The 43,737-nt window shown below is 32.2% G+C and carries 48 protein-coding genes; 25 read left to right on the forward strand and 23 right to left on the reverse strand.

What is annotated here, in order from left to right:
* Positions 1-312: aldo/keto reductase (locus LS81_RS07340; RefSeq protein WP_138069889.1), on the reverse strand; the 312-nt coding region annotated here is incomplete at its 3' end.
* 392 nt (positions 313-704) lie between these two features.
* Complete coding sequence (locus LS81_RS07345; protein WP_034344416.1) at positions 705-1,340, reverse strand: NAD(P)H-binding protein; 636 nt, start codon at positions 1,338-1,340, stop codon at positions 705-707.
* Between the two features lie 191 nt (positions 1,341-1,531).
* Between LS81_RS07345 and rrpB the strand changes: the two genes are divergently transcribed.
* Positions 1,532-1,864 (forward strand): MarR family transcription factor RrpB, encoded by a 333-nt coding sequence (rrpB, locus tag LS81_RS07350; protein WP_034344415.1) that lies wholly within the window; start codon positions 1,532-1,534, stop codon positions 1,862-1,864.
* Between the two features lie 1,027 nt (positions 1,865-2,891).
* Here the strand turns inward: rrpB and LS81_RS07355 are convergent.
* The 4 genes from LS81_RS07355 to LS81_RS12345 form a co-directional block, all read right to left on the reverse strand.
* Entirely contained in the window at positions 2,892-4,403 is a 1,512-nt protein-coding gene (locus LS81_RS07355; protein ID WP_034344414.1) for an outer membrane family protein, read from the reverse strand.
* A 534-nt stretch (positions 4,404-4,937) separates the two neighbouring features.
* Positions 4,938-6,608, reverse strand: coding sequence for a hypothetical protein (locus LS81_RS07360; protein ID WP_034344412.1), 1,671 nt, complete (start codon positions 6,606-6,608; stop codon positions 4,938-4,940).
* A gap of 264 nt (positions 6,609-6,872) precedes the next feature.
* Positions 6,873-7,682, reverse strand: a complete 810-nt coding sequence (locus LS81_RS07365) for a carbonic anhydrase (protein WP_081955872.1) — start codon at positions 7,680-7,682, stop codon at positions 6,873-6,875.
* A gap of 515 nt (positions 7,683-8,197) precedes the next feature.
* Positions 8,198-8,332: a hypothetical protein gene (locus LS81_RS12345; RefSeq protein ID WP_267892502.1), complete on the reverse strand. Its 135-nt coding sequence runs from the start codon at positions 8,330-8,332 to the stop codon at positions 8,198-8,200.
* 50 nt (positions 8,333-8,382) lie between these two features.
* Here LS81_RS12345 and LS81_RS07370 point away from each other — a divergent pair, with 50 nt between their 5' ends.
* Positions 8,383-8,544 carry a hypothetical protein gene (locus LS81_RS07370; protein ID WP_161976750.1) on the forward strand — a complete coding sequence of 54 codons (162 nt, stop codon included), beginning with the start codon at positions 8,383-8,385 and terminating at the stop codon, positions 8,542-8,544.
* Positions 8,545-8,580: 36 nt separating this feature from the next.
* Complete coding sequence (locus tag LS81_RS07375; RefSeq protein ID WP_104696515.1) at positions 8,581-8,874, forward strand: hypothetical protein; 294 nt, start codon at positions 8,581-8,583, stop codon at positions 8,872-8,874.
* A 433-nt stretch (positions 8,875-9,307) separates the two neighbouring features.
* Here the strand turns inward: LS81_RS07375 and LS81_RS07380 are convergent, their stop codons facing one another.
* The 9 genes from LS81_RS07380 to topA all read right to left on the reverse strand — a co-directional run bounded on the left by LS81_RS07380 (position 9,308) and on the right by topA (position 18,163).
* A complete protein-coding gene (locus LS81_RS07380; protein WP_034344408.1) occupies positions 9,308-9,598 on the reverse strand; it encodes a hypothetical protein in 291 nt (96 codons plus the stop codon).
* Entirely contained in the window at positions 9,595-9,906 is a 312-nt protein-coding gene (locus tag LS81_RS07385) for an STAS-like domain-containing protein (RefSeq protein WP_170177198.1), read from the reverse strand. The genes LS81_RS07380 and LS81_RS07385 overlap by 4 nt, the downstream gene beginning before the upstream one ends.
* Entirely contained in the window at positions 9,887-10,951 is a 1,065-nt protein-coding gene (locus LS81_RS07390; protein ID WP_052096409.1) for a hypothetical protein, read from the reverse strand. The genes LS81_RS07385 and LS81_RS07390 overlap by 20 nt, the downstream gene beginning before the upstream one ends.
* A 283-nt stretch (positions 10,952-11,234) precedes the next feature.
* On the reverse strand, positions 11,235-12,134 hold the full coding sequence (locus LS81_RS07395) for a hypothetical protein (protein WP_161976751.1): 900 nt from the start codon (positions 12,132-12,134) through the stop codon (positions 11,235-11,237).
* 48 nt (positions 12,135-12,182) lie between these two features.
* Complete coding sequence (locus tag LS81_RS07400) at positions 12,183-13,301, reverse strand: sensor histidine kinase (protein WP_162846249.1); 1,119 nt, start codon at positions 13,299-13,301, stop codon at positions 12,183-12,185.
* Between the two features lie 30 nt (positions 13,302-13,331).
* The gene (locus tag LS81_RS07405; RefSeq protein WP_233715922.1) at positions 13,332-15,068 is read right to left on the reverse strand and encodes a DUF7488 domain-containing protein; all 1,737 of its coding nucleotides are present in this window, start codon (positions 15,066-15,068) and stop codon (positions 13,332-13,334) included.
* 10 nt (positions 15,069-15,078) lie between these two features.
* Positions 15,079-15,381: a YbaB/EbfC family nucleoid-associated protein gene (locus tag LS81_RS07410; RefSeq protein ID WP_034321763.1), complete on the reverse strand. Its 303-nt coding sequence runs from the start codon at positions 15,379-15,381 to the stop codon at positions 15,079-15,081.
* The gene (gene panD / locus LS81_RS07415) at positions 15,381-15,725 is read right to left on the reverse strand and encodes an aspartate 1-decarboxylase (protein WP_034346908.1); all 345 of its coding nucleotides are present in this window, start codon (positions 15,723-15,725) and stop codon (positions 15,381-15,383) included. Before panD ends, LS81_RS07410 begins: the two co-directional genes overlap by 1 nt.
* Positions 15,726-15,886: 161 nt before the next feature.
* Positions 15,887-18,163 (reverse strand): type I DNA topoisomerase, encoded by a 2,277-nt coding sequence (gene topA / locus LS81_RS07420; RefSeq protein WP_081955870.1) that lies wholly within the window; start codon positions 18,161-18,163, stop codon positions 15,887-15,889.
* 107 nt (positions 18,164-18,270) lie between these two features.
* Here topA and LS81_RS07425 point away from each other — a divergent pair, with 107 nt between their 5' ends.
* The 3 genes from LS81_RS07425 (at position 18,271) to xseA (ending at position 22,251) form a co-directional block, all read left to right on the forward strand.
* Entirely contained in the window at positions 18,271-19,410 is a 1,140-nt protein-coding gene (locus LS81_RS07425) for an FtsW/RodA/SpoVE family cell cycle protein (protein ID WP_034344403.1), read from the forward strand.
* A gap of 215 nt (positions 19,411-19,625) precedes the next feature.
* Positions 19,626-20,783: an FtsW/RodA/SpoVE family cell cycle protein gene (locus LS81_RS07430; RefSeq protein WP_034344402.1), complete on the forward strand. Its 1,158-nt coding sequence runs from the start codon at positions 19,626-19,628 to the stop codon at positions 20,781-20,783.
* A 22-nt stretch (positions 20,784-20,805) separates the two neighbouring features.
* Positions 20,806-22,251 (forward strand): exodeoxyribonuclease VII large subunit, encoded by a 1,446-nt coding sequence (gene xseA, locus LS81_RS07435; protein WP_034344400.1) that lies wholly within the window; start codon positions 20,806-20,808, stop codon positions 22,249-22,251.
* Between the two features lie 747 nt (positions 22,252-22,998).
* Here the strand turns inward: xseA and galE are convergent.
* Complete coding sequence (galE, locus tag LS81_RS07440) at positions 22,999-24,036, reverse strand: UDP-glucose 4-epimerase GalE (RefSeq protein ID WP_034344399.1); 1,038 nt, start codon at positions 24,034-24,036, stop codon at positions 22,999-23,001.
* Positions 24,037-24,117: 81 nt separating this feature from the next.
* Here galE and LS81_RS07445 point away from each other — a divergent pair, with 81 nt between their 5' ends.
* The gene (locus LS81_RS07445; RefSeq protein ID WP_034344397.1) at positions 24,118-24,588 is read left to right on the forward strand and encodes an acyl-CoA thioesterase; all 471 of its coding nucleotides are present in this window, start codon (positions 24,118-24,120) and stop codon (positions 24,586-24,588) included.
* A 436-nt stretch (positions 24,589-25,024) separates the two neighbouring features.
* Here the strand turns inward: LS81_RS07445 and LS81_RS12350 are convergent, their stop codons facing one another.
* The 6 genes from LS81_RS12350 to petA form a co-directional block, all read right to left on the reverse strand.
* Positions 25,025-25,573 (reverse strand): ArsB/NhaD family transporter, encoded by a 549-nt coding sequence (locus LS81_RS12350; protein ID WP_267892503.1) that lies wholly within the window; start codon positions 25,571-25,573, stop codon positions 25,025-25,027.
* The gene (locus LS81_RS12355) at positions 25,540-26,493 is read right to left on the reverse strand and encodes an ArsB/NhaD family transporter (protein WP_267892504.1); all 954 of its coding nucleotides are present in this window, start codon (positions 26,491-26,493) and stop codon (positions 25,540-25,542) included. Before LS81_RS12355 ends, LS81_RS12350 begins: the two co-directional genes overlap by 34 nt.
* 757 nt (positions 26,494-27,250) lie before the next feature.
* Positions 27,251-27,988 (reverse strand): non-canonical purine NTP pyrophosphatase, encoded by a 738-nt coding sequence (locus tag LS81_RS07455; protein ID WP_034344395.1) that lies wholly within the window; start codon positions 27,986-27,988, stop codon positions 27,251-27,253.
* 75 nt (positions 27,989-28,063) lie between these two features.
* Positions 28,064-29,527 (reverse strand): c-type cytochrome, encoded by a 1,464-nt coding sequence (locus tag LS81_RS07460; RefSeq protein WP_034344394.1) that lies wholly within the window; start codon positions 29,525-29,527, stop codon positions 28,064-28,066.
* A complete protein-coding gene (locus LS81_RS07465) occupies positions 29,527-30,759 on the reverse strand; it encodes a cytochrome b (protein ID WP_034344392.1) in 1,233 nt (410 codons plus the stop codon). The genes LS81_RS07460 and LS81_RS07465 overlap by 1 nt, the downstream gene beginning before the upstream one ends.
* A 9-nt stretch (positions 30,760-30,768) precedes the next feature.
* Positions 30,769-31,284 (reverse strand): ubiquinol-cytochrome c reductase iron-sulfur subunit, encoded by a 516-nt coding sequence (gene petA / locus LS81_RS07470; RefSeq protein WP_034344390.1) that lies wholly within the window; start codon positions 31,282-31,284, stop codon positions 30,769-30,771.
* A 199-nt stretch (positions 31,285-31,483) separates the two neighbouring features.
* Here petA and LS81_RS07475 point away from each other — a divergent pair, with 199 nt between their 5' ends.
* Positions 31,484-32,245, forward strand: a complete 762-nt coding sequence (locus LS81_RS07475) for an NAD+ synthase (RefSeq protein WP_034344389.1) — start codon at positions 31,484-31,486, stop codon at positions 32,243-32,245.
* A gap of 52 nt (positions 32,246-32,297) precedes the next feature.
* Here the strand turns inward: LS81_RS07475 and recR are convergent, their stop codons facing one another.
* Positions 32,298-32,879 carry a recombination mediator RecR gene (recR, locus tag LS81_RS07480; protein ID WP_034346906.1) on the reverse strand — a complete coding sequence of 194 codons (582 nt, stop codon included), beginning with the start codon at positions 32,877-32,879 and terminating at the stop codon, positions 32,298-32,300.
* Between the two features lie 100 nt (positions 32,880-32,979).
* On the opposite strand from recR, the gene dnaJ reads away from it, so the two are divergent.
* From dnaJ to LS81_RS07550, 17 genes are all read left to right on the forward strand, one after another.
* Positions 32,980-34,104, forward strand: coding sequence for a molecular chaperone DnaJ (dnaJ, locus tag LS81_RS07485; RefSeq protein WP_081955869.1), 1,125 nt, complete (start codon positions 32,980-32,982; stop codon positions 34,102-34,104).
* 1,047 nt (positions 34,105-35,151) lie between these two features.
* On the forward strand, positions 35,152-36,012 hold the full coding sequence (locus LS81_RS07490; protein ID WP_034344387.1) for a hypothetical protein: 861 nt from the start codon (positions 35,152-35,154) through the stop codon (positions 36,010-36,012).
* Positions 36,013-36,205: 193 nt separating this feature from the next.
* Positions 36,206-36,487, forward strand: a complete 282-nt coding sequence (locus LS81_RS07495) for a hypothetical protein (protein ID WP_034344385.1) — start codon at positions 36,206-36,208, stop codon at positions 36,485-36,487.
* A gap of 115 nt (positions 36,488-36,602) precedes the next feature.
* On the forward strand, positions 36,603-37,190 hold the full coding sequence (locus tag LS81_RS07500) for an alpha/beta fold hydrolase (RefSeq protein ID WP_052096407.1): 588 nt from the start codon (positions 36,603-36,605) through the stop codon (positions 37,188-37,190).
* Between the two features lie 123 nt (positions 37,191-37,313).
* Positions 37,314-37,661, forward strand: a complete 348-nt coding sequence (locus LS81_RS07505) for a hypothetical protein (protein WP_034344383.1) — start codon at positions 37,314-37,316, stop codon at positions 37,659-37,661.
* 48 nt (positions 37,662-37,709) lie between these two features.
* Positions 37,710-37,922, forward strand: a complete 213-nt coding sequence (locus LS81_RS07510) for a hypothetical protein (protein ID WP_034344381.1) — start codon at positions 37,710-37,712, stop codon at positions 37,920-37,922.
* Positions 37,923-38,211: 289 nt separating this feature from the next.
* Complete coding sequence (locus tag LS81_RS07515) at positions 38,212-38,529, forward strand: hypothetical protein (protein WP_161976752.1); 318 nt, start codon at positions 38,212-38,214, stop codon at positions 38,527-38,529.
* 22 nt (positions 38,530-38,551) lie between these two features.
* Positions 38,552-38,689 (forward strand): hypothetical protein, encoded by a 138-nt coding sequence (locus LS81_RS11300; RefSeq protein WP_158659414.1) that lies wholly within the window; start codon positions 38,552-38,554, stop codon positions 38,687-38,689.
* Between the two features lie 203 nt (positions 38,690-38,892).
* The gene (locus LS81_RS12015) at positions 38,893-39,234 is read left to right on the forward strand and encodes a hypothetical protein (RefSeq protein WP_034344377.1); all 342 of its coding nucleotides are present in this window, start codon (positions 38,893-38,895) and stop codon (positions 39,232-39,234) included.
* A 7-nt stretch (positions 39,235-39,241) separates the two neighbouring features.
* Complete coding sequence (locus LS81_RS12360) at positions 39,242-39,367, forward strand: hypothetical protein (RefSeq protein ID WP_272898101.1); 126 nt, start codon at positions 39,242-39,244, stop codon at positions 39,365-39,367.
* A 54-nt stretch (positions 39,368-39,421) separates the two neighbouring features.
* Positions 39,422-40,360: a hypothetical protein gene (locus tag LS81_RS12020; RefSeq protein WP_237022211.1), complete on the forward strand. Its 939-nt coding sequence runs from the start codon at positions 39,422-39,424 to the stop codon at positions 40,358-40,360.
* A 231-nt stretch (positions 40,361-40,591) separates the two neighbouring features.
* Complete coding sequence (locus tag LS81_RS11515; protein ID WP_034346842.1) at positions 40,592-40,843, forward strand: hypothetical protein; 252 nt, start codon at positions 40,592-40,594, stop codon at positions 40,841-40,843.
* Entirely contained in the window at positions 40,840-41,313 is a 474-nt protein-coding gene (locus tag LS81_RS07530) for a hypothetical protein (RefSeq protein ID WP_034346841.1), read from the forward strand. Before LS81_RS11515 ends, LS81_RS07530 begins: the two co-directional genes overlap by 4 nt.
* Positions 41,314-41,326: 13 nt before the next feature.
* Complete coding sequence (locus tag LS81_RS12025; protein WP_034346840.1) at positions 41,327-41,866, forward strand: hypothetical protein; 540 nt, start codon at positions 41,327-41,329, stop codon at positions 41,864-41,866.
* Between the two features lies 1 nt (position 41,867).
* A complete protein-coding gene (locus LS81_RS12030) occupies positions 41,868-42,422 on the forward strand; it encodes a hypothetical protein (RefSeq protein ID WP_034346839.1) in 555 nt (184 codons plus the stop codon).
* A 29-nt stretch (positions 42,423-42,451) separates the two neighbouring features.
* Positions 42,452-43,000: a hypothetical protein gene (locus LS81_RS07545; protein ID WP_034346838.1), complete on the forward strand. Its 549-nt coding sequence runs from the start codon at positions 42,452-42,454 to the stop codon at positions 42,998-43,000.
* Positions 42,984-43,541: a hypothetical protein gene (locus tag LS81_RS07550; protein ID WP_052096575.1), complete on the forward strand. Its 558-nt coding sequence runs from the start codon at positions 42,984-42,986 to the stop codon at positions 43,539-43,541. The genes LS81_RS07545 and LS81_RS07550 overlap by 17 nt, the downstream gene beginning before the upstream one ends.
* Positions 43,542-43,737 lie beyond the last annotated feature (196 nt).

Raw genomic sequence — 43,737 nt, forward strand, 5'->3', positions numbered from 1 at the left:
AATTAAGAGTAAATCTAAATATTCTAAATCAAGTTCTTCTAGACTTCTTAAAATTTGATCTTTTGTTTGCAAATAATTTAAATTTTGTGAAATTTTAGATTCTATAAAAAGCTCATCTCTAGGTATCTTGCTTTCTCTTAAGGTTTTGGCAATATCCTTGTGATTTTTATACATTTGTGCACTATCGATGAGGCGATATCCGCATTCTAAAGCATTGCTTAATGCTTCATTGCATTCTCTCCCTTGCAACCTAGCTGTCCCAAAACCAATAATAGGGATTTTTAAACCATTGTTTAAAATTTGATATTTCATAAATGAAAACCTTAATAAATTTGTAATCAAAATTAAAATTTTATTGACTTAATTTTACTTTTCTATCGTTTATATCATAATAAAAATTATAAAAAATGAGAGTAGCTCTAAGTCAAGATGAATTTTAAATTTCTTTTAAAAAATTTTGCCTAGGTTCTTATTTCATCTTAAAAATCATTGCTCTAAAAAACAACCATCATCTAAATAAAACTTGTGCTAACTTAGATTTAGTCATTTTTATGTAAGAATTTAAAGGCTTGTAGTAGGTTATCTTATTTAAAATATAAAGTTTCAGGATTTTTAACATTATATGTAATTTATCAAATCTTTATATTTTAGTTAATAATAAACTATATAAATATTTTGCAAATTTTTTGCAAAATACTGCTAAATTATAAAGCTATAACACCAACACGCACATTTTCATAATTAGAATCTAACGCGATATCCATCATAGCGCTTGCATAATCCCTATAACCTATTTTACTTTCATTATTTGCATTCAGTTCAAATTCTTCACCTATGATTTTATAATGATTACTCTTTGGCAAAGCAGGCACAAACTCTGCAGATGGACTAACATACACCCATTTAAAGCCCTTTTCATCGCGTAAAAATGTAAGCACCTCTGCAGTTGCTTGCGCTACACCCAAATACTCTTTAGGAAAATCTGGCATATCCATTAACCTTGTCTTGTGGCTACTATCCATATATAAACTTCCAGCACCTCCTACAACAAGAACTTTAGCACGACTTCCTTGCAAAATTTTACTTAAAAATTCTATGTGCTTTTTATGCAAACTCAAATCTTGCCATTCCCCAAATGCATCAATGATTACATCAAAATGTTCTAAATCCTGCGAATTTAATAAGAAAAGATCCTTTTGTATTATTTGAACATTTTTTTCAAACTCACTCATTTTAGAACTATCGCGCACGAAACATACAGGATTTAAACCGCGATCTAATACCTCATTAGTTATTGCCTTACCTGTTTTACCACTTGCGCATAAAATTGCTATTTTCATTGCTTATCCTTATAAAAGATATTCATATATAAATATGATATTAAAATTATAAATAAACTAACATTTAAAAATCAAGTAGGTATTATTTTATAATATAATACTTATTTTAGGAGTAATGTGTATTTATGCTATTTTATAGGGATAAATTTGTTAAAATATGCTATAATTTTAGAAAAAATTAAGGTCTAATTATGAAAAAATATCACTCCCTCTGTCCTGTTGAAACGACACTCAATCTTATTGGCAACAAATGGAAGATTCTCATTATTAGAGAATTGCTAGATGGAGAAAAGAGATTTGGAGAACTAAGAAAAAATATTTCAGCTACAAAAAATCAAAACATCTCTCAAAATGTACTTACACAAAATTTACGAGAACTAGAAGAAGCTAAGCTATTAAAACGCAAAGTTTATGCGGAAGTTCCACCAAGAGTTGAATATTCACTTACCTTGCTTGGCAATAGCTTAGAATCTGTTTTAAAAAGTCTTGAAATTTGGGGAGATAAATATAAAAATATGAATTAAACCTTAATCTTATACTTCACATTTATCCCTTAATAAAATCATTGCAATTCCAAAGCTTGGCAACATAAAGTCTATATTAATAAGTCATGTTGCTTAAACAGCAACAAGTTAGCGATAGCAGTTTAGATCCTAAGTTTTATGTTTTATATTACCCATAAAAAAGGCTTACTAGCAAATCTCTTTCCTTAGAAAAATGTTCATGTTTCCTCGTTATAGCTGATTTTCGTAGCACAATAAATAATAATCTTCTCCACCACTTACGTGTTTAATCATCATATGGAGTTAGAATGCGCCAATGCTGAGAATGTTTCAGCCATTTTAGGTTTTAGTTTTTTTTTACATTCGAAGGCATTATTACTCCTCTTACAGGATTTGCAAACAATATGTTTGTGTCATTGGGAGTAATAATAGCTATCTGTTGTTGCTGTGTGGCAATTTTGGGTTATATTATTAGACACAACATCTCAAGGTGATATATGTTTAGTATCTCTTTTTATCCATACAAAACTAATTGCAACTTAAACGTATAACCATTCAAATCTTGCCTATTCTCTAACCATAACGACAATTTCCTCCCATCACTTGAAGAAAATAAGGGTTAAACTTAAACTTTTTAATCTTCAAAATACAGGCAATTTATATTTAAGCTACCCACCACTTTTTTAGCAATGGGTCCCACCCTGCTTAGCCCTACACCTCTTTTTGAATTCCAAGCAATCATATTTCTTGATATTTAGACAATTATTTTTATATTTTTCATATCTTTTAGCATCATAAAATTGTTTAAATACCCATGCTTTTACATGCTCCAAAGCCTTGTTTTATATTTAAAAATTTTATATAACAAAAAAAGATGCTTACATTAGTAGATGTTTGGATAATAATGAAAATCCCCATCCTAAGAGATTCTGAATCAATTAGGGTAGAGAGAAGAGGAATAGATCGCTTATGTATATCTAAGTATTGAAGCTAGGCTATATACCAGATCATACGCCAAAGCTTTAGTTATCTTGCATTTTACAATGGATTAAAATCTATAATCAAGCGTAAAAAATGCATGACTTCTATCATCTGTTCTTGTCGCAGCTAGAGCGCTGCCTCCGAGTTGATAGCCTGGATTATAGCCAGCCTTTGTTGTATCCCTAAACCATTCTAGTTTAATACCTACTGCTAAACCATTTCTAAAAGCATGATTTACAGAAAGGGCTATACTTTCTTCATCACTTCTTGGGCTCCGTGTAATTCTGCCAAGTAGATCCCATGAGAGTGTACCATACTTTAAGTTATAGTGGCCACCACCAGAGAGATAACCTGTTTGAGCATTTCTGCTGATCACATCGCTGATACTTGCACCTATATCATACACACCCGCAGTCCAAAAATCAAACCCCATTGGATTTCCATAGGTCCCAAAATGTGAGTTTGCACTACCAATATTTTGGTAATATCCTATACGCACATTATAATTATGAATCATACCCTGTGCAATTAGATTGAAATTCCCACTCCATTCATCAACGGTTTGATCATATCTTTTTTTTGCTCCGGTAAAAGCCTTATGCACATGCAATGCATACCCTTGTGCTATTACTCTAAATCCAAATCCATTGCCAAATTGACGTTCATATACAGCCTTTAAGCCTGGTACTTCATAAAGTCCTGCATAAAAGTAAAAGAATGGGCGGACAAGCAACGTATCTCCATATGCAAAACCATTATCCGTATCAGAAATACCACCATGCTTAACATCAACCCCAAAAGAGTGGATACCATAACTCGCATCACCCTTACCATCACCATCTGTATCAGTTGTCTTTACCGCGTAGTAGTCATAGAACCATTGCGAATATGCAAATGCACGACCAAATGAGCTAAACCACCAAAGTTTTACTTCATTGGCAGGTTTAGATTCTGTATCACCATAGCCAAAATGCCAATCAAAGTTTAAACCTTGTGTATAACCACTAAAGTAATCCATGCTAGATTCATACCTACCAAGCTTTAGGTTAAAATCTCTTGTTTGCAGATCAATATACGCATTATGCACAAAGATTTGATGATTATTGTTGTAGCGTATGCCATCATTACCAAAATAGCCACTCCAAGAACCTATGTATTGGTTGTTTAATCCACTACCATTGTCTAAACCACCACCAGTATTAACACCATCATACTTAGTAGTGTCCCAAGCGAGTCCAGCTGCAGCTGCACCAACACCTATTTCAAATTTAGAAAAATAGTCGTTTTCATACACAGCGTTAATGTTAAAAATCCCATTAACCTCGCCAAATACACTTGTAAAGCTTTCAGTTGGATAAAATCCTCTCGCAGTATCAACTTTACCACCATTAAAACCGGCCTTAGTAAAAGTACCCACATTCCCAGTAAATGTAAATAGCTTACTATCTTTATTAGCACATCGCTCATATCCAAAAAGATTCCCCGCAGTATTACTACCACAATCTGCTAGTGCAAAAGAACTACCAACAAGCAAGGTAATGCTTGTGTATTTTGTCAAATTTCTTAGGTTTCCTACCATGCATTTCCTTTCAATTGTATTTTTATGGTCTAATATTATTGCATAAAATACACATAATTTTCCAAAAAAATAGATTTATTAAAGATTTTTTAAAATTTAAATTAGTAATAATTATCAAATTTTGTAAAAAACGTGTAAAATTTATACATTTTAATTTAATAGTGTGTTATTTTTGCTATTTTATTTTAAAATACGCCTAAAAGTAACATATCATAAAAAATGTGTTAAAATTACACATTTGAATATTTTAAGGGCAAAAATTACTATATGTAAACACGTAAAATCAAAAAGTAATAGCGGTGAATCATATATGTATATCTTAGAGAGATTTGATACACCTCTCCATTGCTACTCCTTTATAGCTATTTATTTGCTCCTACAATATCCCCAATCCCTTTTATAAATACTCCAACATTTTAAAACATCAAAAATCCTATAAGCATAAAAACTATGCCTTGTAATATTTTATTTCCCTCCTTATACATAAGATCAAATCAAGCACTTCTCCACAACAAAGCACCCCAATGTACCACCCTAGTGCATCTGCGTAGACTGCTTTGCATACTCTTCATAATTTTTTACTTGAGAATCGAAAGCTTTTATCATATTAGGGAGATTTTTTTGAATTTTATATAATGCGGCCAAATGTATTTTTAGCGGATTTGCCCAAATCGGATTTGGCTTTGACACTGCATCAATTTGCTTTCTACAGGCTTCAATAGCCTTATTAAGGCTAACAGGAAGAGTCCGTAATTGCGTAAGATATTCTCTACCCTCTTTTATCCTCACATCCATACTCCCCTTTCGATTTGTAAGCTTTTTGTTTAATCTTTCTTGTGCCTCTTTTAGATCAAGTGCTTTGGCTTTTACTTCTTGTAATTTTTCCTCCAAAATCTCCTTTGTTTGCTTCAATTTGTCTTCGAGTGTATTTTTTGCATCTTGTAGCTGTCCCTCAAGATTTAATCTAATCTCTTTAAACTGATCTTCTTTTGCTTGCACTTCAGCAATTTGAGATTCTAGACCCTCTCTCCTATCTGTTGTCTTTGCATCTTTATATTTGCTTTCTAGAATTTCTCTTTGCTCTCGCAACTCTGTTTCTTTCGCGTTTGCAATTTTTAATCGCTCATCAAGAGCATCTTTCACTGATTTAAACGCAGATCTTTTGAGTTGCACTTGTGCGAGTTGCGTTTCTTTTAGCTCCATTTCTTTTAATTGTGCATCTTTCAAAATGTTTTCCTTAAGTTCCACTTCTTGCATATCTTTTATTATATCATCACTTGTTTCTTCACACACAAGATTCTGAAACTGAGTATAAAAATTATCAAGTCGTGTAAAGATTTCATTTGTTGGCACACTTGGTGATGAAGAGTAAGGTACATATACCATATATTCAAGGTTTGGAATCAGAAATGCATACTGCTCATAATTTTTAAAGAATGTTTCTTTACACGTTTTCTCATATTCCTCGTCATGGAAAACAAAGGTTGGTAACTCATCATTTGATAAGCTTGCACAAATTGTTGTTTCAAGGTATCGCACACCATCAGACCAATCACGCAGACAATAATAGAACATACCAAAGTCAATCGGCGTAATTTCCTTCCTATTATTCATAATAAGATTTACCGCAAGAAGATGCAAAAAATCCTTAAATCGTTTGTCTGAAATATTTGAGAGGTGTTTAACTAGATTTTGTTCTGCATCATCAATCATAGTAATATCCCCAGCAAGCTCACCCGTAGGATTTGCATGAGAGGCAAGAGATTCTATAAAATTGATTGCCTTTGCTCGATTTTCCTCATCCCAAAATTGCGTAAAGTTATAATCTTGAAAAAACTTTTTTAGCTTATTTGCCTCTGGAGCTAATTGCTTTAACTTCTCTATTATATTGGTATTTTTTGGTGCAAAGAGGTAGTCATAGAGATGCTCAGTATTATTATGATTGCCTAAATGACAATAAGCAGTGTATTTGCTTAATTTATCTTTATTTTTTGTGAGATTTGAATTTGCTGTAACTTTTGCTTTAATGGGTGTTTCTCCAAATAACGCTTCAAAACGCATCTGTATATCTCTTGCATCATCATGCCCATACAGTAAAAGTGGCTTATTGCTTAAAGTACATAAGAGTGCCAATCTTACCTCTTCATCTCGCCCATATAAGCCCTGATTGAGAATAATTTCTAGCTTTTCAATAACATCTTTCATAATCTCTCCTCAATGCAAAATTCTAGATTCTGCAACTATATAACCATGTATAAGAAAATTAAAATACTTCAAAATATAGCAAAAATGCACTTATAAATTACTTAATTAAGAAGGAATTAAATGTATTGATACACTCTATATTACAAAGACAAAAGTATGAATATAAATAAATCCTCCAACTATTATTGCAAAAAGTCTAAATATATTATTTTATTGGCTGAAGTGTTTGTGACATATATTAAAGCTTGGTGTGTAATCCATAAGTTAAGGTGCAGAAAGAATAACTCTATCATTTAGTGGTTGCACATCTCTTGCATTATCTTTGAGAATCGCATGAAGTGCATCAAGTTGGTACTGCGAAGCCTCAACACTCTCCTTTAACACTATCCATTGCACCCCTTCTTTGCAAGGTGGCGTTGTGAGACTGCCACCAAAAGCATAATAACCATGATTTTTAGGTAAGAGTTGTGATATATATATCATATCCATTTGATACACTTTACCTATATCCATTGGAGCATAAGAGAGAATATTATTTAAGACAGCATTGTTTTGTCCCTTTTGAAACAACACAGCAAGTACTAAAAGGTTATCCTCGCTATCCTTATGTACCATATGCATTTCCATAGGGTAAGACTTCCCTTCTATTTGTGTCTCTGAGGGTGTGTGAAAATGGAGCTGGACTAGATTGTCTTTTTTATTTTGATATACCAATCCGCCTGCCTCATTAAATTGCAACATGATGGTATGCCCATTATTTACAATATCCTTTGAATTTGTGCCATGAAGCAAATGTAACTCATTTCTAGATTCTGTTGTTTTATTGTTTTCAATATTAATTGATGATTGTTTCATGCCTATGTTGCAGAGCTTAAATTTAGAATCAAGTTTTGCCCATGTATCTGGACCATTATGTTTATCATATCCCCACTGAGTTGCATACATACTTCCTACACTGCACACTAATGACAAAAAAACTTTTTCATATTTTTCTCCTCTAGCAAAAATATCATAAAATTTTGCAAAATAAAAATAAAATGGAGGTAAAAATTTTATTGCAAAAAATAAGGCCATAACTACACATCTATTCTCTTTGCATGCACTTCCTAAAAAATGCTCGTAATTCTACCACAAAATTAATGGAATGATGATTGCATTTTCATAAATCGCACTCATGTGATAATGATTTTTTTAAGACCAATTAGTATGGTAATAAATTTTTACACAAAAATTAAAAACTACATTTTTGTTACAAAATATGTACAAAGTTTTTTTGTAAATTACAATAAAGTTTTTAACCTATATTAAAAGCTTCTTAGTTGCATATAAAACCAAAAAAGCCATAAAACCACGCACAACACGCATTTTTACACCTCCCTATAATAAAATAAAACACAACAAATAACTAAAGTCAAAAAATCAAAGGAAAGGATTTTTGACTAACTTGATAGCAAATGCTATAAGCAACAAAAGCAAACACCCTTTATTTTCGTTTGCTAGTCAACAATAACACAGAATTGCATGCTTGCACTTTGCATTCGCCCTTTTGTGTTGTTATTGACTACTTTTTGCCACTGAATATGGAAAGATTAACCTTGTTGCTTATCTTTTTTGAGTTTTTCTAAACGCTTTTCAATTTCTTTATCAGTTTTAATCCTTAAGACATCTAATATTGAAGATATGATAAGTATAAGAATTAAAAAAATAATTAAAAAAGTATCCATTGCCACAACCCTTCTGCTATAACAATGATGATTTTGTAGTTTATGATGAAATGAATCGTTTTGATTTATCTAAGCTTATAGAATATAGATTGTTTCATTGTATAAATAATGATGAAGGACATATGAAGTTAGAAAAAAATAACGCCACTTTGAAGTTTTTAGATAATGATAAAGTGTATGCACTTAATATTGAATTTGAACATGAAGAGTAAAATATTAAAAATAATTAGTTTATTGGAGGGTTAAATATGAAAAAGATAGTATTAGCTAGTTTATTAAGTGTTGGAGTTATGAGTGCTAATAATCAGCCTTTAAAATGTGTAACTGCTTATTGTGATACCTTTTTGCAAAACATAGCTAGGTTTATGTATGTAGTTGAGAAAGAGGAATTATATGACAAAGATACATATCATAGACTTTATAGCAGACAATTAAAAGCCATGTGCGACTCTTATGTAGATTTAAGTATAGAAGATTTGCAACAAATTAAAGAGCAAGGCAAAGAGAAAGATATAAAAGTATTTATAGATTCATGCGATTAGGATGTGGAATCATGAAAAAGATAGCATTAATTAGTGCATTCAATATTGGTTTTGTAACTGAATGTTATAATGAAATGTTTAAAAACTCAACAATATTCAATCAACTTTATTGCTCAATTATTGCATAGTTTTAAGTCATGAGGCTTTTAAGTCATGAGGCTTTAAAAAGGTAAAGAGAAAAATATAAAAACGGCGTATAGAAATCTAAACTTTGAATGACGTTAGTGCTTAAGAAGAAAAATCTAATGATAAGGAAGCAAAAGAAAAGCAAAATTTAAATACCAAAGAAGAGACAAAGACGTGCTATGTGTATGCAAACTAGAAGTCAGTGTGAGATTAATATGTGAGAAAACCAAGGGAATATGGTGCTATATTAATATTATAGATTATATTTATAAGTCTACTATAATCACCAACCAAGCTCTCTTCGCTCTTATTTCCACCCCCCATTAAAATCACTTATGGCTACTGCAAAGGTTTTTATAGCCTCATTATTCCTTGAACTCTTGATTATTTTTATGTGCACTAAGGCATGTATGTAAGCATCAAGTACACAAGGCTTAAAGTCTTTTTCATTTTTTAAGCTTTGCTCAAAAACATACTTGATAACAGCGATACACTCTTTTCTATCAGATTCTATGGCAATCCTTTTATCTTTGTAGAATAGATAAATAAAGTTAATAATGCCAAGCACTAATGCAAAGAAAGCAATTAAAATAGTCATATACTAGCAAAATCCCTAAACTTTTGTTCTAAATTAGAATTATTCTTGCTAAACAATCTAACTCTCTTACTAAATTTTTCAAAACCACCCATTTCACGACATAATGGAGCAAATGCCTCGGATAAAAATGATGGAGTGAAAGAGGTTTTTATATCACTACCATCAATTTCCACAAACTCATATTTTTCTAACAATGGTCGCAAAACATCTTCCCTAAATTCCTCACCAGAATGTTTTCCTAAAGTTTTATATCTAGGACCTGGCGTAGAGCTAAATTCTTTTGTAAAATTATATATAATACTCTTCATCATATTCCACCACCCACCTCACTAGAGTCCCTTTTATTGGTCTTGCGATCATAATTGTTTCGTCATTATAGCTAGAATACAATAAATTTTCGGCAACAACCTCCAAAATTGCCCTTCTTTCTTTAGATACATTATTAACAAAAGCAGTAAATGCCATCATTCCGTTGCCTCTACCTTTTTTACTTTTATCATTACTATACCTTGATAAATCAGTCGTACATAATTTTTTTAAAGTTTCTTTTTTGCCATGCATTTTCTTAAATCTTGTAAAAGTTTTTTGCAATTTTGTTTTATTAGATTCTAGGGATTTAAAAATTCCCATACCGATATCATAGAAAATAAATTCCAATTCTTTTTTATTTTTATCATAAGAGCCTAAAAACCATATTGATTTATTTACATCATCTTCACTATATGCATGTTCAAAAGAATTCACACAAGCTTCATAAACCGCATCAAACAAACTATCTTTGTATTGTTCTAGATGATGCTGCTTTGCGAAAAAATTTATAATATCTGAGTGAAAACTATTGTCGTTGATTTTGCTATCTTGTAATTTTGTTATTTTTAAATAATCCACACTATTATTTATCTTTGGTGGATTCACACACAAAGCCTCCCAAAAACCAATTAGAGTAAGACGTTCATCAATATCTTGACTAGGAATAGCCTTTTTATTTCTATGCAATGTTTTAAAAATATTTTTTATATTGGCTGTTAGTATCAAAATAGTAGTATTATCTATTTCTTTTATAATATTTAATTTTATATTTATTTTGCATTTTTCGTTAGTAGCCTGTTGGCAATTTTGTATAAAGTCATCTATTTCCTTTATGCTTGTGGGAAATGTCATATTTTCTGGCAATGTAATTTTATATTTAGGGCATTTTGCGTATGGGCTTTTTGGTGGCCTTGCTCTATGTGTTCTAAAAATTTGTCCCCTATTCTTTCTCTTAAAAATTCTTTTAATTTTTTTTCTCTGAAGCACAATTTCTTTTGTTTTTGAAGTGGAGCTCCATATAGATTTTTTAATTTTTATTTTCATATTTAATCCTTTCTGCAAAATAATACCATATTTATTTTCTCTTATATATTTTTTGAATTTTATTCAACAAGTTAAACACAAATTCCACGATACTATTCTACAAAAATAATAAAGACCAAAAATTTTAGAATAATACGTAGGCTCTGTAAAAAAGAGTGGACAAGATTATATTTTTGGCGTGGAGGATGTAAAATTCCTTGAGGAAGGAGGGGCAATGAATGCTAAAATATTTGCTAAACGTTGTGCTGACCCTATGTCAATAATTAATGACAAATGAACTTAACTACATTCCCTCTTGCAACTCACCACCTTTCAACATATCACATATTTGCTTAGATTGGCTTAATACTTGTTTCATGCTATCTAAGCTTATATTAGGCATAAATGCTAGATTTTGTGAAATTATTGCATTTTCAACTACATCAAAATCCCTTATAAAATTATCTAAACTATTTAAACTATCTTGCTCAATTAATCCAGCAGATACTAGATTATTATATGATTGTTGTAGTTGTATTATGATTTCATCTTGTGTTATTTGTTGTGCTTTAAATAATGTAACAAGGCTAAAGAATTGCATTTTAAGCATTAAATGCGACATTATTTCAATAAAATCATTTTGAGACATGGAATCTAGGCTATTTTCACTAATATTTGAATATGTTTCAAAGTCTAACCATATACTGCCTAGTTTATCTTCATAAGCTGTATTAAGCCCTAAAAAGCTTACATCTACATTACCATTTGAATCATTTGGCTTACTTAATTCTAATTCATCATCACTAAAGTTTGCTAAAAGCTCTTTTAACCTAGCTTGTGCTTGTAAAAAATCGCTTACTTGTATATCTTTATGATGTGCTAACTTATAATAGCCTTTTTCTTTATTATCAAACAAATATACAAGATATTCATACATACTAGCCTTACTTACATTTGATAAAAAGCTCTCTAAACTTATCTCATTATTTTTGATACGCAATTTATCTACAAAATAACTTATAAATGTATTACAATCATTTAATAATACTTTCAAATCATAAAGCTTTGTGTGTGTGAAATCACTTTCTACCTTTGTTTTTATATTTTCAAGCATACTTACATAATCACTACTTTGCTTATATAAAGGTTTTATTATGTTTATTAACCCTGCTTTACTTGTTAGTGAGTAACTATGTATTTGCATGTAAAGGGAGTAAGGTTATATACAAATGTTATTACAATCGCATTATTACTATGAAAGTGATGTGAGCGGTACACGTATTTCAAAGAATTTACCATCTGCATCATTAGCACATAATTCGCCATCATGTGCTAATGCTATCTGCCTACTTAAGGCTAATCCTAACCCATGCCCTTTTAATTTTGTTGTTTTAAAAGCTTCAAAAAGAGAAGTAATATCCTCTATTTCTTTTCCATTATCATAGATTCTACACAGAATCATATCTTCTTCTCTAAAAAAGTAGATTCGAATCTCGCCTTGCTCACACTCGCCTTCCTCAATCGCATCAATTGCATTGCAAAGCATATTATGCAAGGCAATCTCATAAAGAGAAAAATCTACATAAAAAGCATCGTTGTATTCAATCTCAAATGTGACTTTAATTTCCTTTGTATAGCCATATTCACTTATTACTTGTTCTAAACTTTGCCTAAAATCAGCAAAAACATATCGTTGCTTATTAGCCTGCACACCCTTTGAAAAAAGTAACGTGCTCTTTATAATTCTCTCAACCCTCCAGATAGACTTTTTCATTTCGTCTACAATTTCCATGCTTTTTTCATCCACTCTTTTACTTAACACACCTGCAAGCAATGAGAGAGAACCGATTGGATTACGGATTTCATGTGCTAAATGTGCACTTACCTGCCCCATACTAGCAAGTCTTTCTTGCCTTTTCTGCTCCGTGATATTCGTAGCAGTTATAATTTGCTTATGTGAGATTTTTGAGCTTTGTATCAGATAAACATTATTGTCAATCTTAACTTCAAACTCGGTATTGAAATTCAAATCAATATCAAGTAAACCCTTAAGATTACTTGCCTTTTTATTCTGGTAAAATAAGCTACCATTTTCATTAAAAACAATAACTGCTTGTGGAATCATTTCTAAAACAGATTCTATTAGCACTTTAAAATCTTTAAATTCCTTTTCAATTTTATAGCTTTGTAAAATAAGCTCATGCAAAAGATTAAGCAAAGATTGCGTATCCCCTAAGCCCAAAGTATTTTGCAAGGTCGCATTATCATAGCCCACATCCTCAAGCATAATGCTATTTTTTGTCAAGTGCTCCTGCTTGTAAGCTTCTTTTTTTTTGGTATGATATTTACTCTTTTTATGAACTTTTTTCATAGATAACCCTTTTGTGCTTCATATAGCTTACTATTCAAGTGGCACTCTAAATTGGAAACCTTGTCTATCAATAAGAAAGTTCATCTGCCCACCATACTCCACAAGAGCTTCATATTCTTTAATCCGCTCTTTTTCTGGCTTTTTTACTCTTTTATTTCCAGAATCATATATATCATATATTGTTCTCATACTTTGCGTATCAGAATCTCGCAAAATTCCATCGCCACTAAAAGAATGCAAATCGCCCTTTTTGCTTGTTTGATTATTTGTAATGTTTGTGCCTATTGCCACATCGCTACTTGCAAAACTACGCATATTATCTGCCATCTTATAATAAAAGTCATTGTGTCTCTCTTTTTTGACTTCTTTACTTTGAAACTGCTCTAATATATCTGCATTCCGCCTTTTTGTTGCTTCCTTTTCTGCCTCATAGATAATCTTTTGCTCTAAGAAATCCACTTGATCGTCTTGTATTCTTGTAAAAAGCTCTCGCAGCAAGTGGTTTCTCTCTGTAGTATTACGTGGCTTAAAATGTCGCATATCAATATCATTGATAAAAAGGATTCTATCTCCTTTTTTTAACTTTGAAAAGGGTCCCTTACATGGAGCTTTTTGCACTACCAAATCATTGGATATAACTAAGTTAAACCTCTCTAAAAAACTATCTGCAAGCAACATTCCACCATATCTTTTTTTTGCTTTTACTTTTATGTTCTTTATGTTTTCACCACGCTTAATCTTTACCTGCACTAACTCGTCTGGCTCAAGGTTGGCAATAATAAGCTCTAGTTCACCCCAATCTTTTGGTGCAACATCATTAATTGAGATTAAAACATCACCCCTCTTAAAAGGATTTGATGGAAAAAATGGATCTGAAAATTGTACAACAAATGTTGCATTCTCCGCACTACTAACATCAAAACGAACTCCAATGTCACCATAATAGGGTTGTTTTTGAGCAAGAAATCTATCAATATATGACTTCTCTATAAAACCATTACCACCAACGCTTAATCCATAGATTCTATAACATATATTACTTATAACACCATTTTTCTGCGTCGGAGTAGAAAACTCTGCATATTGTAGAAATCCAGCCTGATGAGTTTGGAATCTACCTGGCTTTGCTCCATTAATACCTACACTTGCCAATTCTCTACTTAAAGCATAATCATCAATATCTGATAACTCATACGCATATCTAGAATCTACCCTACCACTTACCTGGAACAAGCCTGTAAAAGGATCATATTTGACAAGATTCTTTAATCGTGGACGCACTGGACTATACCCAATGATCTCTCCACTCTTAAGCTTGATTGCGTATAAACCCTTACCTAAATGAAGGCTTGTCTGTCTGTAATATGCAGCACAATGTGCATAATCTATCTTTTCTTCAGTTTTACTCTTTCCATATAGATCAATCACTTCAAGCTCATTGCTCTCCAAGATCCCATTTTTTTCATGCACTTGCACTTCTTTTGCATTCACAATACTTTCAGTTGGTGTGTTAATTTGTGATGGTGTTTTTGGTTTTCCTAGACTATTAAACTCGCTCTCAAGCATATTGGCATACAAACTACTTGTATTAGCATAGACGCCAAATAAAGCGAAAGCTATTGTAAGGAATGGTTTAATAAGGCACCTTGAATGATGTATTGTAGAATGTTTTTTTTGTGTATGATTGACATGTATGTCTATAAAAGCTTTTGAAAAACTAGGATTATGTGTAGCGTTGCCGCTAAGCAAAAATTTAAAAGATTGCATAAGCACCCCTTTAAAATTTAAAAGGATTCATATTCTTTATTTGCTCAAACACATCATCTTGACGCGCTTCTTGCATTTGCTTATACCCCTCATTAATGGCACTGATTAATAAAATCTGCAACGATTGTTTGTCTTGCAGCAACTCATCATCAATTTCAATATCAAGAAGCTCTCCAGCCCCATTAAACTGCACATTAATAAGCCCACCACCGCTTTTTGATTCTATAACTTTTTCTTTTGCTTTTGCATCCATTTCTTTCAACTGCTCTTGCACACTACCAAGCATATTTTGCAAATCTTTAGGGTCAAACATTAATGCTCCTCTACAATACAATTTTTAGAATCTACAAGCACAACTCGTGGTTTAAAATTCTTCGCATCTTTCATTTTCATGCTTGCATAAGCGATAATTATCACAACATCACCCTTTTGCACTTTGCGTGCCGCTGCACCATTAAGACATATCGTACCACTTCCTGCTTTTGCTGTTATCACATAGGTACTAAACCGCTCTCCATTGTTAATATTTACAATATCAACCTTCATACCCTCGATGATACCTGCAGATTGCATAATACTCTCATCTATGCTAATAGAACCAACATAATTTAAATTTGCATCTGTAACTACCGCACGATGAATCTTTGCATACATCATCTCAACATAGCAATTTTGCTTTATTTTGAGCTTATTATGCAAAATATCCTTATCTTTTTTATTATCCTTCGCCATTTCTATTCCTATCTTCTCTTCATCTATTAAGCTTATTTTATAAATTCTTCTCTCTAAACAACCTTGCTATTGTAACACATTTTATACTAAGTTACCACATTTTTACATTCAACACATACTTTCGCATTTTCTTTTGTTTTATGCCAACAAAGCATACCGCTGCATTTAGGGCACTTCTCTGTGGTTGGCTCTGCATTTGTTATAAACTTACATGTCGGATAATTTGCACAACCATAAAAGATTCCTCGTTTAGATTTTCGTTCAAGTAGTTTTCCACCACATTTAGGACATGCTATGCTAAGTTCCTTTGGTTTTTCAAGCGGCTGTGCATTTTTACATTCTGGATAGCCACTACATGCTAAAAATTTACCTCTTTTACTCATCTTCACTATCATTGGACGACCACACTTTTCACATGTTTCATCGCTTGTTTCAACTTCTTGTTTTTCCTTTTTTATAAATTTGCATTGAGGATAATTAGAACATGATACAAACTCCCCATACCTCCCATTTCTTATTACGAGTTCATTGCCACACTCAGGACACATCTCCCCTGTTGGTTTCATAACCTTTTGAGATTTTATATTTGTTTTTCCTTTTGTAATCTTGTCTATAAAAGGTTCATAAAATTCCCATAACACTTCTTCCCATTTAAGCTTATTCTCAGCAATCCCATCAAGCTTAGATTCTAGAGCTGCACTAAAACCACTATCAACTATTTCCTCAAACTCGGTTTCAAGCATTGCAATTACATTAAATGCGATATCTTGAACTACGAGCTGCTTTTTTTCTAATTCAACATATTTTCTATCTATTAGGATCTTAATCGTTGGTGCATATGTGCTTGGACGTCCTATGCCTAAACTTTCAAGCGTTTTAATAAGTCCTGCTTCTGAATAATGAGGTGGTGGCTCAGTTGTCTTCTGTATACTCTGAATGTCTTTAAAATGTATTGCTTGTCCTTGCTGAAAATGAGGTAATAACTTATCTTTATCTGCATTACCCAAGATTTTGTAGAAACCATCAAAAACTAATCTTCTGCCTGAAATCTTAAACTCACTATTTGCTCCCACAACACCAACACTAAGACTCTCAAAAACCGCGTCTTTCATTTGTGAAGCCACAAAGCGATTAAAAATCAATGTATATAGTTTTAACTCATCATTACCAAGATAGTTTGCTGCAATTTGTGGCGTAAAAGACAGATTTGTTGGTCGTATCGCCTCATGTGCTTCTTGTGCACCTTTTTGTGTTGCCGTGTAAACTTTTGCCTTACTTGGTAGATAATCTACCCCAATATGTGTGTTAATAAAATTTCTTGCATTCTCTAATGCTTCCTTTGCGATATTTAAACTATCTGTTCGCATATAAGTTATAACACCTGCTAGTCCATCCTTTGTTTTTACACCCTCATATAATTTTTGTGCAATACTCATTGTTTTTGTAGGTGAAAAACCAAGCAAATTCGAGCTTGCTTGTTGTAGTGTGGAGGTCATAAATGGCGGTGGTGATTTTGTAATTCTTTCTTTTTGTTGGATAGATTCAACATGAAAGCTCTCTTTGTGTAGGATTGCAAGTATTTCCTCCACCTCTCCCCCATCTTGCAATACGAGTTTTTCAATTTTTTTTTCTTTAAAGCGGACTAAGTCAAATGTAAAAGCCTCTTTGCTATCTCCTATTTCAGAATCTATGTTTGGAGTATAATACGCCTCAATAAGGAAATAATCTTGTGGCTTAAATGCTCTAATCTCTTTTTCTCTATCCACCAGAATTTTTAATGCACTAGATTGTACCCTACCAGCACTCAATCCTCGGCTAATCTTTTGTGACAACAAACCACTAAGCTTAAAACCAACAATACGATCTAAAAGCCTCCTTGCCTGCTGTGCATTTACTCTATCCATATCAATTAATCTTGGATTTTCTAAGGAATGGGTAATAGCTGATTTTGTAATCTCATGAAATACAATGCGTGGAAACTGCGCTATATCACCCTTTAAAGCTTCAACAATATGATAGCCAATAGCCTCACCCTCTCTGTCTTCATCGGTTGCAATATAAGTCACCTTTGCACTCTTGTGTAGATTTTGTATCTCTTTGACTAATAATGCATGGTCTTTTGAAATATCATAGGTTGGTATGAAATGCTTGTCTTTGATTGTGATTCCAAAACGATGCTGTGGTAAATCTCTAATGTGCCCCTTTGAAGCAATCACTTCATAATCCTTGCCTAAGAAATTCTTAATCGTCCGTGCTTTTGCAGGTGATTCCACTATGATTAAATTCTTAGCATTTGTTGCTTTTTTGGTGCTTGTTTTTGCATTTTCTTTTGCAGTAGCTTTCTTTACTCTAGTGGTAGCCATAGGTATGCTTGCCTTTTATCTTTAATTGTAAAAATAGCTCACAATTCTAGCATATATTTCAAATATTTTTTATTATAATACAAAAAAGATTGCATTAAGGAAAGAACTTGTTATTTGGCTCACGCATCACAACTCATTTTGATTATATTTTAATTCTTTTAATCCTACCACTTATTTTCACAAGTCTATATCTACTCAGTGAAACCTCACAAACGCTTTTAATACGACAATCAAGTTATGCATTTTTGGGGATTTTCATATTTTTATTTATATTTTTTATCCCATTTCGCTACCTCTACAAGGGTGTTGTGGTATTTTATATTGTCTGCATACTGCTTTTACTTGCCGTCGAAGTGATAGGAACTACAAAGCTTGGAGCACAAAGATGGATAAATATAGGTGGATTTTCACTGCAGCCAAGTGAGCCTGTAAAAATTGCTGTTGTATTATTTTTGGCACATTATGTGCAAAAAAATCCACCGCCAGAGGAAGGATATGGCTGGATTGAGTTTTTCAAGATTAACATATTTATCCTTATTCCCTTTTTTCTTATATTAATTGAACCAGATCTAGGTAGCGCTATAATTGTGCTTGTCATGGGATATGGTATGCTTTTTATTATTGGTGTGCATAAAAAGGTATGGCTAACTTGTATTATTGCAGGTTTGCTATTTTCACCCATTGCATTTAAATTTGTGTTAAAACCATATCAAGTTGATAGAATCATGAAGCTTGTAAGTGGAAACACAAGCTCTCAAGTACAACAAAGCTTGATTGCTGTTGGTAGTGGTGGCTTAACAGGGAGAAATTATGAGGATGCAACACAAGCAAATTTAAAATTTCTACCCGTTGCAACAAGTGATTTTATTTTTGCACATTTTGCAGAACGTTTTGGCTTTCTTGGATCATGTGCTTTAATCGCTTTGTATTTATTTATTGTGTTGCACTTACTTTCTTTTTGTTTTTTAGATTCGCAAGATTATTTTTTAAAGGTTATTGCAAGTTGTCTTGCAATGCTGTTTTTCGTCTATACTTCAGTAAATATTGCAATGACAATAGAGTTAGCTCCAGTAGTTGGGATACCTCTACCATTATTTAGCTATGGTGGGAGTAGTTTTATTACCTTTGTGATACTTATTGCTATGTTTGAGAATGCTGCTACATTCCGTTTTAGTTTTAGTAACTTTAAAGAAACAACACCTTTTGGTAATTTTATGCGTATTCCTAAAAGACGAATGAAACATTAAAAGTATCATAGTTCTACTGCAGGAGCTTGAATCTGGCGTATTCTTTTGCAAGAGCTACCCTTAATAGCTCAAATGCTAATAGAATCTAGCAACAGAATCTAACTGCTATTAAATCTTTTGCAATAGCTCTATCTCATAAATTTAAAAAATTATGGAGTTTTTGGTATATAATAGATGCCTTGATTTTCAAGAATAACTTTTACAAGGTTTTTAGTTTGGCAGATACTCGTCTCTTTTTTCTTGTTACTATATTGCTTGGCATTACTATATGTATGAGCTATTCCCTCTCATCTTATGCTGTGTTATATTATGGTTATGGGCAGTTTCATTTTCTCTATCGTGAACTTTTTGCTAGCTGTCTTGGTATTATGCTTATGTGGGGGTTATCCTATTTTAACGTAGAAAAACATTTGTTTGGTTTTGGGATATTGCTCTTTGTTATATCGCTTATCGTTATTATTATACTGCCATTTTTACCTGATAGTTACGCAACAAGCGCAGGTGGAGCAAAGCGGTGGCTTCGTTTGCCAAATATATCATTTGCTCCCTTGGAATTTTTTAAAATAGGCTATATTATATTTATTGCATGGAGCTTTAGCCGCAAGTTTAATAACCCAAATGCCCTGCCTTTTTTGGAACAACTTGAAATCCTAATTCCACATTTATTTGTTTTTATGTTTGTTGCAATCTTGATTTCTACGTTACAAAATGACTTGGGGCAAATTATCTTATTAGCCCTTGTGTTTATTATTATGCTGATTTGTGCTGGCGGTAGGTTTTCGCTTTTTACACTCACGCTTGGTGTTGTATCCATTATGGGGACAATACTTATCGTAACGAGTCCACACAGGATAAAAAGAGTGCGTGAATGGTGGATAAATATCGAAACCCTCATTCACTCATATGCTCCAAACTTTTCATTGCTTAATGATGGTATTGATACTGGTGGACAGGTGCAAAATGCTGCTTATGCGTTCTATAATGGTGGGCACTTTGGTGTTGGTATTGGTGAGAGCATTGTCAAATTAGGTTTTTTAGGAGAAGTACATACAGATATGATTCTTGCTGGTATTAGTGAGGAGCTTGGTCTATTTGGTCTTTTGGTATGTGTTGCAATTGTTTTTGCAATTATTTTTAGAATCCTTAAAATTGCATTTCGTTTGCAAAAAAATTTCTACTCACTATTTTGCGTTGGTGTTGCAGGACTAATTGGCTTTAGTTTTCTTATTAATGCTTTTGGTGAAACTGGTATTGTCCCCATCAAAGGTATGGCTGTACCATTTTTGAGTTATGGTGGGAGTAGCTTGCTTGCACTATGTATTGCCATTGGATTGGTGTTGGCTTTATCAACAAAAGTAAATTTGAATAAATGATTTTTTAAAATAAGGATATATTATGCATCCGCAGCCTCAGATTCCTTTGATATTGCAAGTAAGTCAACTCACAATGCAGATAAAGTCATTACTTGAGAGTGATTTTAGCTATGTTGAGGTTCAAGGTGAGGTAAGTGGCTTTACACATCATAATAGTGGGCATATCTATTTCAATTTGAAAGATGAGCATGCTACAATTGCTTGCACTTTTTTCCGTCATAATTCTCGGAACAATCCAATTAAATTACAAAATGGCGATAAAATTATTGCAAAAGGTAGTATTAGTGTCTTCCCACCACGCGGAACATATAATCTAAACATCATTAAATGTGTCCATAGTGGCATTGGTGATTTAAAAGTGCAATATGAGGCATTAAAAAAAGATCTAGAAGCACGTAATTATTTTTGTAAAAATAAACCCTTGCCAAAATTTCCCAAAAGAATTATTTTACTCACAAGTAAGACCAGTGCAGCTCTGCAAGACATGATAAAAGTAGCAAGTAGGCGTTTTTGCCTTTGTGAATTTATCCTTATTAATACGCTAACGCAAGGACGTGAAGCAAAATATTCTATCGCAAAGAATCTTGCCTATGCAGATCGACTTGGTGCTGATATTTTGGTACTTGCAAGAGGTGGTGGAAGCATTGAGGATTTGTGGAGTTTTAATGAAATGGAGGTGTTAGAAGCAATATTTGCATGTAAAACTCCTGTGGTATCAGCAATCGGACATGAAATAGATTACCTCCTTAGTGATTATGTAGCCGATGTGCGTGCTCCAACGCCAAGTGCGGCTATGGAAATGATTTTGCAAGATAAAGATAACCTCATTACACAATTATGCGATATGGAATCTCTCCTTACACATAAAATGCAAACACATATCACACATAAAAAATCAATACTTAATCATTTAACACAAAACCTTGAGATTTTAAATCCATTGCAAAAAATAGAGCAATATCAAGCAATACTACAAACACTTACACGCAGCCTAAAAGATTCTATAAAATGGTTTTATACACAAAAAAAATACATCCTATCACAACAGCAAGAACGTTTAGAGCTGGCAAAACCAACGCAAAAATTACTTGTCATGAAAACAGATATAAAGACTTTAAGAGCAGCACTTAATGCACAATTTATGTATTTTATTGAACAAAAAGCAAACAAACAAAAACAACTATATTCTGATCTTGAAAATACCATGCTTCATGTCATCACAAGAAAAAAAGCTATGCTTACTTTTAATCTTAATATGTCGATGCAACATGCCTTACAACAAAAAAGGCTCATGATAAATAACCTCATGGATATGCTGCATACTCTAGATCCTAGTAAAAAAACACAGCATGGATTTGCACAAATTTTAAAGGATAACAAGCTTATACAAGTATGTGAATTACAAAATGATGATATTATTGAGATTGTTGATCCTAGCGGAATACGAAAGGCACGTATTTTAAGTTAGAAATTATAGAATCCAACCTTAGATCTTATAAAATTAAGGGGTTTATCTATTTGTATCTAAGCTTATATTTTTAAAGGAGATTATAGATTATAATGTGGCAACTTTTTTAAGATCTAACTTTAATTTAACAAAGAATTTTTGTCTTTTTAAGGATTAAAGCAATAAAGGGTAAAATATTACACACTCTGTGTATTTGCATGTGCCACCCTAGATAGTTAAAGTTGGTTGTTTATGCGTATTTCTTTTGCAATATCTTAATTCTATCCATACTTTTTGCGTATAAAATTATAGCTTTGATGTGTAAGTTTCGTGTGTAGTTTCAGGAATATCATAAAATACGTTTAAAAGCTAAAGCCTCGCAAATACAGCTTAATATGAAGTAAATTATAGAATGTCGAACGTTGCATAAATTCTGAAGTCTTATCCAATGTTGTTACAATACAGAAACTACCAAAAAAGATAAAGATAAAAAAAGGCTTATGAGACATTTTGATACGCTGCAAAGATCTATAAAAACGCGTGTTTGCTGATTACAAATTTTAATCATTCTCAAAGCAAAATATAATCTAAATTTATTGCAAAAATAACTTTCTTCATTATATCAAGTCTTTAACATAAAAAACAACAAAAAACATATAGATTCACCCATATCCTATCTAGTCAGCCAGGTTCTATGTTGAAATCATGGCAACAACTACTTTTGCCTCTTGTCATTTATACTTATATGGAATTTATAAAAATTAAAATCTATTTTTCTTGTTCCTGCATCTTAAGGAAAAGTTCCCATCGATATGCACTTTCAACAATCTTTGCAAGATCATTATATTGTGGTTTCCATTCTGTATTTTTTAAAAGTTTCGCATTACTTGCAATAAGCGTTGCAGGATCCCCAGCACGTCTACCCGTAGTATAAACCTTAAAGTGATTTTTGCTGACTTCCTTCACACACTCAATCACCTCTTTTACACTAAAGCCTATTCCATACCCAACATTAAATACTTCGCCAAGCGGACCTAAGGCATTTTGCAGTAATTTGTAAGCTTCGATGTGCGCCATAGATAAATCATCAACATGTATGTAATCACGCACACAAGTGCCATCTTGTGTGTGATAATTTGTCCCATAAATACTCATACCCTCACGCTTTCCTACCGCACACTCACACGCAACTTTAATGAGATGAGTAGCATTTTTTACACGCTGCCCCAACGCTCTACCTGCAGTATAATCATTGATCATACTTGCACCCGCAACATTAAAGTAACGCAAAATAACATAATTGATCTTAGCAGATTCTGCTATATCTTGTAACATGGTTTCCACCATAAGCTTACTCCAACCATAAGGGTTAATTGGCTTTAAGGGACAAGATTCTGTGACAGGAATATGCTCTTCACTTGGTTCACCATAAACTGCTGCTGTACTTGAGAATATGAAATTTTTCACTTTATATTTCACACAACATGAAAGCAAATTAAGTGTTTTAGAAGTGTTGTTCGTGTAGTAGAGAATAGGATCTTCTACTGATTGCGCTACGCTAATAAATGCACCAAAATGTAGCACGGTATCAATTTTGTATTGTTTAAAAACTTCCTCGCAATTACCCAAATCTTCACGCACAAGTCGCACCCGATCTCCAAACTGATGTTTTAAATACTCATAGTTCTTTAAAAAACCCGTTGAAAGGTTATCTACAATAATAATTTCAGCTTCTGTGTGTTGCAAGAAATGGAGTGCACAATGTGATCCAATATAGCCACAACCACCCGTAAAAAGTATCTTCATAATTTTCCCTCATATCTTAAAATCAATTTACATTATAACATTATAATGCTACTTTCAGTTTAACTCATATAGAGGGATATTATGGAATCTGTTTTTGATAATAAAACTTTAAGTATGTCGATTCTGGCGACACCAGAACATGTAAATTTTAATGGCGTAATGCATGGTGGCAATTTATTAAAAATGTTAGATGGCGTTGCCTATACATGTGCAACGCGATATTGTGGTATAGGCGTAGTAACACTTAGTGTTGATAGGGTGCTGTTTAAAAGCCCAATAAAAATAGGGAATCTTATCCATTTTCTTGCATCAATAAATTATACTGGCACAACAAGTGTTGAAGTCGGTATCCGTGTGGTGGCAGAAGATATTGCAAGACAAACGGTCACGCACTGCAATAGTTCTTATTTTACAATGGTGGCTATAGACTCCAATGGTAAGCCAACAAAAGTTCCACAATTGATACCAGAGACTGATGAGGAAAAAAGACGGTTTGAAGCAGGAAGACTTCGCAGAGAAGCAAGTAAAGCAAAATTAAGAAATAAGAAATAACATTAGACAATATTGAAACTAGTTTTATTTCGCATAACCTCTAGAATGCGTATCTTATAGAAGGATGGCATACTAGAAAATGTCGTGATACTCATTATTAAGTATTCTGCGGTTTGTATTATGGAGTAATATTTATTTTTCTTATTTGATTTCTTATCATATATTACACAACCATATACGCTCCACCATATCCAAAAACTTACAATATCAAGCACTTATTTATCTACTCAAAGTTATATCTCTTGGTATTTATAAGCTGTTTTTAATCTCTATACTCAAATTATTAAAAATATTCTTTCCACTCCTTTTATAATTAAATATTTAATAGATTAAAGGTTCTAATAAGTTTCCTGTATGCCTAACACACATAAGATTACCGCCCACTCTTTGATATCTTGTTTTAATTCTACAAAGTTTGTCTACCTAAATCATCACCTCAAAGACTACTTAAAACCGCATAGGCTATAACCCCACACAATCCAATGCAAAGCATAAGTGGCACAACAAGCAATGCCACCATCATATATCGCCAAAAGCCAATATAGATTCCATATCTCTTAAGGCTGAAAAGCCAAAGCAATGTCGCCAATGAGCCTATAGGAGTAAGCTTTGCACCAACATTACATCCCAAAAGATGCGCATAAATAAGTAATTGTTGAGATTTTAAAGCAGCAGAATCTAGCATATTGGAATCTAAAGAAGTGAGGTTTACAAAATCCATCAAAGCAAGATTCCCAAGCATAACCATCGGTAGATTATTAATAAGGCTTGAGCCAATAGAACTAAGTATCCCGACACTAAATATCTGCATAATTTGTGAATGTATTAAGGTATTTGTAGAAGAATTATTTGCAAAAGGCTTACCTAGAAAATAATCAAAAATATCTCGCACAAAAGAACTTGAATGATGCAGCCCAAATACTACGACAAAAAGCCCCAAAGAAAATACAACTATCCCGAATGGAGAAGTTTTAAGACAAGACAAGACAAGACATCAATCCTCTTATACCCAAAGATAAGGCTAAGCAAGGCACATAAAAGTGTAAATAAAGAAAGTGGGAGCGCAAATATATTAGCTATAAAAATTCCACATAAAAGCAAAACAAGCAAAATAAAACAAACAATAATTATACTTTTTTGTGACATTGAACTAGTTTTTCTCATATCAGAATCGACATGCCTAAACTCCAAATTTGTAGTTCCCATGATTCTAACTTTTAAAACCTTAGGTAATCTTTTACGCACGATAACAAAAAAACACAGACTTGCAAAAATAATAAAAAGCTGGGGCAATGCCATAATAATACTAAACTCTAAGGCATTGAGATGAAAAAAATGCAATGCAATAATATTGGTAAGATTTGAAATAACAAAAGCATTTGAAGCAAAATCACTTATAAAACTAACAACAAGCAAAAAAATCACAAGTGGAGTAAAAAAGTTTGACTTTGTATTTCGTGTGTTATCTTTAGAATCTTCACTAGATTCTAAAGATCTAGAATCTAGCTTACCAAAAAGAGCGATAATAAGTGGTGTTAAGATTAAAATTGCACCATCATTGGCAAAAAATGCTCCCAAGAATCCTCCAAAAAGCACAATAAACACATAGAACTTGAAACTAGAAATCAATCCATCCTCTCCTTTTTCACCCAAAAACACAAGAATTTTGTAAGCTAAAAAATCAAAAAATAAAAGTTTTTCAAGAGTAATGCAAAAGATTATTAACCCAACAAGAGTTAATGTGCTATCCCATACCATGCCCCACACAAACACTATATGAGTCATATCCACAACTCCAAACACTAAACAAAATGCTGCTCCAAGAACGCTATATGCCCATAATGGCAAATTAAAAGGACGAATATAAACACAAAGCATGGTTAAAATAAAAATTACAAAACCCATAAGCATAGCCTTATAAAATACAATATTACTAATTAAAAAATGGAATCTTAGATATAGAGAATAAGAAAAAGAATTATAACACAATCTATATCTGTATAACACGCAAACTTTAGTAACCAACGCACATATTTTTGCCTCAAACTATCCCTATTGCAACGCAATAAAAAACAAAAAAACCATCAATAATTACATATGCTTATAATTTTAAATTCTCACATATGACAGATTTTATGAAACAACGATAGATTATGCAAATATTTCGTAGTTACAAAATTGTATATATAGATTTATGTAGATAAAAGACTGAAACATTGTAAGGCTTAACTAAAATAAAACAAAGACACACACTCATGTGTAAAAATCATGCATAAATATATCTGTCAAGGTAACACTCCACGCTCAAATTAATCTATTAAATCTGCATAAAGCTATTACAAAGATGCAATAAAGTGGCAAAGTATGTTTATTATCTCCTATCTTACAATATATACATAAAACATTGAAATAAACTTCAAAAAGCTATATCTCAAATTCAATTTATACTCACACAGCTCTTTCAACTCTATAAATAGACAATATACAAAAACAAGAAAAATATGATAGATTTTAATTAAAGTGGGGGATTTTAGGATTTCTATATTACATGTTATAAGACTTCAAAAAATACATAGAATCTAGATTTTAAAAATACATTCTACAATCTAGCATTTAATCAAAGAATTAGAAACTAGATTTTTCAAACAACTGACTCAACATATCAACCTAAGGTTTCATCAAGTGTGGCAAATGTCTGCAATAAAGATGTTATCGCTTGTCCACGATGTGAAATTGCTGTTTTTTGCTCCAACGATAATGTAGCGAGTGAGTGTTGCAATGAATCCAAATATCTCGCTCTATTATTAACATGTAAGGTGAAATCCAATACGTCAATCTCATCTTGTGAAAAATCTCTATAAAACATCGAATCATACCCAAATCCATGCTCACCAACTTCCTTAATAGCTACAATACCATGACACCGCCCATTGACAACATTTTGTATGTTTTTTTGCTCTCTTTCATTATGAATAATATAGGCAATACTACATTGAAAAAAAGCTTTACTACCCCAAACCCCACGCTGTTTCAGTGCATGTTTCAAAGCCTCTCTATTACTTGCATCACTTGAGTTGCCACCATCAATAATACCATCTTGCATATGTGCATATCGTGCGGAAAAAATGCCTGGTGCCCCTTGCAATACTTCTACACATAGCCCACTATCATCGGCAAGAATAGCATATTGTGAGGGAATATTAACATGTGTTTGCAAGATATGATAAAGTGTTTGTGCTTTAATCAATGCATTTTGCTCAAATGTAGTTCCACACTCAATAGGATCAAATTCTAATATACCTAAGTCATCTGGAGTTAGAATCTCCAAATTTAAAGCATACTGAAATTCTTGTTGTTTGTGCTTATTATTCGTAGCTATAATTATATACGGGATATTCATGAGGGATCCTTGACTAGGGCCATAAAAGCCCTAGAATCTACTAAGTATTAATGAATAAGTGTCAGCTATCCATTATTAATGCAAATCTTTCCAAATCTTGCTCTTCCACATATATGCAAGTGCAGAAAGTAACACAAAGAAAGCAATAATCCATAATCCAAGAGAATCTCTTTGTGCTTTTTTGCTATCACCAATTGTCTCAAGATAATTAATGACTTGTGTTTCTGCTTCTTTAGTAAGACCTACACGAGGCATTGCTTTACCTTGTGGCATAACACCCATGTCCTTAGCCATATTTGTATAGTCATCAGCATCTTGCCATGAATATTTGAGAGAATTTTCAGGCAATACAATGCCATAATATGCTGCATCTCTAGCATTTATCTCTTTAACTTTTGCCTTTCTATCCCCTTCGCTTAGATCAGTAGGCAATGCTGCTTTTTCTTCATCTTGTTTGTTTTTAACCAGCTTATTGATAACTGCTCTCTGAATATCAATCAAAGGCACTTTTTGCGGATTATTGATGAATGCAGCAAGTTCTGTATGACCCTTTGCTCGAATCATCATGGATAAATCAGGTGGCGTATTTCCCAAATATGCTTTAATCATCTCTGAATCTGTAGCAGCGTGTAATCCTGGTTTGTTAAAACCAGATTCAATGATTGATGTATTAAGCACATTTAATGCACCACCAAAATCTTCAAAAGTTTTTGCATTGATAGCTTCATTATTGTCATCAAGCTCACTTTCAGTCATTTGCCTCTTCTCTTTTGCTTTAGCCATACCAAGCAAAGCATTCATAAAACCCTTATCCTCGTCATTAAGAGATTCTAAAAATTCTACCTCTTCTTTACCTTCGGCTTGCTTAATTAAAGTTTCTATCTTTGCATTATGCTGTGTGAAAAACATAGAGTCATATTGATTTTTGTCATATGCGACACTATGGCATCTACTACAAGCCTCTACAAACACTTCCTTATCACTTAAGCTTTTAGGTGCAATTGACTTAAGATATGCAACCACATCAGCAATTTCAGAATCATTTAATATCTCATTAAAAGCATTCATGGGATACATTTCTTTACCCTCATTAGATGCCAAACATTTATCAAATGCTTCATCCTCCAAGCCCTCACATGAAACCTCGAATTTCGAATCTAATAATGAAGCACGAACAGGATCTTTAATAAAATGTGCTAAATAGGTAGAGTTATAGATAAGCCCTGCATTTGACAAATCAGGAGGCAATACTCCACCATTACCTGCTGGCTGCAATGCTTTTGGATTTCTCATATTAAGCCCTGCATCTGGTTGTGAATTTAGGGTATGGCAACTCGCACAATTTCCTTCAAACACATTTTTACCATTTTCGGCATTACCGCTAGCCACATCTATATTGCCAAGTTTTTCTAAGTCTTTAAAATCATAATTACTAGCTGCAGTAGGTGGATGCATAGCGTGATGTGCCAAAGGCTCAACTCCATAATACATAACACCTATAATAAAGGCAACTATAACAAATATTTTAAACTCTCTCATTATTCACCACCTTTTTTATTTTCTGCCATAGTTACCATAGGCAATACTACAAAAAGCAACACAAGAAAGCTGACAGAAGCGACTAAGCCAATATATTTTGCATTGCCATCTGGCGGTAGCTTTCCGTACACAGTAAGAACTATCAAATCAACAATAAGTAACACAAAGAATACGAGGAATCCAGGTCTCTTATGTGCTGGTTTTACCACATTACTTCTATCAAGCCAAGGAAGTAGCAAGAACACAACCTGTGCAATACCAAAGAATACTAAACCAAGGTTGGCACTAAAGAAGATTCCGCGTAACACCTCATAACTCCATAAGAAATACCACTCTGGATAAATATGTGCCGGTGTTGCTAATTGATTTGCACGCTCAAAATTGATAGGATCCATCGCAAAATCAAAATGATAACAAGCCAAAGCAAAAAATAAAATCATAAATAACGATATGATAAAAATATCTTTACATAAGAAGTCAGGCCAAAAACGGATCACTTTAGCCTCTTTTTTATTTCCTGACATATACTTCTCTGCCTCTGCTTCAAAGTCAATTTCTTCACCCTCTTGGTTATTAACATGTGGTTTTCGTAACGCATAAAAATGCATTGCAATAGCACCCATAATCACTACTGGCAACAAGAATACATGAAGCATAAAAAAGCGTGTGAGTGTAGAATCTGCTACAACATAGTTACCGCGTACCCATTCTACAACATCGCTACCAATTAAAGGGATACCACCAAAAAGATTTGTGATAACCGCAGCCGCCCAATAGCTCATCTGTCCCCACGGAAGCATATAACCACTAAAAGCTTCAGCAGAAAAAATGACAAAAAGCACCATACCGCTAATCCAAATCATTTCGCGACCATTTTTGTAGGAACCATAATAAATAGCTACAAACATATGGATGTAAATAATGACAAACACCATACTAGCTGCGACTGCATGTATATGTCGCCATAACCAACCAAACGCAACCTCTTGCATAATTGTATAATTTACGGAATCATAGGCAAGGTTTTCATCAGGTTTATAATACATCAGCAAGAATATTCCGCTTACAACAAGTAGTGTGAAAAGAGCAGTCAAAACCACACCCATAGCCCACAGCCAATTAATATTTTTTGGAATCCAATATTTTGTCATCATAACTTCAATGAGCCTATTGGTTCCAAGTCTTTGGTCAAACCAATCAGCCAAATTTTTCGCTTTTCTTATATGTGCCATACATTCTCCTTACGCATTACCTGAAGCTTTCAACATCGCTTCATACTCTGTGCCACTTTCACCTAATATCAAAGTTGTATCACCCTTAATCGCGAAAGGAGGAATATCGAAAGGACGAGGTGGTGGTGTCCCCTCAATATTCACACCATCACCTGTAAATTGTCCGCCATGACACGGGCAATGAAATATATTTTCATTAGCCTTCCAATTTGGAATACAACCCAAATGCGTACAAATCTTAATACCTATGCAGTAATGTGCTCCTGCTAATTCAAAATCCCTTGCAGGTGAAATCTCATCTCCAGCTTTCTTTTTCATAATATAAACAGGTTTACCACGCCATTGTGTATCACGTATTTCACCTTCTTGCATACCTGCAACATCAACGGTAGTAAAACCAGCTGAAACTACACTGGGTAATGGATCCCAAGTTTTTTTCATAGCAACAAGTGCAGCGATAGCACCAGCACCAGCAACACCGCCAAGTGCCATGCCAAGAAAATCTCGCCTCTTCACATCAGCCATCATCTTCTCCTTCAAAGAAATCAACAATCTCAAACTCTTGCCTTGCGTAGAAAAAACGCAAAAACTTCAATATTCTAATAAAAAAACACTTAAAACAATATTATATTCATAGACTTATCAATAAAAATTGTTAAAATTATATACTTTCTTAACCCTAGGGTATATTTCATATACATTATGTTTTTAATAAAGGATCTACATGCAAAAAATCACACAAAATACTTTAGATTCTATACTTACATTTTTACAAGATGAAGTCGCAAAGCGAGGTTTCACACAAGTAGTTGTTGGGCTTAGTGGTGGTATTGATAGTGCAGTTGTTGTGCAGTTGTGCAACAAAGCTTTACATGGCAATATTAAAGCATTACTTATGCCTTCGCTAAGCTCCAGTGAAGCTAGTATTGATGACTCTATTCTTTTATGTGAAACCTTTGGTATACATTATACTCTCATGCCAATCAAGGATTTTGATGCTACGTTTTGCAACCTTTACAAAGATCACACAAAGCTTTCTCGTGGTAATTTTTGCTCCAGAATGCGTATGGCAACGCTTTATTATGTTGCACAAATGGAGCAAAGACTTGTTGTTGGCACGAGCAATAAAACAGAAATTATGCTAGGGTATGGCACGATATTTGGCGACTTAGCATGTGCAATAAATCCTATAGGTAATCTCTATAAAACACAAATTTACATGCTTGCAGAGCTTTTAGGAATTCCAAAACAAATTATAAATAAGGCTCCGAGTGCTGATTTGTATCATGGGCAAACAGATGAAGAGGAATTGGGGTATAACTATAATGAAATAGACTTATTTTTGGAATCTTATGAAGCAGCCAAAGGAGATATAATAAAGCTTGGGCAATATGACAAAGATATGGTTGAAACATTGCACAAACGCATACAAAACAATGCTTTTAAGCAAAAAATGCCAACAATTTTCATGGATCTAAAGTATTAACAATCTCACAGCATAAATACTATGAATTACTGCAAGATAAAACAAATCTACATTATGCATTGACACGAGCATTAAATGCCCGTGCCAAAGAGAAATGATCAATATTATCAAGACTTACATTTGATGGTACACCTTGTGCGATTTTACTAAATTTCAAATGTAAACACGAAAGTTTTTCCTGTATAAACATAACAATCAGATCGCTTTCAAGTGAGGGCATAAATGCAAATATTACTTCTTGTATATTCTCTTCTTTAACGCGTTTTATGAGCTCGGTAAAATCACAGTGCTTGTAATCCTCAATCACACAATACACGCCATGAAACTCACCAATTTCTTCAATCAGAAATACATCTTTTGGATGAGAGACAATACAAAGTGTGCCATCTTTTCGATTAGAATCAAGACAAATATGACACACCTCACCATGACTAAGTGCGCCACAAACACTACATTTTTCAATCGTTGCAATGCAATCATGAATCGCCTGTGCAATTTGTAGTCCCAAAGGTGCATTCTCTATAGCTAGAGTGTAAGCCATTTTACGTGCACTTTTTTTGCCTATTGTTGGTATTTTTTCAAGTGCATTAACAAGTGTATTAAACGAAAATAAGTTATTTTGATAGTTTTTCATGTTGGACATTCTAGCAAAAAAGTAATAAGTTTCAGCAAAAGTTGTCTTTTTTTTTATATAATGAAAGCTTAATTTTATTTTTACTTTTGGAGTATGTATTTTGGCGTCACTTGATATGGACTACTATGAAATCTTAGAGATTAGCAGAGATGCAGACCATGATACAATCAAAAAATCATTTAGAAAACTTGCATTGAAATATCACCCTGACAGAAACCCAGATGACAAAGAAGCAGAAGAAAATTTCAAGATGATTAATGAGGCTTATGAGGTATTAAGCGATAGTGAAAAAAGAGCAATCTATGATAGGTATGGAAAGGAGGGGCTTCAGTCTCAAGGCTTTTCTCGATCAAGTGGTGGCTTTAGCGATATATTTGGTAGTATATTTGAGGATTTTTTTGGAGGCACTCAAACAAGCACACAAGAACATTATGCTTTTGATCCTGATTATGTATTACGATTACATCTAAGCTTTAAAGAAGCTGTATTTGGCTGTAAAAAGACAATCAAAACAGAATACAAAAGCTATTGTAAGGCATGTAATGGCACCGGGGCAAAAGATGGTAAAATGCAAAACTGCACTCGATGTAATGGACGCGGTAGAGTTGTCGTGCAGCAATCTATACTGCAGATGCAGGTTGCTTGTCCTAGTTGTTCAGGGACAGGTAAAGTAATTGTTGATAAATGCACAAAATGTCATGGGAATGCTTTTGAACGCATACAAGAAACGATTGAGCTAGACATTAAAGCAGGTATTGATAATGGCAATCAGCTTGTGTATCGTGGCAAGGGCAATGAAGTCAAGAATGGATTAAGAGGCGACCTTTACATTAAGGTAGCTGTGAAAGAAGATGAGCATTTTGTGCGTCACGGCAATGATCTATATATGGAAGTCCCTGTATTTTTTACGACAATTGTGCTTGGTGGTAAAATTGAGATTCCAACGCTTAGTGGACAAGCAGAGCTAAATATCCCGCCAAACACAGCACATGGACATCAGTTTGTCTTTCAGAATGAAGGTGTGCCAGATATTAATAGCGGACGAAAAGGAAGGCTTATTGCACAAATAAAAATTACATATCCACAAAATCTTAACGAAGAGCAACATAATCTCGTGTTGAAACTACAAGAGAGCTTTGGGGATACAAGTAAGCCATATAAAAGTTTTATTGACTCATGCTTTGACAAAGTAAAGAACTGGCTTAAGGATAAAATGTCTTCATAATGAATTATTCTAGCCACATTTATTAGGTTTATTACATACTAGCCTTATTGTATTTATCATACCTTAATCATATTAATGAGATAAATCTTGGTTGAATGCATTAGTTTTTCATGTCTCTACCCATCCATACACATTCCTGAAGCCATCTTGCAAAGATTTGGCTTATAAATACATTAAATATTAAATACGTCTAAGCTCCATAAAAAAGCTGTTTAATCGCATGTGTTTTTAAAAATATTTGACTTTGAATAATATCTAGATATTTATATGCAAAGAAGAAGTAAACTCTTACTGTGTTGTTTGTATTTATTTTGTATTTATAATGCTTGATGATATTAATTTGTTTGCACTCCTAAAGAAAATACTTTTAAGATTAATGCCCCAGATCCTAGTAATGCTAATACACAAAGCAAAAAATCTCTAACTTCTCAAATAGATAGCTCTATTATCCCAAATCTAAGTATTATCACAAAATATAATTGAGCTAGATACACTCTATCTCTCAAATACAAGCTATGAGAATAGAGAAGCAATAATAGTATATTGCAATCTCAAAGTGGATTCCAAAAGTAACCTCCATAAGAGTAGCTTTCAAAGTGGATTGTATAATACTTATGAAAAGCTAGATATATCATTTAATCCATTATCAAATAAAAATGCTGGTTATAAAGGACTTAGATTCTAATCTTACACTTAAAGCTATCTTAGAATCTCTACTTAAAGATTACAGCTCACATATATACTCATGTAGAATCTTTACTATAAGAGTTGCTTATAGTATTTATGAATATATACTTCTTATTCCCAAGATGATTTCAAGGTTTATAGTAAAGCTATTCAAAGAGAAAAGAAATAAAGATGAGTTAGGGTATAGAAGCTTTATAGATTTAAGTATAACCAAAATAAGAAAGCACTATAATAAATATTTTAGTTTATTAGAATCTAAAAGGTGTCGTAGATGAAAACAAAACTTTTAATCTTAATGGGTTCGTTTGTAGTGTAGCTTTTAGCTTTGAGTTTGGAAGCAAAGAGCAGATTTGTAAAAGCATGTGTGATAGAAAAGTAAAAGAGGCGTTAGAATCTCAATCATTCAAGCAAGATTCTAAAAATACAAATAATCTGGCAGATATTGAGATTGTAGATATTCCAAATAAAAATGCAAGAAAAGCCTTTGAAGATTCACTTTTTACAAAGAGTGAAGATTCTAAAACTTTCAAAACCAACAATCAAGCAATATGTGAAGCAAAGATATTTCAGACACTCAAAGGTGTAAAGGGAATCTACTTTGATGATAGCGTGATTAAGGCAAATTCTAATGGTGTGATTGATGATATTAAAGGCTCAAAATATGATTTAGTATCGCTTGGATTTAGAGATACTAAGCAAGAAGATCTATCGCTTTATGCTACTTTGTCAAGTGATTATGAATTTTCACCAAGCTATGATTATGGAAAAACAATATCAAATTTTGGGTTTGGGATAGGAAAATATACAGACATGAGCTATCAAACCTTGCAAAAATTTTATACCAATAATCTTAGCAAACACCCTATATCGCAACAAACCAAACTTGATATCTCAAAGTTTCCTAAAAATAAATATTATCGTGTAGGTTCTGTGGATTATTATAGAGATAGTGATGGGTATTCCAAATATGATAAATTTGGCACTTGTAAAGATAAGAAATTATACAATGATTATTGTATCTTCATCTATGATATTCCTAAAAAAGAAGTAAGTAAAATATCATTTTTTGCTATAACATACTATCCAATAAAAAGCCAAATTATAAAAAAAATCCCATATTCTCCTAATCTACTTGCCGCACAAGAAGAAACAGGTATAAAATTTGTAGGCACTTATACTCTTAGAATGATAGAAAATAAACCATTATGGATTACGCATTAATAGTGATATATCTTTTGTTGCCCTCACAAGATTCTATGCACTCAAATATGATGATAATTTGCAACCAAAAGAGATAATTTTACTTGCGGAAAAACCATTGTATCAAGGGGTAGAGTGCAATAGTTCATCTCCATTTATTTCATATATATTTTTGGATACTGATATTTTAGGAAATTAAACCCAAGGATAAATAATGCTCAATAACAAATATAATCCAAAGCTTGATAAAACAAAAGTAGCTAAACACGACAAGATAAGGGATTGTAGAAAATATGCGGAAGTAGCACAAGCAAGTTATTGTCTCAAACTTAAAACTAATTTGGGCAGTATAGAAAATGATGAGGATTTTATCAATGCTCTTAGCGATAAAGGATATTCGCAACACTTTAGTAAAGAACAAGCAAAAAGTTTTGCACAAGAATATCAAGTAATGGCACATTATGAAATGCCTAAAAAGAATAGTGGATTGAAATAAATTGCATCAAATATTGCAAATTTTATCAATGATGATGGTTTTAATGCGATTTTATTTTTAGATAAAAATACTAAGGACTATATTCTTGCTTTCAGAGGCACGGAAGGCTCATTTGATGGAATTCGCCATTAGAGATTTTTATACCAATTTTCTCCTTGCTACAAATGAAATACCAAATCAATACTTTACTTTAATAGGCTTTTTTGAGAACACAATAAAAAATATTATAGGAGATAATAAAATCGTTGTTACAGGACATTCGCTAGGAGGATTTTTCGCTCAAAGCTTTACACTTGCTTATCCAGATAGGATAAAAGAAGTTTATACTTATAATTCACCGGGATTATTACCAGATGATAGGAAATATATTGCAGAAGGAACAAAGATAGCCATTGGTGTAACAAACAAATTATACAAAGCGGTAAAAGATATCAAAAATGGAAATCTAAAATCAGCAATAACTAGTTCTAGTGAAGCAGTTGATACAACCTTATCTTATAGTCTTTTTAGTGATAGGTATGATTATAGGGCTTTTATTGTAACAAATGAATTAAAATCATTAAAATTTATTGATGGTTTATTTGATAAAAATCAGAATATTTTGCCTTACCATGTGACAAATGCTATTCTTGAAAGCTATAATTTTGGAAGTTCTTGTTTATTTTTTGGATATGGTGTGTATGTATGCCTACATTGTTTTTGACACATAATAGCTCAAGATATGATATTCATAATCTAACAGCATATAGCAAAAAGTTGTATTCTGTCATGTAGTATATGGATTTTTTGAAGAGTTGCTTAACTCTCATAGCTATTGGGATAATTTATGGAATCTTTTGGTGTTATACTTGGTTTTATTATATTTATTGTTGCAATTTTACTTATTTTATGGATACTTGATCAAGTCTATGACTTCTCATCAGTGCTTCGGGATGAAAATTTAAGCTCTTGGCAAAAAATATTAGTCATAATTATCGCTATTCCACTTTATGTTATTGTAAATAATATTACTCTTGGTGGGTTGTCGGTAATTTTATGTATATTTGCATTGATTTTATTTGTTATAGCAAAAATATCTTACAAGACTTATATAAAAGTCCTAAATAAATGCACTGGTGTTATATTTGTTGCAGGTTTTTTACTCATCATAAAAATAATAGGTGCTATTTTGTAATTTTTGGTTGTAGATAGATTCTATAATTTTAACACAAGGAGTTTTTATATGGAATCTTTAATGCAAATACTTTTTATACCTGCTTTGTTATTGGTAGCTGTGGCAGTATTTTTTATCATTAAATGGTTGTATTATGACTTGACAATTGGACAATGGCTGGATTTATGGAAAGAGAAAAAAGGTAAAAAAATAAGCCTTAAGGTAATGGTTTTTCTCATTATTTTAGGTATTTTTATAAACTTTATTTTACCAAGATTGTAAAGATATATTGTGGAAGATTTTGGTGTTATGTTTGGTTTTATTGCATTTATTGTTGCGATCTTACTTGTTTTATGGATACTCAAATATGGATTCTTAGTAGTTGGCTTGATGGATTAAAATTCAAAGAGTTTAAGGAATAAAATTGAATTAGAAAAACTATCATGTTTTGGATTATATTTATGATAGTATTCAATTTTGTATCAAAATACTATTTTAGCACAAGGATAAAATAACTATGGAATCTTTAATGCAAATACTTTTGATACCCATATTCTTGCTTCTATGCTTTGTGACATTTTGGCTATTACGATTTTGGGTAGGATTATTTGTCCCTGATGATAAAAATATGAGTGTCTTAAAAAAGATTGCTTATACGATATTTGGAATCTTGTTTTTTATCCTATCTCCGCCCATAACTTTTACAAATATTACGATACTGCTTTGTAGTTGTGTTATTGTCATGTTGATAATGAAGTATATTGCTCCTATGCTATATACCAAAACTATTCTTTTTACTAAAAAGCATAGCAATGATGTATTTGTGCTGCTTGTTTGTTTATTGCTTTTTGCCCTAATAGCTTGCTTACTGAATGGCAAGATACAATAAACCATAAATTTGGGAGTAAGTTATGGAATCTCTAATGTCAATACTTTTGATACCCATATTTCTCTTGATTGTTGTCATTATTTTCTGGATTCTTAAAATATGGGTTATCGATGGTTGGTTTGGTGGATTAAAATTCAAAGAGTTTAAGGAACAAAATTGAATTAGAAAAACTATCATGTTTTGGATTCTATTTATGATAGTATTCAATTTTATATCAAAAACACTATTTTAACGCAAGGGCAAAATTATGGAATCTCTAATGTCAATACTTTTTATCCCTGCTTTGTTATTGGTAGCTGTGGCAGTATTTTTTATCATTAAATGGTTGTATTTTAATTGATGTTGCAAAATAAAGGAGAGTGTGTGAAAAATTTTCTATATGAATTAGCATATATTCACAATGAAGATTTAGATTGTGTCGCTGATAGTATTATTTGTTTAAAAGAAAAGCATAACAACATAAACATCATAAGGCTTCAAGATTCCGACATAGATTCCCTCACAAAAGACTCTCCCTTGTATTTACTTAGAGCCCTATATGCTTGTAAGCCTTTTGCTATTTATGATGAAGATAAACAAAGTTTTATCACACAAGAAAATGCTAGTAAGATACTAGGCTATAAATCTGACTTTGCAAACATTTTTATATATGGCAAAGATTCTCTAAGCACTACATATCTACAAGCTAGAAAAGCTTTTATATAAATCCATAATGCAATTAAAAGATGAAAGATTAGGGGAATATCAAAAAGAGCGGAATAGAATCTCACAATTAAGTTATAAGGAATATTTGCAAGAGCAAAGAGAGAAAGAAAGAACATTAAGAGAGAAACAATGATAAGAGAGAATACAAACAGGATTACACACAAATTGTTTCAACAAACAAGATTTTGTGATCTTAGAATCTAATGATAAAAATATCACAATCATATTTTTAGATAAGCTAGATTCTCATTTAGATTCTGCTAATTCACAAAATAATCAAAATGCTTACCAACAATACAATAAGAATCCTAACCTTAAATCTAGTAACACTTCACATATTTCAATGAGTAACCTTATCCATATCCACAATGAAAGAATAGATATTTTTACAAAAGATAATACAACGCTAGATATACAAGAGTTAGAATCTCTCCTTGCAAACTACAAACAAAGATATATAGAATCTAATAACACAGAATCTAGCAATCAAGAATCCCATATTGATTATAATCAAGAATCTAAACTTACTTTAGATTCTCTGCATTCTAGCAACACACAAATATTTTTATATTCTCAATTATTATTAGGCTCTAAAGAATCCTCTGACAATCCGTTATTCTTTGGAGAATTAGACAAAGAGGGAGTGTTTGTAGAATCTAAACCCATCTATCACTTAATCGGTGAAATAGATTCTAACTCTATAGAATCTACAAGTAACAATAAAGATTCTAACAATTCCCTAAGCACCCTCCAAGTATTTTTAGGTAGCAATACCCTAACCCTCCTTAATTATTCTCTTATTGATTCTAGTCTTAACATCAAGTTAGAATATAACTCTAAAGAATCTAAAGCAATACTAGAAAAAGAACAAATACAAAGAGAGCAGATACAAAGAGATTCTAACTCTATAGATTCTCTAACAAGCACTGCAATGCTTCATCCAATACTAGAAGATAATGAACTTAAATGTCCTCATAATGGAGTAGTAAAACTAAAGAGTAATAAAGGTAAGCCTTTTAAATCTAAAGGTATTCCTATGATTTTAGAATCTGATTTATTATGTATAGTTTTTAGGAGTATTAAACTCTTTAAATACATCTGCAAAACTAAGCCTTTGAAGATATAGCTTACAATAATGCGTATTAAAGTGTAGGCCATTAAGATAAACAAGCTAAATTATTACTCCATGCAATTAGAAAAGAAAACCTAGAATATAAGATATAAAAAAATGCTAACCTATTTTTTTCTTAAATACAACACACTAAAGAATCAAAAAACCCAATGTAATGTTGTAGTGTTACTTATAGATATGTAGACAATTATAGAATCAGTTTACTTGATTTAAATTACTTTAAGCATGAATAAGCACCTACAAATACAAGGCTGCACTAACCCATTGCCAAGTGGAGGACCTTGCACTATGGTAGCTACTATACTCCCAAATGCAAGAGGGTTAAAAAAGTTTAATGATGATTATCCTATTATGCAAGATTTAGTCTCTAGTGGTGTAATGAGTGATAAAGGATTTCCTATTATTAAAGCAAGATTTAAGAAATTTAGTGGGTTTGTGATAGAATTTAAGATTAATCTTTTAAGGAATGTGGTATGAATGAAAATAATATCAAAACAAGGTTTCTCAAAATGTGGAGAATAGTTTTATCAGTGTTTGGTATCTTGTTTATGGCTTGTGTATTTAGTGGGTGCTCGTTTAAGTATTTTGACCCGCAGTATTATGAGTTTAAGAGGCTGTGCAAAGAGGCTAAAAATGTAATCTATGATGAAGAATTGTATAGAATCTATAAGGCAAGATATAATAAAGAAAGATATTATGATGAGAAAACACAAAAGGAATATTTAATGAGTGATTTTACAATCGCAGAGACCTACTCTAAAGACATTACAAAAAGACTTAAAGATAGAGAAGCAACTTGGTATTATCATGACAGGCCGTTTTATAAAGAAAAATATTATTGGTATAATTACAAAGGACTATTTTTACAAGGCGATGAGGCTGCTGGTTGGCATTGGGAAACACAACAGAGATTATTATGTGAAAATAATGAAATTTTAAAACGATAACCGAGGGAACAATGTGAATAAAAATATTCAAACTCATAATGCTAAAATTGATTTAGTTGAAAAGTTTTTAGAATATGCAAATTGTGCTGATGCGAGTTATGCTTCTTTACAATATGCCTTATATTTTATCTTTGGAATCTTAATTGTTTTGTTGCTTAGTGGTTGTTCTTTAATTTCTTTTAAATCTATTGACCCGCAGTATTATGAGTTTAAGAGGCTGTGCAAAGAGGCTAAAAATGTAATCTATGATGAGGAATTGTATAGAATCTATAAGGCAAGATACAATAGAGAAAGATACTATGATGAAAAAACGCAAAAGGAGTATTTGCAACAAGATTTCAAAACAAGAAGCACTAAAGCAGTGCATATTAGTAAAGATTTAAGTCGGTTTGATAATTACCTGTATTACAAGGAAAAATTAATTTATTTTTATGAAGACTATTGGTATGAGTATAAGGGACTATTTTTACAAGGAGATGAGGGTATGGGTTGGCACTGGGAAACCGATAGAGCCTTATATTGTAAAGATCACATTATAGAGATAAGGAGATAGTATGTCTAAGAATATTAGAACGCACGAAGCAGATTATAAACTAACTCAAAAATTCTTAGATTATGCAAATTGTGCTGATGCGAGTTATGCTTCTTTAAAATATGCCTTATATTTAATCTTTGGAATCTTAATTGTTTTATTGCTTAGTGGTTGTTCTTTAATCTCTTTTAAATACATTGACCCGCAGTATTATAAGTTTAAGAGGTTGTGTAAAGAGGTTGAAAAAGACAATACAATATATGATGATAATCTCTACAATCTTTTTTTAAAGGCAAAGCAAAAAATATCATTTTACAATGGTAGAAAATTTTATGATGAAACCACAAAACAAGAATTTCTCGTTGATAATTTTGATATTAAATTTGATTCTCAAGAAATTTCTAATCGTTTAAGTAAAACAATATACAAACTTCTCTATAATGAAAAAGAGTTTTATAGATATTCAGCATATAATTACCACTATTCTGGATTATTTCTAAAAGGTGATGAGGGTGCTGGTTGGTATATAGATTTTGATAATGAAATCTTACAATGCAAACCAAAAATTTCTTATTGAATCTAAGAAATAAAGAAGGATTAGATAGTATGAAAAAGAATATACAAACACACGAAGCAGATTATAAACTAACTCAAAAATTCTTAGAATATGCCAATTGTGCGGATGCGAGTTATACTTCTTTAAAATATGCCTTATATTTAATCTTTGGAATCTTCGTGATTGCATTGTTGAATGGTTGTTCTTTTAAATCCATTGACCCGCAATATTATGAGTTTAAGAGGTTGTGCAAGAAAGCTGAAGATGAAGTAACTATTTATAATGAGGACTATTGGGAAATTATAGAAAAGCATAGCGATATTGAAACCAATGATAGAGGCTGTTTTTATAGTCAAAAACTAAAACAAGAGATTTGTTTTGGTAATTTTAATTATAAAAGTTGCACAGAGTATGAAAGAGGTAGCTTAAGCAAACTTTCAATAAAAAGGTATTACAACAATATACATTATGCAACCCAAATAGGATATAACTATAAATACTTTGAATTATACTTAAAAGGCGATGAAGGTGCAGGTTGGCATTGGAAAACGAGCAACATATTAATATGCGAGGATTTAAAAAATGAAAAAAGACATTAGAACACACGAAGCAGATTATAAACTAACTCAAAAATTCTTAGATTATGCAAATTGTGCTTATGCAAGTTATGCTTTTTTAAAATATGTTTTATATTCTATTCTTGGAATCTTAGTGATTGTATCATTTAATGGTTGCTCTTTTTCTTTTAAATCCATTGACCCGCAGTATTATAAATTTAAGAGGTTGTGTAAAAATGTAGATTCTGAAGTAACGATTTATAATCAGGATTATTTTGATATTATCAAAAATCGAAAAGATATAAAAACAAATGATAAAGGTTGTTTTTATAGTGAAAAATTGGAACAAGAAATTTGTTTTGGTGGTTTTGCCTATTCAAAATCCAATAGAGTAGTCATTGAATACAATAAATTTGGCTTAAAGAAAAGCATACAAAAAAGGTATTATAACGATATACATTATTTGGATTATACCCTATATGTTTATACTTACTATGGTTTATTTTTAAGAGGTGATGAGGGCAGAGGGTGGCATTGGGAAACAGAAGATTCTTTAGAGTGCAGTATTATGGACAACTATTAAACAAGGAGTTAAAAAAAATGAGCAAAAACATACAAACTCATAATGCAAAAATAGATTTAGTTAAAAAGTTTTTAGATTATGCGAATTGTGCTGATGCGAGTTATGCTTCTTTAAAATATGCCTTATATTTAATCTTTGGAATCTTAATTGTTTTATTGCTTAGTGGTTGTTCTTTAATCTCTTTTAAATACATTGA

It is taken from the genome of Helicobacter trogontum, from assembly GCF_000765905.2.
Taxonomy (GTDB): domain Bacteria; phylum Campylobacterota; class Campylobacteria; order Campylobacterales; family Helicobacteraceae; genus Helicobacter_A; species Helicobacter_A trogontum.

Coding starts and splice junctions, on each gene's coding strand:
- LS81_RS07460 (WP_034344394.1), bottom strand. CDS start 29,527: ATGAGAGAGTTTAAAATATTTGTTATAGTTGCCTTTATTATAGGTGTT.
- LS81_RS07475 (WP_034344389.1), top strand. CDS start 31,484: ATGCAAAAAATCACACAAAATACTTTAGATTCTATACTTACATTTTTA.
- LS81_RS07395 (WP_161976751.1), bottom strand. CDS start 12,134: ATGCAAATACATAGTTACTCACTAACAAGTAAAGCAGGGTTAATAAAC.
- LS81_RS07365 (WP_081955872.1), bottom strand. CDS start 7,682: ATGGCCTTATTTTTTGCAATAAAATTTTTACCTCCATTTTATTTTTAT.
- galE (WP_034344399.1), bottom strand. CDS start 24,036: ATGAAGATACTTTTTACGGGTGGTTGTGGCTATATTGGATCACATTGT.
- LS81_RS07400 (WP_162846249.1), bottom strand. CDS start 13,301: ATGAAAAAAGTTCATAAAAAGAGTAAATATCATACCAAAAAAAAAGAA.
- panD (WP_034346908.1), bottom strand. CDS start 15,725: ATGATGTATGCAAAGATTCATCGTGCGGTAGTTACAGATGCAAATTTA.
- LS81_RS07360 (WP_034344412.1), bottom strand. CDS start 6,608: ATGAAAGATGTTATTGAAAAGCTAGAAATTATTCTCAATCAGGGCTTA.
- LS81_RS07445 (WP_034344397.1), top strand. CDS start 24,118: ATGGAATCTGTTTTTGATAATAAAACTTTAAGTATGTCGATTCTGGCG.
- LS81_RS07375 (WP_104696515.1), top strand. CDS start 8,581: ATGAAAAAGATAGTATTAGCTAGTTTATTAAGTGTTGGAGTTATGAGT.
- LS81_RS12355 (WP_267892504.1), bottom strand. CDS start 26,493: ATGGGTTTTGTAATTTTTATTTTAACCATGCTTTGTGTTTATATTCGT.
- LS81_RS07500 (WP_052096407.1), top strand. CDS start 36,603: ATGGAATTCGCCATTAGAGATTTTTATACCAATTTTCTCCTTGCTACA.
- LS81_RS07370 (WP_161976750.1), top strand. CDS start 8,383: ATGAATCGTTTTGATTTATCTAAGCTTATAGAATATAGATTGTTTCAT.
- LS81_RS07355 (WP_034344414.1), bottom strand. CDS start 4,403: ATGGTAGGAAACCTAAGAAATTTGACAAAATACACAAGCATTACCTTG.
- LS81_RS07380 (WP_034344408.1), bottom strand. CDS start 9,598: ATGACTATTTTAATTGCTTTCTTTGCATTAGTGCTTGGCATTATTAAC.
- xseA (WP_034344400.1), top strand. CDS start 20,806: ATGCATCCGCAGCCTCAGATTCCTTTGATATTGCAAGTAAGTCAACTC.
- LS81_RS07550 (WP_052096575.1), top strand. CDS start 42,984: ATGAAAAAAGACATTAGAACACACGAAGCAGATTATAAACTAACTCAA.
- LS81_RS07495 (WP_034344385.1), top strand. CDS start 36,206: ATGCTCAATAACAAATATAATCCAAAGCTTGATAAAACAAAAGTAGCT.
- LS81_RS07545 (WP_034346838.1), top strand. CDS start 42,452: ATGAAAAAGAATATACAAACACACGAAGCAGATTATAAACTAACTCAA.
- LS81_RS07465 (WP_034344392.1), bottom strand. CDS start 30,759: ATGGCACATATAAGAAAAGCGAAAAATTTGGCTGATTGGTTTGACCAA.
- LS81_RS12360 (WP_272898101.1), top strand. CDS start 39,242: ATGCAATTAAAAGATGAAAGATTAGGGGAATATCAAAAAGAGCGGAAT.
- LS81_RS12030 (WP_034346839.1), top strand. CDS start 41,868: ATGTCTAAGAATATTAGAACGCACGAAGCAGATTATAAACTAACTCAA.
- LS81_RS11515 (WP_034346842.1), top strand. CDS start 40,592: ATGAATAAGCACCTACAAATACAAGGCTGCACTAACCCATTGCCAAGT.
- topA (WP_081955870.1), bottom strand. CDS start 18,163: ATGGCTACCACTAGAGTAAAGAAAGCTACTGCAAAAGAAAATGCAAAA.
- LS81_RS07455 (WP_034344395.1), bottom strand. CDS start 27,988: ATGAATATCCCGTATATAATTATAGCTACGAATAATAAGCACAAACAA.
- LS81_RS07390 (WP_052096409.1), bottom strand. CDS start 10,951: ATGAAAATAAAAATTAAAAAATCTATATGGAGCTCCACTTCAAAAACA.
- LS81_RS07510 (WP_034344381.1), top strand. CDS start 37,710: ATGGAATCTTTAATGCAAATACTTTTTATACCTGCTTTGTTATTGGTA.
- LS81_RS12345 (WP_267892502.1), bottom strand. CDS start 8,332: ATGGATACTTTTTTAATTATTTTTTTAATTCTTATACTTATCATATCT.
- LS81_RS07505 (WP_034344383.1), top strand. CDS start 37,314: ATGGAATCTTTTGGTGTTATACTTGGTTTTATTATATTTATTGTTGCA.
- petA (WP_034344390.1), bottom strand. CDS start 31,284: ATGGCTGATGTGAAGAGGCGAGATTTTCTTGGCATGGCACTTGGCGGT.
- recR (WP_034346906.1), bottom strand. CDS start 32,879: ATGAAAAACTATCAAAATAACTTATTTTCGTTTAATACACTTGTTAAT.
- LS81_RS07345 (WP_034344416.1), bottom strand. CDS start 1,340: ATGAAAATAGCAATTTTATGCGCAAGTGGTAAAACAGGTAAGGCAATA.
- LS81_RS07385 (WP_170177198.1), bottom strand. CDS start 9,906: ATGAAGAGTATTATATATAATTTTACAAAAGAATTTAGCTCTACGCCA.
- LS81_RS07405 (WP_233715922.1), bottom strand. CDS start 15,068: ATGCAATCTTTTAAATTTTTGCTTAGCGGCAACGCTACACATAATCCT.
- LS81_RS11300 (WP_158659414.1), top strand. CDS start 38,552: ATGGAATCTCTAATGTCAATACTTTTGATACCCATATTTCTCTTGATT.
- LS81_RS07490 (WP_034344387.1), top strand. CDS start 35,152: ATGTGTGATAGAAAAGTAAAAGAGGCGTTAGAATCTCAATCATTCAAG.
- LS81_RS07410 (WP_034321763.1), bottom strand. CDS start 15,381: ATGTTTGACCCTAAAGATTTGCAAAATATGCTTGGTAGTGTGCAAGAG.
- rrpB (WP_034344415.1), top strand. CDS start 1,532: ATGAAAAAATATCACTCCCTCTGTCCTGTTGAAACGACACTCAATCTT.
- LS81_RS07530 (WP_034346841.1), top strand. CDS start 40,840: ATGAATGAAAATAATATCAAAACAAGGTTTCTCAAAATGTGGAGAATA.